The sequence below is a fragment of the Planktothrix sp. PCC 11201 genome, from assembly GCF_900009135.1.
GTDB lineage: Bacteria > Cyanobacteriota > Cyanobacteriia > Cyanobacteriales > Microcoleaceae > Planktothrix.
The window spans coordinates 155,837-213,507 of record NZ_LT797703.1; the positions used below are offsets into that span (position 1 = coordinate 155,837).

Here is a 57,671-nt window from a genome sequence, read left to right on the forward strand (position 1 = left end):
CTTCTTTTAAACGGTTATAGAGTTCTTCCACGGGAACATTCAGCCAAATAATCATTCCATGTCTGAGATAACTCCAATTCATTTGTTTAAGAATAATTCCTCCTCCCGTCGCCACCACAAATTTTTTATAGGCACAAATTTCCGATAAAACTTGAGATTCTAACTCTCTAAAAACCGCTTCTCCTTCCGTGGCAAAGATATCAGTAATAGACCGATGGGTGGTTTGGCTAATTAGGTCATCGGTATCTATGAATCGATACCCTAACTGTTTGGCTAATAATCGACCAATGGTGCTTTTCCCTGACCCCATCATCCCAATTAAATAAATATTGATGCCTTTTAACTGTTCTTGCAAAGTTGATAACTCCCCATTAAAAACGATTCTTTAGTATGTCATTTACTCTATTTTACACTAATTCTTTACAATTTCATCGTTAAACTAATCCGTTTTAACTTCTCATTAATTTCCATTACCCGCACCTTAACTACTTGTCCAACCTTAACAAATTTATTCGGATCATCGACAAATTGATCGGCGATTTGGGAAATATGAACTAACCCATCTTGATGCACACCAATATCAACAAATGCGCCAAAAGCAACTACATTAGTCACACTTCCTTCTAATTCCATGCCGATTTTTAGATCGGATATTTCTTTAATTCCCTCTTTAAAGGTGGCATATTTAAACTCAGCCCGGGGATCGCGTCCGGGTTTTTCTAATTCGCTAATAATATCTTTTAAGGTAGGAATTCCGATGGTATCAGTAACATATTTATCCAGTTTAACGGATTTAATTTTATCCTTAAATTGACTGATATTATTTAAGGTAACTCCTACATCCTTCGCCATAATTTCCACAACGGGATAACTTTCGGGGTGAACTGCGGTATTGTCTAAAGGATTAACACCCCCTCTAATTCTTAAAAATCCCGCCGCCTGTTGAAAGGCTTTAGGGCCTAATTTAGCAACTTTTAACAGTTCTTTTCGAGTTTTAAAGGCTCCATTTTCATTGCGATAATTGACAATATTCTGGGCAACTGTTGGGGTAATTCCTGATACAAAGGTTAATAATTCCTTGGAGGCGGTATTTAATTCCACTCCCACATAATTAACACAACTTTCAACAGTATCATCGAGTTTTTTCTTCAGTAATTTCTGATCTACATCATGTTGATATTGTCCGACACCAATGGACTTGGGATCAATTTTAACTAATTCTGCTAGGGGATCTTGTAACCGTCTTCCGATACTAATAGCGCCCCGCACCGTTAAGTCTAAATCGGGAAATTCCTGTCGGGCTACATCACTAGCAGAATAAATTGATGCACCGGATTCATTCACCATAACTTTTATCGGTTTTCGGTCTAATTTAGCAATAATTTCCGTTACAAATTCATCGGTTTCTCGTCCGGCGGTGCCATTTCCGATGGCGATTAATTCGATTTTATATTTATCAATTAATTGTTTAACTTTTTGCGCAGCTTCTTGACGTTGACCCGTCGCTTGATGGGGGAAAATCGTATGATATTCACAGAATTTTCCGGTTTCTGATAATACGGAAACTTTGCACCCAGTTCTAAATCCAGGGTCAATGGCTAAGGTAGGTTTCATTCCCGCCGGGGAAGCGAGTAATAATTCTCTTAAATTCGATTCAAAGGTTTTAATTGATTCCAAATCAGCGTAGGTTTTGCGATCGCCTCTAACTTCACTGATTAAAGAGGTTTTCATTAACCGATTAAAGGCATCTTTTAACATCGGCTGATAGAATTTTCTAATAATAGGATTTTTAGTTTTAATTTCCTGAGATTCTAAATAGGACTGAACAAAATCTTGATCAAATTCAATCTCAACTTTTAAGATTCCCTCCGTTTCTCCTCGCAATAATGCCAACAAATTATGGGGTTTAATATCCTGTACATTTTCTCGATATTGGCGGTACATTTCAAATTTAGTTGACCCTTCGGGATAGTCCTCTTTTACTAGGGAAACAAATACCCCTCGATTCATTAAATATTCTCTTAAATAGGCTCGTAAATTAGCTTTTTCGGATACAATTTCTGCTAAAATATCAGAAGCTCCATTTAATGCTTCTTCAATGGTTTTAACGCCTTTTTCTGCGGAAATATATTTTTCCGCTTCTGATTCTAAATCCGGGGTAGGGGAATTGGGTTGATTAAAATTAGCAATAAATTGGGCTAGGGGTTCTAATCCCTTTTCTTTAGCAATGGTGGCGCGGGTTCGGCGTTTAGGTTTATAGGGTAAATATAAATCTTCTAATTCGGTTTTTTGTAAACAGGTTTCGATTTTTTCTCGAAGTTCATCGGTGAGTTTTTCTTGGGATGCGATCGCTTCTAAAATACTTTTTTTCCGGTCTTCCAATTCCGTTAAATAGGTATAACGTTCTGAAAGATCCCGCAGTTGAATTTCATCTAAGGAACCCGTTATTTCCTTGCGATATCGCGCTACAAAAGGAATGGTTGCACCCTCGGAAAACAGTTGTAGTGCGTTTTCTACCTGAAAGGGTTTAAGGGACAGTTCTTGAGCGAGAATTTGAGAAATATTGAGCATGGGATTCAGAATCAACCGTGATTTTACCTAATCTTAATTATATCATATTTAATTCAATGTCAGAAATCCGAATAATCGTAGGGGCGAGGCGCGCCTCGCCCCTACACAGCCAATAATTTAAGTTAAGAACGAGTTTGACTAGCTTGCAACTGTTGTAACAGTTCTTCATGGTTTTTGGCAGGTTTATTACATTTTAATCCCTGACAAACTAAGCCGATAATATCATCGGAAAGCGTGTTATCAACTTTAAAAATAGTCGAGGGAAAATACTGCACACCTAACCCTAAAATTTGTTCGGGAGAAGTCCGAACTAGGGTATTATTTCGATACCAGTCCAACGCCGTAAATAAACTAGGACAAGCTTGGGGGGATTTCTGCATCACGGAACTAAAGGCGGTTAATCCCTTTTCTGCCTGGTCTAAAAATTCCAGATTTTCTGTTAATAAAAACAGACGCACTAAATTAGCAATAGCGACCCCATTCGCCGAGGGAGTGGCATTATCAATATAACTGCGTTCTCGAACTAATAAATCTTTTCCGGTATCTTGGGCGGTATTAAAATAACCTCCTAATTCCACACTCCAGAGTAAATTATTAAATTCTTCTTGAACTTTTTTCGCCTGTTCTAACCAGTAATCGGGTGATACTAAACTGGGGGTTAATATTAAACTAGCTTGGTGTAAATCAATCAAAGATTTAACTAATAAGGCATAATCTTCAGATTGAGCTACAACATCCGGTTCTCCTTCATAATTGACTCGATGTAAACGTCCCTCTAACCATTGATGATTTAGGATAAATTGAGCCGCTTTTGTGGCTAATTCTAAATATTCAACTTCTCCAAAAACCTTTGCAGCTTTGGCTAAACCGGAAATCATTAAACTATTCCAAGCCACAATCATTTTAGTATCTGTAACCGGAGGAATTCTACCTAACCAATGATGGGTTTTTGCCTCCTGATTATTGCGGGCGGGGGGAAACAGTTTCAAGGTTTCTGGTATTTCCCCATAACGAACTTTAAACAGTTTTTTTAAACCCGATTCAATCGTATCACTTAACCCATCTGCATTGCACCGTTGCAAGACATTTTTACCTTCAAAATTTCCCGATTTTGTAATCGTAAATTGTTCTTGTAGGGCGGCATATTCTTCAGAAGTTAATATTTTTTCTAATTCACTATTATTCCAAACATAAAAAGCTCCTTCTTCCGGTTCTAACTCCTCGGGAGTCGTAAAATTATCCGCATCTTGGGAAGCATAAAAATAACCTTCCGGGGCGATCATTTCCCGTTTTAACCATTCAACAGTTCCCTGAATTGAACGTTTAAAGGCAGGTTTTTGCATCCCAGCACTCCATAAATCCGCTAAATATTCAACAATTTGCCCGTTATCATAGAGCATTTTTTCAAAGTGGGGAACTGTCCAGGTCGGGTCAACGGTATACCGATGAAATCCCCCGGCAACGTGATCATAAATTCCCCCTAATGCTAAGTCTAAACCCCGTTGGGTACAGGCTTCTTTTCCATCATATTTTGACTCAATATTAAACCGAATTGTTCGTAATGCCATCTCGGAATAGGGAATCATGGGAAACCTTGGCCCCCCATATTCATTGCGACTAATAACTCCAGTATTAGCGTCTAATCCTATTTTTAATAAATCTTCAGTTAATTCAGAAATGGGTAAAATTGTAGACCGTTGCAAGTTCGTCATGATTTCATCTTTAAACGCTTGCAATTTAGTTTTTTCTAAGTCATAAAATCGACGAATAGCTTGTAAAACTTCTAAAAATCCGGGTCTACCATAACGGGGTTCTAAGGGAAAATAAGTTCCGCCATAAAAGGGGATTCTTTCATCGGGAGTTAGGAATATATTTAACGGCCATCCCCCTTGACCCGTCATCATTTGTAAGGCTTGCATATAAATACTATCAATTTCTGGACGTTCTTCTCGATCAACTTTAATGGGGAGAAAATGTTGATTCATATATTGAGCAATTCCAGGGTCGGAAAATGCCTCTCCTTCCATGACAGTACACCAATGACAACTAGAATAACCAATTGAAAGAAATATGGGTTTATTTTGCTGATTTGCTGTTGCTAAAGCCTCGTCACACCAGGGCCACCAATCAATCGGATTTTCTGCGTGTTTGCGAAGATAGAGACTTTTGGATTCAGAAAGACGATTAACCATTAGAAATACCTAAAGATGTTTTGAGTAGAGACGTTTCATGCAACGTCTCTACGGGGATTATTAATTATATCAAATCTGGGTACGGATTTTTTGATTAGCAATTCATGGTTTAATATTAAGTAGAGACGTTGCATGAAACGTCTCTACGGGGATTATTGATTATATCAAAATTTTAAAATTATGGTTTCTCGACGACGCTTTAATCAACTTGCTGCTTATTTTTCTTTGGGATCTCTACTGCCTTCGGGTGTTTCTCAATTCTTTAATTTTAACACATCTGAGGCAGAAGTTCAAGAGAAATTTAAAACTTTATTATCAATTTTAGATCCAGAAATTGAGTTATTAATTCCCACTTATTTGGGTAATGATCAACGGCGTTTTTATGGGCGAGGAGTGCCAGAAAATCTGAAAGAAATTCATAAATTTCCATTAGGAACAGGGGTAACTTATGTGGGACGTACCCGTAAAGTTTGGAGTGGGGCGGGATGGACAGGACAACCGACTATTACCCGCGATCGCGGCAAAACCTATTTAATTATAGGAGCTTTTGACCATTATTTAAGAAAAATAGAATTAGACACTCAAAAGGAAATTTGGAGATATAAATTTGATGATGTGGTTAAAGGAACTTCAAGTATTTATATTGATCAAACGGCAAAAGATGAGAACCGAATTGTCGTTTTACAAGGAAGTCGGAGCAGTCTGTCTAAAGGAGGATTAGCGACAAGTTTTCGGGCAATTTCCTTTAGGACGGGAAAAGAACTCTGGAAGTTAAATTTACGTTCTACCCCAAGTTATAGTCGAGATAATGATAGTTCGCCGTTATATTTAGGGGATGGAGTTATTTTTAATGCGGGGGAAAATGCGATCGGTTATTTTCTCAATAGTTCGGTTAAAACAGCCGAAAAAAAATCGGGTTTCTTACAACCTCAAATTCTATCAGAAGTCAAACTTTATGAGGATGGAGATAGTAGCAGACATGGAGGAAATTTAGTTAGTGAATCCTCACCATCTCGGTTAGATAATCGAATTTTTATGGCATCGGGTTCGGGACATATTTATGGAATTGATTTAAAAACTAGAAAAATTATTTGGGATTTTTATACGGGTTCTGATATTGATGGGTCGGCGGTTATTTCTCAGGAGGGGAAGTTATTTTGTGCAATTGAAAAACAATATATTCCGGGAAATGGAGGTGTGCTTAAACTCAATCCTAACCGAGAACCTCAAGAGAGTGTGGAATGGTTTTTACCCACCCAAAATCGAAAATTCAATACCTGGGATGGCGGTATAATTGGTTCTGTCGCCTTAAATGATGAATATAACCCCGATGGATTTCCGGCTATTTTTGCCACCAATGCAATTGATGGTTATTTATATATTGGTTCTCAAATGATCACAACGGATAAAAAGGTTTCGGGGCCATTAGGAAAGGGAGAATATAAAACTCCTTTAATCTTAGTCCAGGAAAAAATCGGAGCGTCGATTTCAACACCTATTTTTACCGATGGTTATAAATTAATAACGGCGGGATATAATGGGGTTTATTTATTTAATTTATATTGGGAGGAAGCCAGAGCAAATCAAAGCAAGGCTATTCCTAACCAACGGGGGGAATATTATCGGTTAAGAGTCGAACAAAAGGGAAGATTTAAACCCGAAGTTTCCTTCGAGTCAACTCCTATAGTTTGGAATGGTCAGGTGATGATTTGTGGACGAGATGGGGGATTATATACATTAGGTTGAAACATCAGAAACCCGGTTTCTCGCTTAAGGGTAATAATCCTTCGTCCACGTCTGCAAAGTCTTCGTCTAAGGGTTCAAGGGTAGAAAGGGTTTGTAGGAGGGATTTTTTCTGGACGGGGGAAATAATAGCGAACGGGATACCGTCTTGGATGATGGTGAGGGTTTCGCCTGTTTTTTTTGCTTGGTTAATTAGAGTTTGGAGGGTTTCGGGAAGTTCAGCAAGGGTAATTTGTGTCATGGTGGTTTCTAGGGTTAGGGAAGATCAACTTGGCCTACATCTATTTTAACTGTGACGGCGGTACAATATTCTTTTAATAGTATTACTATTACCCCACCGAGTGAGGACGCTCGCACTACTCGATGGCAATTTTATCAATCTCTTTCATTAGTCTATCGGTTTCCATTAAGGCAACAATAATTTTTTGATAATGGAATATGTCTTCAATTTCTAATTTTCGATCTTTGCGGTCTTTGAGCCATTTTTGAGCGGGTTGATAGCCACCAATATAAAAGTTATAAGCTATTTCTGGAACAGAATTAAAATACTGGGTGTTGTTGATATAAACTTTACCGTCTTGATACTTTGGTTTTGTGACAATATTATCTCCGTCTATAGGATATTGTGTAATATATTTTTCAACAGTTGGGCTTTCTAATAAATGGATTTGTCTAATTTCCCCACCTAATTTGACCAATTGCCAAAAAGTGTTTTGGTCTTTGGGATAGGGGACTCTGGGAAAATCAATTTTTAGAAACTCTTTATATTTTTCTCGGTAATTTGGCGAGTGTAAAACTGCATAGATATAGTCTAAAATATCTAGGGGTGCAAATGTGTTTTCTGTGGTTTCTTTCTCGTTGGTAAAAGTTAATCCTAATTTTTTTGCTATTTGCTTTACAATTTCTGTGTTTAGGTTTGGTGTTTTCTCTGGTGTTTGCCAGATGATTTGTTGTCCGTTGGTTTCGGGATAGAGATAAAGAGGAAATAAATTTACACCACCACGTCTAAACATATTTGCATCAACTGGATTTTTAGAAACAGTTGTTAAACACCATTCAATATCTCCAATTGCCAAACCTTGTCTGCCAATACCAATTAACAAATTTTCTTTTCCTAAAACATTTTGGATTAACTCTTTTCTGGGATAATCCATCATTACATAACTGAAATAGCAAGGTCTATTATCAAATGGTCTATAACCGCAATGTATTGCTTTCTTTTCCCAATCAATATCTGACTGAATTTCTGTTCTTGCTTTTGCCAATTTCCAATCACGATTATCGCTAATTGGATATTTTTTAAAAATGTCTTCGTTTGATAATTCTTTGTTGATTAAGTCTTTTGCACGTTTTTTAATTTCATTCATTTCAAAATCAATGGCAAATTCGTCTCTATGGGTCTGAAAGCCCATTACGTTTACTTGAAATAAATTTACTGGATTAATTCCTTCGTTATATTTCAATAGTTTAGTTTCATCAATGCGTTTGAAAAGAAAACTGTTTTTAAAAGGAGTGAAGTCATTAAATGAGATTGATTTAAGAGAATTTTCGGCAATAAAATCATACTTTAATTCTCTTTTTCCAAATAAGTCATAGTGAAATACTTTGCCCAATTCGTTTGCTTTCTTTTTACCAGTTTTTACAAAAATATTTATTGAAACGCCTTGCTCAATATCAAATACATTTACGTCTGCACTTCCATCAGGTGCAGTTTCTTTTTTCTTTGCATTTCCGTGTAAATCTATTGTATAAATTTTGTCATACGTCTTTAGCAAGTTCCAACGCATACCCCTGAAAGTTGGATTATCTAAAAAACCGTGAGGATTAATAAAAGCCAAAACACCACTTCCATTTTTTTCTATAAAGTGCTGTCCGTAACGCAAAAACTTTACATAATCATCGTTAATGAATTTTGAGTTTTGTTCTTTCAGTTTTTGTTTTCCGCCTGGTTCTTTTTTATAATCTTCCATTAAGCTCATAATCCATTCACCCTTATTGGCACTTTCTCCGCTATAAGGTGGATTCCCAATAATACACATTACAGGCGTATCTCTTTTAATATAATTCGCTTCATTAGCTTCGGCACTTAACCAACTTGCAAACAGCGTTCCCGTGTCGGGGTGCTGTTCTTCTAAACTGTTAGTAAGGTAAACTCTAAAACGTTGATTTGTGGTGGGTTTGTAGCCTGTTTCTGTTAATAGTAAATCTAATTGAAGATGTGCCATTGCATAACTCGCCATCAGCAACTCAAAACCGTTGAGACGGGGCAATAAATGGGTTTCTACATAATTGCTCCAAATCCCTTGTTGTCCGGCAAATTTGTTATGAATATGTTTAATAACTTCCGCTAGAAAAGTTCCAGTTCCGGCGGCGGGGTCAAGGATTTGGACTTTGTGAACTTCCTGCTCAACCAGTTTTCCCTGCACATCAACTTTGATTTTAGTTTTGCTAGAGTCCGCCAGTCCTTGGGGTAAATCAAATTCGGTTTTTAAAATATCATCAACCGCTCTAACTATAAAATTTACAACGGGTGCAGGTGTGTACCAAACACCACGAGCTTTACGCAATTTTGGGTCGTATTCACTTAAAAAGGTTTCGTAAAAATGGATAATTGGGTCTTCCATTTTTGTAGATTTACCGTAATTCTTTAAAATTTCTCCGACATTACAAGCCAAAAATATTTCTACTAAATTATCGACTATCCATTTAATTCGATCATCAATATCTGGCCCAGCAATGTATCCAAATAGCTTTCTTAAAAACGGATTTGATTTAGGAATCAGTTCCGCAGCTTCCTGTCGGCTAAAAGTTTCTAAATCCGGGTCATGTAATCGAGCCGCAAACATCCCATAAGCAATAGTTTGAGCATATACATCAGCAAATTCTTTAGGGGTAATATCGTGAATTAGGATTTTCTTAAAAGCACCCATTTGGTCTTTAAGCGTACTATTTTCTTGGTTAATTTCGTCACTCATTAAGGCTTTTTCAATGACTCCAGAAAGAAGACGAGCTTTCCCTGCCATCATTTCTGCTAGTTTTTTAGGACTTTTGATCGTTTGTCCGATGTGAGTACAAAAATCTCTAATTAGGTTAGTAAATGTTAAAAAATTTTCGGGTAAAGATTTAATCCCTGTTTCTGTTACTTCTCCTATGGCAATTTTAGTAATAAATTCACCCTCTCTATATAAATGAAAGTCAAGATAATCGGTAAATATTAAATTATTTAAAGAAGTTTTATAACGATCAAATTGTTCTTTATTCCCAGTTTTTTTAGCCCCTTTAAGGTCTTTATCCCCAATATCTTTGGCTTCTATAAAACCAACGGGTATATCTTTTTGGGTTAAAATATAATCCGGCGCTCCACAAGATTGCCGTTTAGGTTCGTTGGTCGCACTAATAGCAGGAACCAAATTTTCAATCAGTTGTTGTAAATCGCCCCGAAACGTATGTTCAGTTGCATTACCTAATTGATAACGCTTATTGATATTTTGAATGTATTTTTCTATCATTAGTTAATTTATTAAAGATGATCGCCTTGTTTCTATAAGCCCTAGTCTAGCTTTAAAAACTGATAATTATTCAGGACTATCAATTAAGTTTGGATTTTTAACAAAATTTCGCCTTAATTCTTGAGCTTTTTTGATAAACTTTTCATCAAAAGTATAGAACTCCAAACAGTCTTGACTAGCTGCTAAATGAAAAGCATCCGCGATCATACCATACTTCCTCAATACCCTGACGAATTGCATCATTAAATGCTTCAATAGATTGGGGTTCACCTTGATACTTTAAACAACCTGCCACCTGCTCTAATTGTGTTTCTGGAAACGGTTTTTTTGCTTTTAATAAAATACCTTCTCCTGTGTCTATGACTAGAATTTCTTGCCCTTCTTGCCAACCATAGATCGTTTGTAAAGATGCCGGGATTTGAACTAAACCCTGACCAGATAGTTTTGTGATTTCCATAGGTTCCATTGTTTACTCGATAAAATCATAACCATATTATAGAAAAGTTGTTCTATTTTTAAAAATGCGATCGCCCTTTTCCCCACACCCCATATCAAAATTTCCCCAGAGGGATGATCGGGCCAGGACAAACAGGCTAAAATATGTCCCAACTTGATCAACCCTAAGTTCTTATTAAGTTTTCCGCCATCGGAAACATCCAGAGGGAAAATATCAGCAAACCGTCATCAATACAACATCACGAACTCAGCGCGAGTCTGTATTCTATATACCTGGATGATCCTTTACCATTGATTGATGCCCACCCAAGGAGAATAAATGACTGAATCGTTAATTCCGATTAATGAATGTCCCATCCAAATCGAGGATGATCGGACTGGAACCAGTGTGGAAACGCTGAAACGGGCGTTTGCCGATAATCTATTCTATGAGCTTGGCAAATATGAAGCCATTGCCTCCAAGGAAGATTTTTATATGGCCTTAGCCTATACCCTGCGCGATCGCCTGTTAAGCCGCTGGTTAAAAACCTTTAAAACCTACGATGACAATAACGTCAAAATCGTTTACTACCTATCGGCCGAATTCCTGATGGGGCGACACCTGGGGAACAGTTTAATTAACCTGCATCTGTACGATCGCATCCGTCAGGCCGTCGAAGAATCGGGACTAGATTTAGATGAACTTCTCGAACAAGAACCCGATCCCGGCTTAGGAAATGGGGGTTTAGGACGATTGGCCGCCTGTTTCCTCGACTCCCTCGCCACCTTGGAAATTCCCGCCGTGGGCTACGGAATTCGCTATGAATTTGGGATTTTTCACCAAATCATGCAGGATGGCTGGCAAGCCGAAATCCCTGATAAATGGTTAAGATTTGGTAATCCTTGGGAAATTCCTCGCCCTGACCAGGCGATTGATGTCAACTTTGGGGGCCATACCGAAACCTATCACGACGAAAAAGGCCGGGAACGGATTCGCTGGATTCCTGCTAAAACCGTGATCGGGATTCCCTACGATACCCCGGTTCCCGGCTATGATACCAACACCGTCAACCCCCTGCGACTGTGGAAAGCCGAAGCCAGTGATGCCTTTAACTTTGACGCCTTCAACGCCGGAAATTATGATGGGGCGGTGGCCGATAAAATGCGATCGGAAACTATCTCTAAAGTCCTCTATCCCAATGACAATACCCCCCAAGGGAAACAATTGCGCCTGGAACAACAATATTTCTTTGTCGCCTGTTCTCTGCGGGATATTATCAAACGCCATCTCAAACACAACAGTAGTCTTTATAACCTGAATGAAACCGCCGCCATTCAGTTAAATGACACCCATCCGGCGATTGCGATCGCGGAATTAATGCGATTATTGTTGGATGAATATGGCATCGATTGGGATTCCGCTTGGCGCGTCACCCAAAAAACCTTTGCCTACACCAACCATACCCTCTTACCCGAAGCCCTAGAAAAATGGTCTGTGGGTTTATTTGAGTATTTGTTACCCCGTCATTTGCAAGTCATCTATGAAATTAACCGCCGTTTTATTGATGATGTGCAGCGTTGGTATCCCAATGATGATGACTTAATCAGACGATTATCTTTAATTGAAGATGGGCAGGAAAAATTTGTGCGGATGGCCCATTTAGCCTGCGTCGGTAGTCATGCGGTGAATGGTGTGGCGGCCCTGCATACGGAGTTATTGAAACAAGATACCCTGCGGGACTTCTATAAACTCTGGCCCGAGAAGTTTTTCAATAAAACCAATGGTGTCACCCCTCGACGGTGGATTTTATTAAGTAATCCCACCTTGTCCGAGTTTTATAGTTCTAAAATTGGGGACGGTTGGCTGAAAGATTTAGACAAACTGCGTCAATTAGAGGCCTACGTTGATGATCCCGAATTCTGCGAACAGTGGCATCAAATTAAACTGTACAACAAGAAACTGTTAGCCGATTATATCTGGAAATTTAATGGGATTGAAGTTGACCCCCATTCTATTTTTGATATTCAGGTGAAACGGATTCACGAATACAAACGCCAACATCTGGATGTCCTGCATATTATTACCCTCTATAACCGGATCAAACAGAACCCCAATACCCATATTTGTCCCCGGACTTTTATCTTTGGAGGAAAGGCGGCTCCCGGTTATTTCATGGCGAAATTAATCATTAAATTGATTAATGCCGTTGCTGAAGTGGTGAATAAAGATCCCGATGTGCGCGGCCGTTTGAAAGTGGTATTCTTGGCGAACTTTAACGCTTCTTTGGGTCAACGCATCTATCCAGCGGCGGATTTATCCGAACAAATTTCTACGGCTGGAAAAGAAGCCTCTGGAACCGGAAATATGAAATTTGCCATGAATGGTTCCTTAACCATTGGAACTCTCGATGGAGCCAATATTGAAATCCGTGAAGAAGCCGGGTTTGAGAATTTCTTCCTGTTTGGATTAACCGCCGAAGAAGTTTATAAATTAAGATCCCAGGGCTATAAACCCATGGATTACTACAATCACAATGCTGAATTAAAAGCGGTGATCGATCGAATTTCATCGGGTTATTTCTCCCATGGCGATCAGGAAATGTTTAAACCTTTGGTGGATTCCTTGATGTACCACGATGAATATATGCTTTTCGCCGATTATCAATCCTATATTGATTGTCAACGGGAAGTCAGTGTGGCATTTCAAGATTCCAAAAAATGGACGAGAATGTCGATTCTCAATGCTCTGCGGATGGGTAAATTCTCCAGCGATCGCACCATTGGCGAATATTGTAAAGAAATCTGGAACGTTAAATCCGTCCCCGTAGAAATGGGTGGATATAACCCAGAAGCCGCCGGATTGCGAGTTATCAATTAATCTTTGAGTCCGTTAAAACCAGGTGAATTTTATCCCCTAAATTCCCCTCGTTTTTTGTCTATTTGAAAGGCACTCTTTAATCCCAATTAAGGGGTGCTTTATTATTCTTCCACTTTATTTTGCCAGTAATCCATGTCACAATCCTATCCCCCCAATCCTCGGTCTAATCTCCCCCTAGATGAGATCATCGCCATTGTTGTTGCCCTAGCCACAATTGGGACAATTTTATATTGGGTTTTAACTCAACCCAACCGAAAATTAGTTCTCAACCCCGATTTAACCTCCCCCACAACCCTCATCCCTTCCACCAATCCCACCGTCGCCAAAAACCCAGAGGATTCCTTTCCCGATGCGGTTTCCCCTGCGTCCGAAACTCCCACCCCAGCAACAACAACCCCCATTTCACCGACCCCACAGGTGAAACAACCGACCTCAGCTATTTTGGGATTAGCCTTTTTAATCCCAGCACAAAAACCAATTCAGCCCTCCCTTAAACCCCAAGTTATCCCAGTTCTTCCTCCGTCCCAGAACACAACTCCAACAAAAACAAAAACCGCTTGTTCGGTTCAACCCACAGCAGGAAATATTTGTACAACCCCTTTAGCTTCTGCCATCGTCCCATCTTCCACAACAACGACCGAATCCCATTGGGCGACTCCATTTATCCTGTATTTTGCTAATCAAAATGGGGCCGTTAGATCGGATCAAAAACAGTTTAAACCCGATGAAAAAATTACCCGAGAACAATTTGCCACCGAACTACAAAAGGCGTTTAATCCTAAACCGGAACAACCTGCTATTCAATTTAAAGATATTCCCCGAAACTCGGCAACTAAATCTGCTCTGAAATCCGCTAATCAATCGGGTTTTTTAGCCGGATATCCCAAGGATATATTTCAACCCCAACAGTCAATTCCTCGGGTTCAAGTTTTAGTAGCTTTAGCCAGTGGGTTAGGCTTAAAACCTGCGACTAATTCCCAAGAAACCCTAAAAATATTTCAGGATGCGGATCAAATTCCTCCTTGGGCAATTGAAGGTGTGGCGGCGGCAACGGAAGCCGGATTAGTGGTTAATTATCCTGATAAAAATACTTTGAATCCAAACCAATCGGCAACTTATGGGGAAGTGACCTCAATGATTTACCAAGGGTTAGTCTATCAAAAAAAAGCAGAACCAATTTCCTCTGACTATTTAGTTAAACCTGTTGAAAAAAAATAGCAATTCTAATTACGAATTACGAATTACGAATGGGTTTTAGGTTTCACATTCCTTTTTTGTGATTTGATGACGATAATCAAACATATCTTGTAAACGACTATTAACCCAATTTCCTAATAGTTGTTCGACTAATATTCCACCGGGTAGGGAAAATGCGATCGCATCCGTTAGACGGGTATGACCATTTTCAGCCACAAATTGATGTCGATGTACCCAACTTTCGACCAGTCCTTCCTGTTGTTCATCGGTAAATAACTCATAGGGTTTATATTCAGTATGAACTGCAACCCATCGCACCGAAATTAACCATAATCCTATCCGAAATTCAGAAATTGCCCCTATTTCTAATCCCCCTTCCCGTCGCAGGATTTCTACAGGTTGCCAAGGAGGAGTTAACACTTGTAAAATATCGGGGCGGGTATGAAACTCCCAAACTACTTCTACAGGGGCATGAATAATCGAAGAATATTTAAAGTGTTGCATAACATTCTAAAATTAAGATAATTTATAACTATAGCAAGTATAAATGGATTGTAACATTTTAATAATGATATGAAACAGCCGGAAGTATTACCCTGTTCCCTGTTTCCTGTTCCCTGTTCCCTGTTCCCTTTCTTAAAAAAAATTATGGAAAATTCAGAGATTGATTTTTCACAACAAGATCCAAAAGCATTACTGAATTTAGTTTTAACTCAGTTAGAACGGGGAGATTTTCAACAAAGATGGGAAATTAGTAAGATTTTACCCGATTTAGGCACCATTGCCCTAGAGCCACTGCTTAATATTTTACAAGATGAAACAGCCGATGTAGAAATGCGTTGGTTTGTGGCTCGAATTTTGGGGAATTTTAAATCAGAATTAATTATTGAGCCCTTAATTAATCTACTTAAAAATGCTAAAATTGAAGCGACAGAAGCAGAAATATCTCTGCACGAAATAACTACAGTTACCTTAGCAGGTTTTGGAATTTCAGCGATCGCACCTTTAACTCAATTATTAGAAAAACCCGATTCCAAATTATTAGCAACCCAAACCCTGGCTCAAATTCGTCATTCTGAAACTATTCCTCCCTTATTAACCGTTGTTGATGACCCAAATTCTCAAATTAGAGCAATGGCAATTGAGGCATTAGGGAGTTTTCGTGATCCTAGAGTTATCCCGATTTTATTAGCAGCTTTAAATGATCCCGTTGCTGATGTGAGAAAACAAGCCGTAATTGGATTAGGAGTAAGATTAGATTTATTAGAAAATATCAATTTAGTCGAAAAACTGAAACCCTTATTATGGGATATTAGACCGGAAGTTTGTCAACAAACTCAACTCGCTTTAGCCCGTTTAAAAACCGATGAAGCTGCTACTGCCATCTTTGAACAGGTGCAATCTCAAAGTGTTCCCCTTGCCTTAAAAATAGATGGGGTTCGTTCCTTGGGATGGATCGAAACCGCTAAAAGTTTAGATTATTTACAGGAAATTTTCTTGACTTTTGATCCTCAATTCAATCTAAATTTAAACCCAATAACAATAGAAGAAATTACCCTAATTCAAGAAACTGTTCAGTGTATAGGACGAATTGAAACCAGGGAATTGCAGGAACAAGCTACTCAAATTTTAATCAATTTGATTAATAGTAATCATCCCGCAGTTTCCGATCCCAAAATAAAACAATTGATTGCATTAGGATTGGGAAAACTAGGGTTAATAGAAGCAATCAATCCCTTAATTAACCTTTTGGTTGATCCGAATCCCTCAGTAAGATTCCATTGTATTTCAGCCTTAAAACAAATTGAACCAGAACAAACCTATCAACATTTACAAAATTTATCCCAGCAAGAAAATATTAGTTCTGATATTAAACAGGCAGTTCTCATGGCTTTATCAGAAATTTGTAGGGGCGGGTTCATCGAGATTTAGGTAATTAACAAAGATCTAAAAGAACCCGCCCGTACCTAAAATCAGTCATCGGTTACCAGTTATCAGTGTAAATGATTAATGATAAATGTTTACCTATAACTTTTTACGGTCTACTGTTTACTGTTTACTAATGACTAATAACTGTTTACTGTTTACTGATAACTGATAACTGTATTTATGCGTTTAGAGCAACTGCAATCTTTTCTGTCCGTTGCTGAGACCGGAAGTTTTCAACAAGCAGCACGGAAATCGGGTCTAACTCAATCAACAATTAGTAGACAGGTACAAGGACTAGAAGAAGAACTCGGTTTACCCTTGTTTCACCGCACAAGTCAAGTTAAATTAACAATTGGAGGTGAACGTTTTTGGCCCTATGCTCGTAAAATTTGCCAAACCTGGGATAGTGCTAAAGAGGAAATCGCATCTTTGTTGATGGGCAAACAACCGGAGCTTTGTGTAGCGGTGATTCATTCGGTTTGTTCCTCCTATTTACCCCCGGTTTTACAGAAGTTTTGTTATGCTTATCCAGAGGTTCAGTTAAGAGTAACCTCCCTGGGAAGTGATCGAGCTTTAAAAGTTCTGAAAGATGGATTAGTAGATATTGCCATTATTATGAATAATCGTTCTTTTACCGTCAGTGGAGAACTTTTAGTTGATATTCTATATCAAGAATCGATTCAAGTATTAATGGCAAGTAACCATCCTTTAACCCAATATGCTCAAGTTCCTTGGGATGAATTAATTCGTTATCCCCAAGTTGTTTTTAAAGATGGTTATGGAATGCAGCGTTTAGTTCAAGAAAACTTTAATAAAGCCGGGGCAAAACTGAATGCCGTTTTAGAGTTAAATACATTAGATGGGTTTCGCGGTGTCATTCGTCAAGGAGAACTAATTGCATTATTACCCTATTCCGCCCTGGTAGAAGCTAAAACCGATCCGACTTTGGCGGTTAGGGAATTAGCTTCCCCTTCCAAACCTTCGGCTTCTTCTGATTTAATTGCTGAGGATGTAGATACAAATTGGACTCGTGAAGTGGTAATTGTAACCACACCCGATCGAATGCAAATTCCTCCGATCGCCTATTTTTGGCAATTAGTTCATGACTGTATTCCCCATCAAAGAAATGGATCAATTAGTTCTGTAAATCCTCAAATTACTTTGTTGAAATAACCTTAGCGTTGATTGCTATAGTGGATAATCTTACATTTAAAACTTATAAACATGAGTGATCGATTTAGGGACTTACTTCGTCAAGTGGGCAGTGGTACCCATACCAGTGAAGCATTAACCCGTTCTCAAGCAGCCGAAGCTATGAAATTAATGCTATTAGAGGAAGCAACTCCGGCTCAAATTGGTGCATTTTTGATTGCCCATCGCATCCGACGCCCGACGGGGGAAGAATTGGCTGGAATGTTAGATGCCTATGAAGAAATCGGCCCTCAACTTCAGTCCGTTACTTCCGCGCCGTTTGTATTGGGTTGTCCATACGATGGTCGGTCTCGCACGGCTCCCATGGCCCCCTTAACGGCCTTAATTTTAGTCACCGCCGGGGTGCGGGTAATTTTACACGGGGGTCAGCGAATGCCCACAAAGGAGGGAATTCCTTTAATTGAAATTTGGCAGGGGTTGGGGTTGGACTGGTCTAAATTATCCTTAACACAAGTACAAAAGGTATTTGCCGAATTGGGTTTGGGGTTTGTTTATCTTCCCCAACATTTTTTGGCCGCCGAAAAGTTAGTTACCTATCGTCGGGAAATTGGGAAACGTCCGCCTCTAGCGACAATGGAATTGATCTGGAAACCCTATCTAGGGCCAGCAACGGTGGTCTGTGGGTATGTGCATCCCCCGACAGAAACTATGTTTAGGGAGGCGTTTCGTTGGCGGGGGGAGACGGAATTTATTACGGTTAAAGGTTTAGAAGGCAGTTGTGATTTACCCCGCGATCGCACTTGTATTATTGGGCTACGTCAACCTAGTCAACATACTCAAGCCTTGAAAAACCCGACAAAAATACCAGCACAACTCGATGATATTTGTTTTGAACGATTATTATTACATCCCCGGGATTACGGGTTTGAAGGTCGGGAAGTTCCTCTGTCCTCCACTCCGATTTTAATTGAACAAATTCAAACGGTTTTAACGGGTCAAAGTAGTGAATTTATGAAAGCCGCCCTCTGGAATGGGGGTTTTTATCTCTGGCGTTCTGGGGTGTGTCAAAATTTAGAATCGGGATTATCAATGGCTGAATCTCTACTAACCCAGGGGAAAGTTCAGGCTAAATTACGGGAGCTTCAACATTATTTTTTGCATGGGGATTTGAAATGATGGACAAAGATCTATCAATTGCGGCTTTAATTCTAGCTGGGGGACAAAGTTCTCGCATGGGTGAGGATAAGGCTTTTGTTCTTTATGAAGGAAAACCCCTGCTTCAGCGAGTTTATCAAGTGGCGGCGGTCTGTAGCCAAAAAGTATATATTGCTACCCCTTGGCCCAAACGGTATGAAACTCTATTAACCGAGGATTACGAAGTTATATTAGAGACGGAACCGAACCAAGGGCCGTTAATCGCCCTATCCCAAGGATTATCACAAATTCCCTTTGATTGGATTTGGTTATTAGCCTGTGATTTGCCTCGATTAGAACCCGCTATTATTCAACAGTGGCAAACCCGTTTAACCCTTCTCCCCGATACAATTTTAGCCGTTGTTCCTCAAACCCAGTCCCGTTGGGAACCTTTATGTGGGTTTTATCGCCGTTCCGCCTATGACCATTTACAAGGGTTTATGGCTCCCGGGGGCCGATCATTTCAACGCTGGTTAAGTCAAATTCCTGTAGAAGCCATTGAGCTATCGGAAGCAGAATCAGAAATGTTATTAAATTGCAATAGACCCGACGACTTAAAACCTTAAAAAATAATTAAATTATTAATTAAATATTGTTATCAAAATTAAATCTTTTTTTGATGTTTGAGGTGGGGTTTTCCCTACTTGTGAATTTTTGCAAAATCCGATCCAAAATCCCAAAAATCTGGGTAAGTTGTAAGTAAATTTACTTTCTTCAGCCAATTTACCTGCTATAACCAACAAATACTTAAAAATGGACAGGAGGAACCGATGGTATACACCTTTGATCTAGTGGGTGTTTCTCCCATTCTTGCCTTTTTTTATGAACAACAGGAATTAAACCAACAACCCGCCCCAGGGGTTGAATACTTGGGAAATCATAAGTGTACCCTCGATACTTTTATTGAGTCTGTGCAAACGGTTTCTCCTCAACGGGGTTGGAATGTCGATCAAGTGGTCGATACGGTAATTCACTTCTGGATGAATAACGCCGACAGCATCCAATATTGGAAAACGCGCCTAGAGGACGCTGGACAGCAAAATCTATTAGTGGCTAGAGTTGCCGATATCAAATTCCTCCGCAATACTTTTGAATCCCTACTGGAAAACTAATCAAAAAAAGAGTGATGCAGTTAGTCACATCTGCTGGTGCATCGCTCTTGAGTTTTTTCCGTCAGATGTTTCACAGTCTTTATTTAACTAGAAGGTGAAGTTTTAGAATACCCCCCCTGATGGGTGACTCCCCGCTCCCCAAATCCTCAAAATAGAGCGAAGATAAAACACAAGAGCATCGACAACATAGGGTGTAAACCTTAGTGAAGTTTATACAGGCTCATTGACTAAGCCTTTAAGAGTCCGTATTTGGACTTTTAAAAATCTCGGTGAAGGGGCGCATAGCCTATTTACTCGGAGTGTCAAATCCAGAAGCGGCTAATTCTTATGTGCATCGACCGGAGCCGCTTCCCATATCCCTCGTGCAATTCTCCAGGGTGTGATCGGGTTGTCACCACCTTGTTATGTTCCTATTCTGTTCAATCAGGGCATCGATTTTAATAGCCATCAGGGGTCATCTCATGAAAAATATTATTGTTTTATTAGGACTTGTTGCGTCTACAAGTTTTACCGTGTTTTCCGTACCTTCTGCCCATGCAGTCCCGTCCAAATCCCAGGTAAATCAAACCACCCTCGATCATTGGACAACACTGAGTTACACAGGGAAAAATGAGGATGGAGACACAGAACAAATCGATACTAAAAAATCTTAATTCCTATTGAAGCTGTTTCTAACGCCAACGGACTCCCACCCCAATCCGATCACCCCCTTGCTGTTTGGCCTCCTGTAGTGCTTCTTCGGCAATGGCGATCAACGGATAGGGGGGCAACTCCGGTGTGGGAATCGCTGTGGCTACCCCTAAACTTAGAGTCAGGTGGGGACTGATCTCCGATTTGGGGTTAGGGATTTCCAGTTGTTGAATCTTAGCTCGGATCAGTTTGGCTACTTCGATCGCCCCAGCCCGGGCTGTATGGGGAAGCAAAATTGCAAATTTTTCCCCACTATAACGCCCCACTAAATCCGCCGGACGTTTAATACAGGCGGCCATGGTTTGGGCGATGGTTTGTAAACAGATATCTCCTTGATCAAATCCATAAAAGTCGTTATAGTCCCTAAACCGATCAATGTCTCCAATAATCAAGGATAAATGTATTCTTTCCCGGGCTAAACGTTGCCATTCTCTTAATAAATATTCATCAAAGTAGGGACGATGGACTAATTGAGTTAGGGGGTCAAGGCGACTCAAATGCTTGAGTTGCTGCGTTGTCGTTTGTAACTGTTGACTGATTTGCTCCAGTTGACTTTCGGCGGTATGACGGGCGGATATTTCCTGTTCCAGTTGAAGTAAAGATTCGCTTAAAATTTTCTGACTTTGACGATAATGCTGGCTATTCTGGATTCTCAGAATAATTTCTGGAGGATGAAACGGTTTTCTGATGTAGTCACAATAGCCGTCATAGTCTAAGGGAATGGAATAGCTATGATCAGAATATGAAATCAATAAAAAAATAGCAACATTTTGTTGATTATTTTCACAATATCGAGAAAAATAGTTAAGATTTAATCTTTGATCTTCAAGTTCTGAAAAATCCCAAAAAATAATATCAGGAATCTTAGTCTGTAAATATTCTAAAGCCACATTTGCATTTAAAGATCTTCTGATTTGATACCCTTGCTCACCCAAAATTTGCGATAAAATTTGTACATTCTGATCATCAGAATCAATAATTAAACAATCCAATGGGGGAATTTTTTGGGTAGGTAAAATCATATAATTTAATCGGATGAAATAAGGTTCAAAAACAGAATTGCTTCATCAAGTATCCGCATAATCAGTCAAGAATAAATCACAGTTTTTTTATCAGTAGAAACCTTGACTTTATTGATTTAACTGATAACTGATAAAATATTACAACCTATTGAGGAAGTTAGACCATGACTGTCAAAATTCTATCGGTGAGTAATGGTCATGGGGAGGATGCGATCGCCGTTAGGATTTTACGAGAACTCCAAAAACAGCCCCATCCCCCAGAAATTGCCGCTTTACCCTTAGTGGGACTAGGACAAGCTTACACTCAACTAGACAACGTTCCCATTATGGGATCAGTAAAATCCCTACCCTCTGGGGGATTTATTTATATGGATAAACACCAACTCTGGCGGGATCTACAAGCGGGGTTATTTCCCTTAATTATTCAGCAATATCAAACTATTCGCCAGTGGGTAAAACAAGGGGGAATAATTCTCGCCGTTGGGGATATTGTTCCTTTATTTTTAGCTTGGTTAAGTGGGGGAAATTATGCTTTTATTGGAACCGCAAAATCCGACTATTATCTCCGGGATGAACAGGAAAAATTACCCCTAACTGGAATGTGGAAATGGTATAAATATTGTGATTCAATTTATTTCCCTTGGGAACGTTGGTTAATGAATCATTCTCGATGTTTAGGGGTATTTCCCAGGGATACTATAACAACTCAAACCTTACAAAAATATGGAATTCCAGCTATTGATTTAGGAAATCCCATGATGGATAATTTAGAACCCAATATTTATAATTATACTATTGATCAACTCCAGATTGAAACACAGCGATCGCTATTCATTACAATATTACCTGGTTCTCGTTCTCCCGAAGTTAATCGAAATTGGGATATAATTTTACAAGGAGTAGATGCAATTATTCAAAGCTCGATCCGATCAACAGAAAATTCCCTTCCTAGCTATCAACAATTGGTATTTTTAGGTGCGATCGCCTCCAGTTTAGACCTGCAACCCTTTTGTCAATCTCTCTTGCTTCACCAATGGCAAGAAACCCCAGATTTAAGATTACCTAATCTTAACTTTCCTTGGGGTCATGGAGAATTAATTTTTTCTCAAAAAAATGCTATATTAATCTTGACAAATCAAGCATTTAATGATTGTTTAGCTTTAGGGAATATTGCGATCGCCATGGCTGGAACTGCAACAGAACAATTTGTCGGTTTAGGGAAACCTGCGATCGCAATTCCCGGCGAGGGGCCACAATTTACCCCCACCTTTGCTAATAATCAACAGCGTCTATTAGGGCGATCATTAATTATAGTAGAAAATCCGATAGAAATTCCTGAAATATTGCGATCGCTTCTGCTTAACTCCGATCAATTAAAATTAATTGCAGAAAACGGAAAACGTCGCCTCGGACAACCAGGTGCGAGTCGTCGCATTGCCCAATATCTATCCTAGTAAGCCCTGAAGGGCTTAATCCATATTTGCTGGTAAATTTATCCGGTGTTAATTTCGACAGATGAATTAAATTCAACTCCCAGCGAGAAGCTCATTCAGCTTATTTTTTAAGTCTGGGGATGCTATTAATGGATTATAGATTTCCCCCGCGTAGGGTTGCCAAATATAATTAGAACTAAACGGTCGAAAACCTGGCAATATTTCTAGCATAAGAGTAAGTTCTTTTGCTAAAACTAATCCGGGCATAAATAAATTAGGTAAATCTTCCATAAGTTCACTATAGGTTCTAAATTCATCAACTTCAACACCCACCAAAGCATAACGAAACGAAGGAGCAGACCAGAGAGTTTGATAGAATAAAATACCTAATTCTGTCATTACATAAGCACTTTCAGGACTATCCATTCCCCGTTCACTAATATTATTTGGATCAACCCGACTCCACCAATTTTGCTCCATAGGATAACGAAACGAAGGATAAACCCTGAGAGGTTTATAGAATAATGGAATACCTAACTCTGTCATTACATAAGGAATTTCAGAACTATCTATTCCCACTTCACTAATATTATTGGGATAAACCCGACACCACCAATTTTGCTCCATGTCTTGAAAAGTGTCTGTGCGACATTGGCATTGGCGACCATTTGAGAGTAACCATTCTATTCCCTCAAAGTGTTGAGCAAATTTATTGACATTGCTTTGATCAGAGCCACACTCTGCTGATAAACTGAATATCCACGCCATTGTTATAGACTCCTATGATATATTAAATTAATCAACTCTTTCCCAATCATTTTGGGTATTTGCTAATGCTGTCTCGTACCTTTCCAGAGACATTGTAACTCTTGGTAAGATGCTAACGTGCATCGGGCTATCTTGGACAGCCTGCAAGTCTCCCATAATGTTTTTATCATCTATTTGCCATATAGGGTCTTTTCCAGTTCCACCAAATTTTGCAGGTCGGCGAAATGCTGGTAAACTTTCAATTGCAAGAGAAACGGACATTCCCTTTGTATTCCTGATGGCAACAGTAACAATTTCTCCTCGAAAATCACGTTCTGATTCTGCTAATAAATAGCCTTGCTCATTGAGATGACCTATGGGCATTTGCTCAATATCTATATCAATACCCGGTCTAATTCCTAGTAATCTAGCACTGCGACCTATTTTGGGTTTACCATTTTGGTCTGCCATGCCACGATAGTAAAGTTTTGCCATCAGCCAATATTGCAGTAATTTTATATACGGTTACTAATTAAACCTAAACCAAGATGTCTATGCTCTATTATGGGCGATTTTGTCTCGTCTGATCAATTTTTTGATTTTAATTAAATCAACCTTAACTAGCACAATTTTGTTAATGGTTAAATGCTAAAATAACCGTTGACTCTAAACATCCCTTGCGATATGGTTATCGATCTTTTTTCCATGATTCTGCTGCCCTTGATGATCAACAATCCTTGTTAATAAGTGTATGGATCCCTCTATTTTAGGTCTTTTGCTATCTATTGTGACTAACTTAGCCACAGGGCCAATAAATATTTATGATTGGCCAAAAAATCTGATCAACAAGTTTAAAGATGCTCCAAAGCCTATTAACCATGATTTACAAAAGGCAATTAAGATTGCTTACTTGCAAGCGTTAATAGAAATTGCTCAAGAGTTAAAAGAGGGAAGAATTCAACCATTTCGCCTCTATTTACCGACAGAACTTGATCAAAAGATTGCACAATGGAAAACTGAGTTAAAACAAGTAAAAAATGCTAAAGACGAGACAGAAATATCATCTCCCTTACAGAATACGGCAGAAATTGAGCAACTCTTATTGTCTCATGGGAAACCGATCGGCGATCGCCTCCAAGAATTAGAAACCCGATTAATTAGCCAAGCATTACAAGGAATTGCTGATCTGCCAGCAGATTACCAAAATCAAGTGCAGACGGGTTTATTTGCCAGAATCTACGATCATTTTGTTGAGCAGTTAAAAATTAATGACCGTGCTTACAGAGCTTTTGAATTAGAATATTTACCAACAATAAATGCAAGTTTAACAGAGATTGGGGTTGGACAAGAGCAAGTTGCTTTGACGATGACAGATATGTTCTCCGTTGTTAATCGTACTGATCAAAATGTGCAAAAAATTATTGAGATTCTCAAGCCAAAATCATTGACGTTAGAAGACTGGCAAGAAATCTGTTATCAAAACCTCGCTGAACAAAAGAAATTCACCACAAAAGAGTTTCAGCGTCATGGGGCAGAACTACAACTGGATGAGATTTATGTTCCTTTAGCGATTGTTGAACGCAAACCGCCCAAACCACCCTCAAGAAATCAGCAGGAAGAAGAAAAGGAAGAAGAAAAACTTATTCCTATTGCGGAAGAACGATTTTTTGAGGATGTATTACGACAAGGGAAAAGCGTTATTAGTCAAGGGCGAAAAATAGCGATTATTGGCGAACCGGGTTCAGGGAAAACTACACGGTTACAAAAGATTGCTGATTGGATTTTAGAGGAAAATTTGGGGTTGCCGATTTGGGTATCTTTGGCAGATTTAACCCAACCAACAATTACCCAATATATCGAAGAAATCTGGCTGAAACAAACAGGTAAAAGCCTCACTATTGAGGAACTCACGCAACAGAAAGAACGGATTTGGTTATTGTTGGATGGGTTAGATGAAATGACATCTAAGGTGGAAATGCGCCATGTTTCGGCACTGTTGGGGGGATGGGTGCAAGGGGCGCGGGTGGTGGTAACTTGTCGGGTGAATGTCTGGGAAGCGGATAAGAATGCTTTTTTGGGATTTGATGTATTTCGCAATTTGGAGTTTAACTCGGAACAGGTGACAGACTATATTCGCCGTTGGTTTGCGGGGATAGGAGATGTGGCGACGGGGGAGAGTTTAGAGGCGGCGTTAGCACAGTCGGAAAATTTCCGTCTCAAGGAGTTGATTCAGAATCCCTTGCGGTTGTGGATGTTGTGTCAAATTTGGCAGATGGGGGGCGGTTTGCCGGAAACGCAGGCGGGTTTATACGGGCAGTTTGTGGATTGGGTGTATGACTGGAAGGCGGATGAGGAGATTTTAGACCAACGGGAGCCAATTGATAAAGCCTTGGCGCGGTTGGCGTTGGCGGCGATGGAACAGAAAGATGAGGTTTCGCGATCGCGGTTGCCCGAAAGTTGGGTGTTGAAGGTTTTGGGAAGTCGCCCGATTTTTCAGGCGGTGATGAAGTTGGGGTGGTTGAATCGGGTGGAACGGTTTCCAGAGGCGATTTGCGTGTTTTATCATGCGACGTTTCAGGAGTATTTTGCAGCGTTAGCGGTGGATGATTGGGATTATTTTTTACCTCGAAATCATGTTAATTTTCCGGTGCCGGGGAAGGAATATCGGATTTTTGAACCGCAGTGGAAGCAGGTAATTTTGTTGTGGTTGGGGCGTGGGGATGTTGCGGATGAGGAGAAGGAGGGGTTTATTGAGAAGTTGGTGAGTTTTGATGATGGGTGTGGAGAGTGGAATTTTGAGAAAGTAAATAGAGGATTTTATGAATATCGTGCATATTTTGAGGAAATAGATAGAGGATTTTATGAATATCGCGCCTATTTTCTCGCAGCATCTGGAACAAGTGAGTTTAAAACCTGTTCCGTTGCCGATCAAATAGTTTCCAAAATGGTCAAATGGGGCGTTGATTATTTCAAGGTTAAACACGACGGCTTACTAACTTGGTTTCATTCAATTAAAAAAGAAATTATCAAAATATTGCCAGAAATAAATAGAGAAAAAGTAATTTTAAAATTGCTCTTTCTTATTAAAAATAATAATCAAGAGATATCTATTCGTAGAGGTGTTTCTCATATTTTAAAAGAAATAGCAGTAGGAAATGAAAAAGCTATCGCAGAATTAATCCATCTTCTCGAAACTTCTGTAGATGAAGATATTTCTTGGATGGCTGCTAAAATTTTAGAAAATATTGCAGGAGGATATAAAAAGGCGATCACAACTTTAATCCAACTCCTAAATAAAACTGAAAATAAAAATACTCGTATAGAAATTGTTAATATCTTGATGCGAATTGACATAGGAGATGAACAAGTAATCACAGCATTAATTCAATTTGTGCAGAATAATACTTATGAAGAAATTCCTAAAAATAATATTGCTCTCTATCTGCGCGAAATAGCAATAGGTAATCCTAAGTGGATTTTGGCTGTAATTCAAAGATTACAGATAATTACTGATGACTTATCCACAACATTTTATCAGTGGTTAATTTTGTGTTTAGGAGAAATTGCTGAAGGGAATAAAAATGCAATTTTAGCTTTAATTAATCTTCTTAATCAAGCTACTGATCAAGATACTATTCAGCAAATCATTAAAAGTTTAGGGGAAATTGCTGAAGGAGATAAAGAGGCAATTTTAGCTTTAATTGAACTTATTAATCAAGTCAATTCTCCAGATATTCTTGAGCAAATTGGTAAAATTTTAGGAAAAATTGCCGGAGGCAATCAAGAAGCAATTTCAGCTTTAATCAACTTACTGCAAAATTCACCTAATAAATATTTTCGCCTGGGAGGTGATTCTACTTTATCCTTAATTTCATCCCAAGAAATCAAATTTTATTTGGACAAAGTAACTGGTGATTTAACCCACTTAGTCCAACATTCGCCTAATCTATTGACTCGTAAGTTAGCTTTACGGACTTTAAGTAAAATCACAGAAGAGCATCAAAATAAATTGATTAAATTTGATAGCTCTGGAATCATTGAAAGTCATAAATATAATCAGGAAGAAATTAGCCAATTGATCTATTCAATAGAAACTTATGTTGACGACAAATCTATTGCTAGAAGTGCTGTCTATGAGTTAGGAGAAATTGCTCCCCAAGGACATGAAGAAGCAATTAGAGCTTTAATCTACGCTATAGAAAATTCGATTGAATGGAAAGTTCGTATAGATGCTTTAGAGAGTTTACTCAAGATTACACCGAAAGGACATATATCGACAATCAAAATATTCTTGAATATAATCAAAAATAATCATTATTTAGCAAGAGAATCAACTATTGTCTTAAAAGAAATTACCACAAAAATTGAGATGCCTAACCTAGTCAATAACTTAAAAGACTGTATTAATTACCAAAGGGAATTTGAGCCATATAAAATTCGCCGCAATCGTTATATCTATGATATAATCTTGCACTGCGCCCAAAACCTCCCCTACCCCGACTTCTACCGCGCATGGCACGGTTTAACCGAAACCCAAACTCTCAACCTCGCCCAACTCCCCCAACTCCTGCAAACCCAACTCACCGAAACCAACCTCCACCAAACCCTCCAACTCCTCTGCATCGACGGCAGCAAATTCGATAACCGCGATAACCCCGCCGCCGATATCTACCTGCAACTCGTCAAAAAACACCACTGCCCCAAATCCACAGAAGGCACACCCCGCACCCTCACGGAACTCAAAATCTACTGGCAACTCCTAGACACCGGATAAACACCCTATTCTCATTTTCTATGAAGATGCGATACCCCAAAGTTTTAGCCAAACTTTTCTCGATTTTCTCACTCGTTTTGATGCGACAATTTGCCTTATCACCGACTCACCCCATGCCACCATTCCCACCTTCTCACCCCAAGACCCGCACCTAATTCAAACTATTATGACTTGGCTACAACGGACTATTTTAGAAACGTGAATGAGTTATTGAGGATAAAAAACACGAATAAAAGGTTGATTGCGATAACGACGGTAAATATCAAAATCTTTATCTAATGTGGCGATCGCGGGAATATTTAAACGCTCAGAAATTGCCACCAATGATAAATCGCTAAAATCTCCTGGTAAATCTTGATAATTTAAGTTTAGTTCTGCCATGCGTTTATAATCTTCACAGATTAAATGTTCAGCTAGAAAAACTCCTTTTTCCACTGCCGATAAAAATTCATTTTGTACTTGAATATTGGGTGCAAGTAACCACATAACCTCTGTGATACAACTAACCGTTGTAATTAACTGGCTGGTCGAAGTGCTAAAGAATTGAACAACTTGTTGATGGTAGCGGTCTTGGCGATTATAAAAGGCGACCATAATTCCACTATCAATTAGAATTAAAGGATAATAATTAGTCATAATTTTTGGCGTTCTTCATGTCTTTTTTTGATATTTTCTCCCAGGATTTGTTTGCGAGTCTCTCTATCTGATAAATCCTTTGTGCCTTCTAATAAATATTCGGGATAACCTCCCATTCTTTCCAAAATAGTTTGAGATGGCTTTAAATTAGTCAAATGGTTACGCAAGAGTTTTTTCACTAATTCTTGGCTAGTAGTTTTTTCCTGAGATAATATCTCAATCAGATATTTTTCAGCTTCGTCATCAAGGTTAAGTGTGAGCATGGTTAAGCCTCCTCTAAATCTGTATTACCTTTAATCCGCTTTTTAAAGGCACGTTTAAAAGCTGAACTAAAACTAACTTCCACGATTATTCCTCTATTAATTGTCTGAGTTCGTTAATATTAGAGGAAAACTTCAGTTCACCTTTTTGCTGTTCTACCTGCGCTAACTTGAAGTTATCATATATCTCATCACGGCGTTCTTCACGGATGTATTGGTTTAACAACAATTGTAGTAAGCCCTTCAGGGCTTAGTCCTAGTCATCCCATTGAGAAACCGAGTTTTTGAGATAGTTTTTATTAAAGATAGACATATTTTGTTAGAAACAGGGTTTGTGATCGTAGTATTAGAAAGAAAGCCCTGAAGGGCTTACTACGGTTAGGTGTGTCGTTTTTGATGCCAATTCCAAGCGTGGGTGATAATATTTTCAATATCGGGATATTCAGGATTCCAACCTAATATGGTTCGGGCTTTTTCTCCGCTTCCAACTAAACTGGGTGGATCTCCGGGGCGGCGATCGCATTCTATCACTTTAATCTCTTTTCCCGTAACTTCCCTAGCGGTTTCTATCACCTCTTTCACGGAAAATCCTTTGCCATTTCCTAAATTAAAAACATCTGTTTTTCCGCCATTCAATAAATATTCTAACCCTAAAATATGAGCGGTTGCTAAATCGGTAACATGAATATAATCTCGAATACAAGTGCCATCGGGTGTGGGATAATCGGTTCCAAAAATAGAAATAGAATCTCGTTTTCCTAATGCCGCTAATAACGTTAAGGGAATCAAATGGGTTTCGGGATTATGATCTTCTCCTAATAACCCATCTGGGTCGGCTCCAGCGGCATTAAAATAGCGGAAACGTACCGATTTAAAATCATAGGCGACATCAAAATCCGATAAAATCCGTTCGACCATTAATTTAGTCGCCCCATAGGGATTAATTGGATTTTGGGGATGATCTTCAGGAATGGGAACACTATCAGGAACCCCATAGGTGGCGCAGGTTGAGGAAAACACAAACTTATTAATTCCTGCCTCTTGCATCGCTTCTAAAAGCGTTAAAGTTCCCACCACATTATTGCGATAATATTTATCAGGATGACTAACAGATTCCCCCACATAAGCATAGGCAGAAAAGTGCATCACGGCATCAATTTTACGACTGGAAAATAACTGATCGAGCAACGGACGATCATTCGTATCCCCAATAATTAATTCGGTTTTTAATACCGTTTCTACTAAGTCTTGATGTCCATAAACTAAATTATCGAGAATAATAACTTCATAACCCGAACGCTTTAGTGCTAGGACAGCATGGGAACCAATATAACCCGCTCCTCCGGTAACTAAAATAGTGGTTTTATCTTCAGACATAAATGTATGCTCCTTTGTTTTATTGAATGAATTTAAATTAATCTTCTAGCCGTTGAACTGAAACATCAACTGCTTGCACATCAATGGTTCCAGGAGGAGTTAACCGACTAAAACGCCCCTGTTCAATTTTTAACGGTTCTCCACAGTTAGGACATTGAAATTGAGTGGTATTAAAAGCCGGAAATTCATGGCTACAAACCGGACATTGATCTTGAATTAGATTGCGTTTCAACCACCACTGGACACCCAAAATCACCAAAATCGGAGTAATCGCAATTACCGCAATTAAAATCAGAACCCCCTTGACTAACCAACCCAAACCAATAGAGATTAAAATGCCAATTACAGCTAATGTAACCAGCCAGTTAGTCAAACCGGAAAGTCTGATTTGTAGAGTTTTGAACCGCTCTTGGTTCACAGCTATCTCCTTAATTATTCAAGCCAGATTTAATCTGATGGAACTCTTAAAAATTTGAACTTTGATATTTTAATTTCTATGATATTATAGCAACCAGCAGGTTAGTATTCACAACTTCTTTGTGTCTTTGTGGTTCAATCAAGCTTGCCCCTGGTTTTGATCCAGCAACTCTTGGACTCGGCTCTCAAAGGCAGGTTTTCCGAAATGGGCCAAACATTGCTCGCGTAACCAAGGCCCATTGCAGCGTTGATCCTCACCCCGAAGCAGTTGAATACAAGCCTCTGCCACGGCTCCTACATCGCGGTGAGGCACTTGCCAACCCAATTTTCCATCCTGTAAGGGATCGGCTGACCCATCGTTATCCCCAGCAATAACGGGTTTCTCACAGGCCATCGCCTCTAAATAAACAATCCCAAACCCTTCTTGAGAGGGCATAACATAACCATCACACACCCGATAATGATCGACTAATTCCTCGGTAGGAATAAATCCGGCAAAAACGACCCGATCACTCATCCCCAAATCCTGCGCCAACTGTTGTAATCTGGGTTGATCATCCCCCCGACCAATGACTAAATATTTAACATCGGGAAAGACTAGGGCAATTTGGGAGAGGGCGCGAATGGTGACATCCACTCCCTTATAGGGATCACCTTTCCATAAACGGGCCACGGTCATCAATACCCGGGCATCCTGTAAATGATAGCGCTGGATTAAGTCCTGGGGTTTGGGGCCGGGGGTAAATTTTTCCCCATCCACCATACAGGGTAACATTTGAAACTGATTCGGATTTAACTGATTGGCAGCACAGGCTTGATCGCGACTATAGCGGCTAATTGTCCAAATTTGATCAGCATTTTGTAGAGCTTTTTGATATTTTTTGGGTAGAGGTTCCCAGACTTCTTTACCATAGGTTAATACGGTGTAAGGAATGGCCAAGGGTTGACAAATAGTTTGCACTAAATGGGCTAAATTAATATGACCACACAGCACCCGTCGTGGTCGGTATTGGAAGGCATAGGTGAGTAAAGCGATCGCTAATTTAATTCGTCCCCAGAGAGGATTTTGAGATTTAAAATACCCAAATTGAAACGAACTGGATAAAGTTTCCAAAGGGTTAGGACATCCGGGATCATCGCGTAAAATTAAAACCTGATTCTGGGGATTAATATTAAGGTTTGAGGAGGGAGAAATAGGTTTAATCGTTTGGGAAGCGTCTAAAATATCTTTAACATAGGATTGAATCCCACCTTCACAAGAAAAAACAGCTAAAAAGCACCAAATTAATCGATTTTGATCTAAGTTTGGGTATTTTTTTAATAACATATCTGGGTTTCAAGAATAATATTGTTTTGTATTCCGCCTTTTCCAATTGTTCCCATAAAAAAGGATACCTGTGATGCTCCCAGACCTAGCCTAACACGCTATCCCGGTGAATCCACAGGTATCATATCATCAAAAATTTTAGGAGGATGTCGTCTAAAATCCCAAAGTTAAAGACTTATCAATGGGAAGGGCGGCCCCAATTCCTAACCACAGGGTTACTAAAGTTCCAAATAAGAAAACAGCCGTTGCCACAGGACGACGGAAGGGGTTTTGGAACTTGTTAACGTTCTCAATTAAAGGAACCGCAATTAAGCCCAAAGGAATCGAAGACATCAACATAATTCCTAACAATTTATTGGGAACGACCCGCAAAATTTGGAAGGTTGGCCAGAGATACCATTCGGGTAAAATTTCTAACGGGGTGGCAAAAGGATTAGAGGGTTCTCCCATCATGGCGGGGTCAAGAACCGATAATGCTACCACTAAACCGAAAGTTCCTAAAATTACAACAGGGAACGTATATAACAAATCATTTGGCCAAGCGGGTTCACCATAATAGTTGTGACCCATGCCTTGAGCCAGTTTAGCGCGCAGAACTGGATCACTGAGATCCGGCTTTTTTAAGATGGACATAATTAAAATACGCTCCTTCTGGGAAAATTTAACCGATGATTGCTAGTCTTTTGAGTTTAACAAAAGCTACTCCCAAACCGTTAGAGAAAAGTTAACTTTCTCGAAATGATCACCGATGCAGGAGTAGCGATAAACCCAACCCTAGCCCGTCCCTGGAATTTAGAGGGGGCCAGAAATCCCTTGCTTCCGAATCATCAAGAAGTGGGCTAACATAAAGACGGCAATCAGCCAAGGTAGGACAAAGGTATGTAAGCTGTAGAAACGGCTAAGAGTACCTTGACCCACGGCTGTACCACCCCGCATCAGTTCCACAATAGTTGAACCGACAACGGGAATCGCTTCAGGAACCCCAGATACAATTTTCACCGCCCAGTAACCAACCTGATCCCAAGGCAGAGAATAACCAGTTACCCCAAAGGAAACTGTGATTACGCCTAAAATCACACCCGTGATCCAGGTTAATTCCCGGGGCTTTTTGAAACCGCCGGTGAGATAAACGCGGAAAACGTGCAGGATCATCATTAACACCATCATGCTGGCAGACCAGCGATGGATGGAGCGAATTAACCAACCAAAGCTCACATCCGTCATAATGTATTGAACGGAAGTGAAGGCTTCTGTGACGGTCGGTCTGTAATAAAACGTCATCGCAAATCCAGTGGCAAACTGGATTAAAAAGCAAACTAAAGTAACTCCACCCAAGCAATAAAAGATGTTGACATGAGGGGGTACATACTTACTCGAAATGTCATCATCCAGTGCTTGGATATCCAGCCGTTCATCAAACCACTTGAAAGTCTGAGATTCTTTGATTCCCTTAGAAAACATGAAGCTAGAATTCCTAAAAATAAATGGCTGCCTATTATTATTGCTTTAAGACATCTTGACATCCTCACCGCCGTAAAACGGACGATGATTCCTAAACTTCACAATTCAGGTTTCTGCTTCTTAGCAACTGCCTCTACCCACAAGGAGTTTTCTGGTCTTATGTTCGCTCCACAGACTATCCCCGCAAGCCCTGCGGTTCTTATATGTCGAAGTCTCAAAAAGAGAATTCTGAAGTTTGTGTTGATTCTAGGGGTGGACTGCCCATTGCCCTATCCTCATTTTCCCGGTCTACCGATTTTTCTGCGCCGCCAGTACAACTGGGCTTCGCTCGTTAGGCTGTCTGAATCCATCGTCACGGGTGGGCCAGTGACCATCTACAATTCTAACACAAAGCCGTCGTAGAACGACGGGGTTTCTACCCATTTTTTCGTTGACATCCACCCCGCGCTGAAGCGACGGGGATTCCTAAGACTCACGACTTAGGTTTCTGTTTCTTCCCATTGCTGGGGTTTCGCAACTGCCTCTACCCTCAAGGAGTTTTTTGGTCTTATGTTCGCTCCACAGACTTTAGGCTTATGCCTTTCCGCAAGCCCTGCGGTATTCAAAAATTTTTTTTTGCTGAAAACTTGGTTATTGCTCTGTTAGAGTCGATTAGGGAGTTACCCCCTAACCTCTCCTTCAGAACCGTGCATGAAACTTTCGCTTCACACGGCTCCTTGATAATACCACCTTTGTTATAGGTACGATTCAAAACGGGTTATTTTCATAATTCTCAACTATTGGTAATTGTATTACTTTTAGTTAAAGAACCATCGTTTGCCGTTTTTGTGTCGTGACAATGTTTGTGTAGAAGTTGCCAGTTCTCATAAGTGTCTTTTCCACCTAATGTTGTTGGTTTAATATGGTCAATTTCTACCTTGTCTGTACTTGTAAAATACAAACCACAGTGAAGACAAATACCCTTTTGTTTCTTGATAAGTGTTGCCACTCTTTTGGGAGTTTCTGGATATTCGCCTCGTCGTTTACTCCAGTAAATCCAGTTACCATCAAACGGACTAGCTTCACTTTTAACTTTAATATGCCTTACGATTGGCGTATCAGTATGAGCGATTAATTTTAATCCGTTTTCTGTACTAAAACACCAATTCCTGTCATTTACTGTTCGCCAGTATTTGTCTTTATTGATGTTCCCTTTTCCCCTCGTTCTTGCCCACGCTCTTAACTTATCATAGGTTAGATTGTCAACTTTCGAGAAAGTTTCTTTACTAACCACTGTTGAGTAATAGTTTGACCAACCTCTAATAATTGGATTCAGCTTGCTAATTAAAGCAGCTTGTGGGGAGGTCTTGTGGGTGTCTATTACTTCAGCTATTTTTACAAGATGAGCTTTAATTTTAGCTTTTGAGGGTGTGATTAATGTTGTAAAACCTAGCGGTGTTCCATTCGTTTTTTTTGAACTTCGGTAGTTACCTATTTTATGTTGTTGAACATGGAACCCTAAGAACTCAAACCCAACATTTCCCTCAATTTCATTGAGGGTGTGGGTTAATTTTGTTTTACTTGGTTTTAACTCCAATCCCATATCACTCAACCAGTCAGCAATTATCTCTTGACATTTTTTGACAACTTTTATATCCTCATGGATTATTACAAAGTCGTCAGCATATCGGATTAAACTAAGGGCTTGACGATTTATCGTTTTTGCCCCTTTTAGAGTTTCGGCGTATTGCTTAACTCTTTCTTCCATACCATGTAAGGCAATATTCGCAAGTAGAGGTGAAATGACCCACGGTGGTGTACCATCATTGGTAGGAAAAAGTTCTTTTCCGTCCATGTACCCTGCTTTGAGCCACGTTTTCAGTAGATGGCTTAATGTAGGGTATGTGTGTATTTTGGAGAGTAACGCTTTGTGGTCAATGCGGTCAAAGCATTTAGCAATGTCAGCATCTAATATATATTTTTCTTTCTGCTTAATGCTGCTAAATATTGCTCCGATTGCATCGTGACAGGAACGTCCTGGTCTAAAACCATAACTGTTTGGCTCGAATTTAGCCTCCCATTCTGGCTCTAACGCTAGTTTGACTAACGCTTGCAATGCGCGGTCATTAATTGTGGGTATTCCTAATGGACGGGTTTCGGTTGTACCAGGTTTAGGTATTTCAACTCTACGAGTTGGTTTAACTTTATTGGTTAACTTTAATCGTCCTACAAGGTTTATACGTTGCTTTGGGGTCAGAGATTTAATTCCATCCACACCTGCCGTATTTTTACCTTGGTTATCTTGTGTTACCCTGCGAACCGCTATACATTTTGCTGACCAAGACCTAATCAGGGTCTTCTGAAGTTTACGAACTGCTTTAACATCGCCTCGTTCACTCGCTTGAAATATTCGCTTTTGCAACTTAAAAGTTACCTTTTCTAGCTTGCGCCAATTAAGGTCTTTCCACTCCACCGTCAGATTGTTCTGCGTTTTAGATATATTCATTGCTACTTGTTCTATTTCTTTGGAATTACCGAGCATCTGTCAGCATATCCCTTGCATTACCAAGGGCATTCGCTTTTGATACCATCCCTCCCCTATATATCATTCGTTAGCTACTTACTGGTTTTCGACCTTTTCCAGAGATATATAGGGGTTACTTCGTTCCGATTACACATTGGTTTGAAATCTTTAGCGTGATGCTATCCACCGGGTTTCTTAGGCGGTGCTTATAAGTCAGAAGTTGAACTGCTTATGCCCGCGTCCCTTGCCTTTTGGCTTGGTGTTAATCAAGTTTTTATATTGATTTTAGCCATTACACCATCAATTCTAACGATGGTTCAAACACATCTTTGCTTATGCTACGCATGGACTTCTTGCTTGGTAGTTACCAAATTTGGCTTCCAGTAGTTCTACCTTTTAACCCCGCTTTAATCTGATGGTTGCTATCCAAGCAAACTAGGGGTTATGCTTTCACCTCAGCACTTGAGGGATGGGACTTAATTCACGGAATTTCACCCATAAATGTAATCAGTTATCACCAGTGTTCTGGGTTAACCGTCCCATAAGTCTTTCAACTTATTTTAGGTTAAACGAATCGCACCAACTCCCTAACTATACAATATTGCTACATCCATATAAAGCCGTCCTAGATGGTTACTGAGCCTGTCGAAGTAAGGACGGGGTTTTAGACCCAATTTTCCGATAACTTCAACTCAATTTTCACAAAACTCGGCAATCAACCTGTCCGGGATAGAATCCCCCAGGGCTGAGGCTAAAAATCAAGCCAAGAAGGGTCTTAAACCCGTTGATTCCTAAACCCAATCTGCAAGCATCGTTAAATTACCACCATGCAAAAGCGAGTTTTTCCCATAGCATTTCTAATCATTCTGCAAGTTAGCTTAATCTGGATCACTTGGACAAATCCGGTTCTGGCCTTGACCGAAGATCAAAAAATCTTGAGTGAAAGTTGGCGAATTATTAATCGCGCTTATGTGGATGAAAGTTTCAACCATCAAAACTGGTGGTCTATCCGCGAGAAACTAGTCCGACAACCCTTCAAAAACCGCGAGGAGACCTATGATGCCATTGAGAAGATGTTAGCCACCTTGGATGACCCGTTTACCCGGTTATTACGACCAGATCAATATCGCAGTTTACAGGTGAGTACCTCCGGGGAATTGATGGGGGTGGGATTACAAATCTCCCAGGACGGGGAAACGGGAAATTTGACCGTCATTGCCCCCATTGATGGTTCTCCCGCAGAAGCCGCGGGTATTCAACCCCAGGATCGGATTTTGAAAATTGATGGCTTTGCAACCTCTGAGTTAACTCTGGATGAAGCGGCGGCTCGGATGCGGGGGCCCAGGGGCAGTCAAGTGACTTTAACTGTATTACGCCCTGATGACAAAACCCCGAAAAATATTATTTTAGTTCGCGATCGCATTGCCCTCAACCCCGTCATTACCGAACTCCGTTCTGATTTGGGAAATACTCCATTAGGTTATATTCGTTTAAGTCAATTTAGTGCCAATGCCACCGAAGAAGTAGCCCAAGGGATTCAATCTTTAGAAAAAAAAGGGGCAAAAGCCTATATTTTGGATCTCAGAAATAATCCGGGGGGATTATTACAATCGGGCATAGAAATAGCCCGGCTTTGGTTAGATGAAGGAACGATTGTTTATACCGTCAATCGTCAAGGGTTACTGGGAAGTTTTGAAGCGGTGGGTTCGGCTTTAACTCAAGCTCCTTTAGTGGTATTAGTGAACCCAGGAACTGCCAGTGCCAGTGAAATTTTAGCCGGGGCTTTACATGACAATCATCGAGCAATTTTAGTAGGGGAAAAAACCTTTGGAAAGGGGTTAATTCAATCCTTATTTGATTTATCCGATGGTTCGGGATTAGCAGTGACGGTGGCTAAGTATGAAACGCCTAATCATACTGATATTAACAAATTAGGAATTATGCCCGATCGGGTAATTCCTTCGGAGCCCTTACTTAGAAGTCAAGTCGCAACGGAAGCCGATCACCAATATCAAGCGGCTTTGGAATTGCTATCTTCTCAATTTGTGGTGGCTCAGAAATAATGGGGAATAGGGAATAGGGAATAGGGAATGATTTTTGGACTGATGACTGGTACGGGCGGGTTCTTTTAGATCTTTGTTAATCACTTAAATCTTAATGAACCCGCCCCTACAACTGATGACTGATGACTGATAACTGATAACTGATTTTTGTATGTTGGATTATGATTTGGTGATTTTAGGAGGGAGTTTAACGGGACGCTATGCTGCCTTATTGGGGAGTCAAATGCAGGGGCGAATTGCTTTAGTCGAACCGGAAAAAACGGGGTATTACGGGTTGTTTTCCAGGGTTTTATCTCTCCCGAAACTTGATCCTATATCGGTGTGGGACGGGTCGAATATTAACAGAAAACCGATCAAACCTGGGGTAGATTGGGTGAAAAACAATTGCGAGGAAATTTATTCCCATCAACGGTTAGGGGCTGGGGGTGTGGATGTAATTGTGGGTGAGGGTGAATTTATCAAATCTCCCCGTTTGGGATTTAAAGTTAATAATCGGATATTGCGATCGCGCAACTATTTATTAGCCCCCGCTTCTATCCCTAAAATTCCCACCATTGAAGGGTTATTATCCACAGGATTTCTGACCTCAGAAACCCTAGATTTGTTTTTAGAAAAATTGCCAACTTTATCAGAAACAATACCCCAAAGATTGGCAATTATTGGAGGTGATCCCAAAGCCATTGAATTAGCCCAATATTTCGCTCGTTTAGGTTTAGAAGTGATCCTAATTACCTCAGCGACTCAACTTTTATCCCAAGCAGATCCCGAGGCGGTGCAGTTGATTCAAGGTCAATTAGAAGCCGAAGGAGTCAAGATTTTAACCCAAACTCCAATTATTCAGGTTAAAAAAATTGCTGATAAAAAATGGATTCAAGCGGGAAATACGGCTTTAGAAGTGGATGAAATTTTAGTAAGTTGCGGTTCTCAAACTGATATAGAATCTTGGAATTTAAGCAGGGTCGGGGTTGAGTTTAAAGGGAATAATTTATGGGTGAATCAAAAATTACAAACCACTAATCCTAGAATTTATGGATGTGGACAGATTTTAGGGGGATATCCCTTTGAACACATCGGCCAATATGAAGCACAAATTGCCCTGAAAAATGCCCTATACTGGCCGAGGTTTCGGGTTGATTATCAAGGCATTCCTTGGGCTATTTTTTCCGATCCTAAATTGGCACAGGTGGGGTTAACAGAAACCCAGGCGAAACGACGGTATGGAACTCAAGTGATTGTATCGCGACAATCCCTAAACCTGATCGCCCAGGCGCAAATTGCGGGGGAAATCACGGGATTTTGTAAACTCGTGGGTCTAGCCGATGGTAAACTTTTAGGGGCTACGGTGGTCGGTTCCCAGGGGAGTGAGTTGATTAATACCCTAGCTTTGGCAATTCGTCAAGGGGTAAACCTGAAAACCTTAGCTGAATTTCCCCCGATTTTTCCCAGCTTTTCCGAGGTTTATCATCAAAGTGCGATCGCCTGGACACATCAACGCCGTTGTCAAAATAGGGTATTATTTGATTGGACAGAAAATCTATTTCATTGGCGACGATATTGGGGAAATTAAGAGGGAATAGGCAATGGGCAATGGGCAATGGGAAGGATATAGGATCTTTAATAAACCAAAAATGTCTAACATGAAAGTTCAAAAAATACAACCTTTTACCCGGGCAACGATTATCGGTTTTAGTCTTTTATTATTAACTATTACGGGTTGCCAAAAGCCTGCCGCTCAAGTTCAGTTAGGTCAAGATCAAGAATGTTTTGGATGTGATTTTAGTGGAAAAAGTTTGCAAGGGCAAAATTTAACCGGGGCTAAATTGAATAATTCTAATTTTAGTCAAGCGGATTTAAAAGGTGTGAATCTCAAGGGAGCATTTTTAGATACTGTTGATTTTACCGGAGCTAATTTAACCGGAGCAGATTTAAGTGAAACTACTTTAAATCAAGCTAATTTAACAAATGCTAACCTGAGTCAAGCAAATCTGACCGGGGCATTTATTCGAGGGGCTAAACTGAATAATGCTAAACTGAATGGAGCCACCTTTAAAGATGCGGATTTGAACTCAGCCGATTTAACGGGAGCAGACCAGAAAGGCGCTAATTTTCAAGGGGCAATTATGCCGGATGGTTCGATTCAGAAATAATGTATAGAAGGGAACAGGGAATAGGGAATAGGGAATAGGGAATAGGCAATAAATAGGATTGCTATAGCAGTCCTATTTAAGTTTTATACTCGATATAATATCATTATGCTCAAAGCGATTTTATTTGATTTAGATGGAACTCTGGTTAATAGTGACCCATTACATTATCGGACTTGGGCAAAGGTTTTAGAAATTTATAAATTGACCATTGATCATCATTTTTATCAAACTCGGATTAGTGGCAGAACTAATGCGGAAATTGTGGGGGATTTATTTCCTGAATTTTCCGATGAAGATATCTTAAAGATGGTAGATTTAAAAGAATTAAAATTTCGAGAACTAGCTATTGATTTACAGCCCTTACCCGGGTTGATGGACTTTTTGGCTTGGGTAAATCAGCAAGAGTTTAAAACAGGTTTAGTCACGAACGCGCCTCGGGAAAATACAGATTTTATCCTAGAAATTCTAAAGTTATCAGATTATTTTGATAGTGTGGTTTTGTCCGATGAAATTGGCATCGGTAAACCCGATCCGACTCCCTATCAATATTGTTTAGAACAGTTAGATATTCTACCAGAAGAAGCGATCGCTTTTGAAGATTCTCCCTCTGGGATTCGTTCTGCCATTGCTGCGGGGATTAAAACCATTGGGGTTGCTTCTACCCATGATCCTAATCGTTTAAAAGATTTGGGGGTAACATTTGTAATTGAGGATTTTACCCAGGTTGACCTACAAATTATGGGCTAAATATCTGTTATGAAAAAAATTGGACAAACTTTTATCACCTGGCTGCTAGTTACCTTTCTGATGGTCACCGCCATTCCTCTAGTGGTGGCACAGAATTCTCCATCCCCTAAACCCAATGTACCCGCAATTGAGTCTAACCGTGGGTCTGTAATACTAGACAACGAAACTTTATTTGTGATTGAAACTGAATTAGGCGGTTCGTCTCCTTCAGAACGTTCTCAACGCATGAGCCAAAGCTTGAAGGATTTTGCTGACAACCAAGCCCTATCTCTGAACGAACTTGAAATCTATACGGGGGACAAGGACGGCATTCCCTTAACGGTAATTCGTGCTGGCAATCTTTTTTTAACCACAATCTCCAGCGCCGATGCCCAAATAGCGGGCAAACCGCGCCCCGAATTAGCCACATTGTATTTAGAAAAAATCAAGGCGGGAGTCAGTCGCTACCGAGAGCAAAGGAGTCTGGAATATTTGCTGCGTGCTAGTTTGTGGAGTGTTTTAGCCACCGTGGCTCTGATTATTATTTTATTGATTACTAATAACGTCTTTGCCAGAATTGACCAAAGACTCAAAATTTGGGAAGAATCTTATATTCGCCCCGTGCGGTTTGGCAATTGGGAACTGATTCGTGCCAACCAATTAGACAATATCATTCTTTGGCTGGTTCGGCTGGTGCAGGTGGGGATGATTCTAGGGCTATTGGCTGCCTATTTTCCCTTTGTCCTGAGACAATTTCCTTGGACGAGGGAATTAGCCAAAACCTTGGAGGGCTATTTGGTCGCCACATTACAAACGGGGTGGCAAGCTTTTATCAATTATTTGCCTAGTTTGTTGACAATTATCCTCGTCATTGTTGCGACCCAATTTCTTCTGAGCTTATCCAAACCTTTCTTCCGAGAATTGAGTACCGGGACATTTTCTTTACCGGGCTTCTATAGCGAGTGGGCCGATGCTACCCAAAAGCTGGTTAATTTTTTAATTATTGCTTTGGCGGCAGTGATTATCTTTCCGTTATTGCCGGGATTCCAGTCTCCTGCGTTTCAAGGGATATCTGTGTTTTTAGGGCTGCTGATTTCTCTGGGCTCTACCTCTGTTATTTCTAATCTGGTTTCTGGTAGTGTTCTGATCTATACTCGGGCATTTCGGGTGGGTGATCGGATTAAAATTGGCGACATCTCTGGGAAAGTTCTGGAAACTACCCTGCTGGTAACTCGTATCCTGACTCCTACGAATGTCGTCGTTAGTATTCCCAATTCTCAAATGAGCACCAGTTCTATTGAAAACTTCAGTTTTAGCCATCGAGAATTAAACCAGCCCTTGATCCTACGGACGACGGTGTATTTAGGGTATGAAGTCCCCTGGCGCGAAGCTTACCAGGCTTTGATCCAAGCGGCACTGCGTACGGAAGGAATGCTGGAGTCTCCGCCACCTTTCGTACTACAAGGGGAACTAAACGAAGTTTACGTTACCTATTTGCTCAATGCCTATATGAATGTGGAGTATTTTCAGGGCAAAACTTCAAAAGGAATTGAACAAGCTTACTCCCAATTGAATGAAAATATCCGAGATTGTTGTGCCACAGCCGGAATTCGGATTTTTGCTCCTAATTATGAAGCCGATCCTACCAATTACGGCCCGGCGGTTGATAAAATTTAACCGCGTCTATGATCCCAATCGTTGACAAGATTTGGGGGTAGCATTGGTAATTGAGGACTTTACCCCGGTTGGGATAAATAGTCTTTGATTAAATTAATCGTTTCCTGGGGATGACTCATCTGGGGACAATGCCCGGTAGCTTCCATTAATTTTAAGGTACCTTCATAAAGGTAGCGCTGAAGATAGTATCCCACTTCTACAGGAGCGATCGCATCATCGGTACATTGTAAAATCAATGAGGGTGTTCTAACTTTCAGTAAATCCGGGCGATTATCGGAGTAAAAAGTTGCCCTAGCAAAACAACTAGCCACCACCGCATTAGTTGAACAAAAACTGGCTTCTAGCTCCTGAATGAGCTCCGGGTGATCCTGATTTTGCATGACAATGGGAGCCAAAAAACTCGCCCAACCGATATAATTTTTCCCCATTAGATCGAGTAAATCTTCAATATCTGAACGCTCAAATCCACCGATATAATCATCCGATGAATCATTAATATAACAGGGAGAAGGACAAATCAAAACCATCTTTTTAAATAATTCGGGAGCTTTAATTGAGGCTAAAAGACCCACCATACTACTCACAGAATGACCGACAAAAAATATATTTTCTAAGGACAAAGCTGTAATAATATCCAGAACATCCTGAACATAACCCTGGAGATCAGCATATCTTTCTACACTATAAGCATTCATATCTGATTTTCCTGACCCTACATAGTCAAAAACAATAATTTTATAGTCATTTTCAAAAGCAGGTGTGATGAAACGCCACATATTTTGATCACAGCCAAACCCATGGGCAAATAATAGGGGTTGTGTTCCTTGTCCCAAAATTTTTACGTTGTTTCTTTTCAGAATATTTTCAGTCACTATCATCTGTTTTGTTTTCTTAATTTTAATTAACCGTTATCAAAAGTTTGAGCGATTCCCTATTCTATGATATGAAATTTAATCAATTTCCATGCTATTAAAGAATTGGCTTTTCCTTTAAGATCAATGGGCTTTTTTGCTTCTACTTCTAATAAATGACTCATACTTTGATAAACTGTATCAGAAATCGTAATTTCTTCGGCAGGAGTTGCACCTTCTAAACGTTTAGCAGTATTCACAACATCACCAATTACAGTATAAGTTCTCACCCCAGTTCCACCAAATAATCCTTCAATTACATTACCACAATGGACGGCACAACCCGTACTAATATTTTCGGGTTTGAGGATGTCTGAGGCTGCTTTTTGCATGGCGATCGCTGCTTTTACTCCCTGTTGGGGTGTGGCATAAATTGCCATAATTTCATCGGCCGTAAAACTAACTTTTAGGGGGTTAAATTGGGCTGCTATGGGTTCCACATGACGATAATAGTTATTTAATACCGTAGCCACATGATCGGGTTCTCTCTGTTCGCACCAGGCGGTAAATCCTCGAATATCCATAAATAAAATAGTCCGATCAAACCGTTGAAATTTTAATTGTTCGGGATTATTAATTGCCGCATTGACGACATGACTTCCCATACCCCATTCCGCTAATTTTTTTAAGATTTCTGTGATTTGAGTATGCTGATTAATTGGGGTAAAAATACAATCATTAAAAAATTTTTCTTGGTGTTCTCTCCTAACTGCATTCACCAGCATGGGAATATCGGTTCCATCTTTTGAACGTAAAGAAAAATAGATTTCTTCTGCTTTTCCATAAAATTTTAATAAGGGAAAAAAATGGGTTTGGCAAAAAATACGCACGGCCAATGGTAAAATTGAGTTCATGGATTTTCCCTGGAGTTCGTGGGTTTCATAGCCGAGTAATTTTAATAATGTATTATTGATTATGGCGATCATCTTATCATCGGTAAATGACAAAAAACCGCAGGGTGCATTATTAAGAATTTCATCGATAGAGTCTGTCATAACAGTAGTGAAGTTGAGGGTAGATGAGTTCATATTTAAGGCAATTATGGAGTGAACAATTGGTAATGGTCAGGAATTAAGTGATCTTCATGATTGATGAATATAGTTTATTCCTGATTCCTAGAGTTAACCGTTTCTTGAATTAACCAATAGGTAGTCATTTCCCCCCTACCTTTGACTTCAATTTGTCCGCGTTTTTCCAAGATGTAGGAATTTTTTAAGCGTTCATAGGTAGCTTCAGTGACTTGAATTTTCCCCGGTAAACCGGAGGATTCCATCCGAGAAGCGACATTAACCGCATCCCCCCATAAGTCATAAATAAATTTTTTCACCCCAATTACTCCCGCAATAACTGATCCGCTATTGATGCCAATTCTAATTTGTAAAGGTTCGTTATATTGGGTTTGAAAATTGGCGATCGCTCTTTGCATATCTAAAGCGATTTGAGCCACAGCTTCAGCATGATCGGGCTTGGCTAGGGGTAAACCTCCGACCACCATATAGGCATCCCCAATGGTTTTAATTTTTTCTAAACCATGCTTTTCTGTCAGTTGATCAAACACCGAAAACACTTGATTTAATCGCTCCACTAATTCATCGGGTTGAATGCGAGTTGAAAGGGGCGTAAACCCAACAATATCGGCAAATAAAATGGTGACTTCATCAAATTTTTCGGCAATAGAACTGCTATCATATTTGAGACGTTCTGCAATCGATGGAGGCAAAATATTCAGTAATAGTTTTTCTGAACGTTCCCGGCTTTCCTGGAGTGCTTTGTCGGTATTTTTCCGTTCTAATTCGGCGCCAGCCCGGGCTGCAAATACTTTTAAAACCAGTTCTCTAGTTTGGTCATCTTGCATACAGTTGGTATCCAAAACAGCAATATGACCAATGACATTTTCTGATGAATCAATCAGGGGAATTCCCGCATAACTACGGGCTTTTAACTCCACTAAATCTTGATCTTCTGGAAACCGATTAATAATATTATCGGGATAACAACAATATTCCCCATTTTCAATAACTTCATGGCAAGGTGTTCCTTTTAAGTCATATTCAATATTATCAACAAAACTTCTATGAAGCCAAAATGCTAAGGTGCGAACTCTGGTTTTTTGGGGATTGGTACATTCGGTTACAAATGTATAACGAACACCTAAAATTTCAGCTAAGTGCTGAACACAGGAGCGAAAAAAATCATCTCCGGTTTTAGAAGCTGTTCCCTCTACAATTAATTTTAGGGCTTCTTCCCGACGTTTGCGATCGCTAATATCCCGCATCACAGTCAAGACTGAATTAGAGGAAATAGGAGAAATATTAACGGATAAATCTGTTTTTTTATTTTCGAGAATTAAACTATATTCAACTTCAATGGTCTCCTGGGTTTCTAAAGCAGTTTTAATCCCTGCTAACAAAATATCGGCTTGTTTTTGGGGGAGAATATCATGAATCGTTTGACCGATTCTTTCCTGTTCCGGCTTATATAATAATTGGGTATTGGGGGTAACCACTTTTAGATAATGCCCATCCGCATCAAAAACCACAATTGATTCCTTCATCGCTTTAAATAAAGCGTTAACTTCCGCCTCGGATTTTTCTAAGGCTTGATTTTGAGTTTTCAGGGTTTTCTGAAGGACTTGAAGTTTTAATTGGGTTTGAACTCGAATGAGAACTTCTTCGATTTGAAAGGGTTTAGTAATATAATCTATTCCTCCGACTTCAAAAGCTTGGACTTTATCCTTGACATCATCTCCAGCACTTAAAAATATAACGGGTACAGAACTGGTTTTGGGATCGGATTTTAAGATTTTACAGACCTCATAACCGGTAATTTGGGGCATATTAATATCCAGAAGAATCAGATCGGGAATTACGGTTCTCGCAGCCATTAAAGCCACATTTCCATTAATCGCTTTCCGCACTTGATATCCTTGCTGGACGAGGAAATCGGATAAAAAACGAATGTTGTCAACATTGTCATCAACAATCAGAATATCGGCTTTAAATTGATCGGTATTAATATTCATAAATAACTAACTTAATGACGGAGTAGGATAGCGGGAACTTTGACGCAGGGGATGGTTTGATGGGGTTAGGGTTGTCCCTTCGTAATCTGGTCACTTGTGAGTTCTAAAATAGTTTGAAATTCAAAATTCATGTTTAACCGATTTAGAATAGTCATTAATTCCTGATTTTCAGGGGGAATTTGAGCAATCAAATCTGCAATTTTCTCATCACTTCCTTGAGCCGCCGCATAATAGAGTTCTCCTTGCCATTGTGGGGACATAGTAGTGAGGAGAAAACTTAAACTTTCTTCTGAATTCGTAGGGAAATTAGAACTTGATTGTTCTGACTGAGTTTCATTTTCTTGATAGGTATATTGTACACCTAAATGCTGGCTAATTTTTTCCAGTAAATTGTCAACTTCTAGGGGTTTAGTAACGAAATCATCACAACCACAGGCTAAAATTTGTTCTTGATCCTCCTGAAAGACACTGGCGGTTAAAATGATAATTTTAGTTTGTTGTCCTAGGGGTGTACCTTTAATTAATTTAGTGGCGGTTAACCCATCTAGGACGGGCATTCTGACATCCATTAAAATTAAGTCTGGTTGCCAAGTTTTCCAACAATCAATGGCTTCTTGACCATTTTCTGCATTCTCAATTTTAAACCCCAGACTTGATAATAATTCATTCAATAATAAACGACTATCTAAACGGTCATCGACGACTAAAATTTTATAGTCTGGCTGTCCGGGTGCAAGATAAATTGCTTTAGCTTTAGTTGTATTCACAGGCAATGGATAATACTCCAAAGAATGGGTCGGAATTTCAAAGCTAAATAAAGTTCCGATTCCTAACTGACTTCTGACGTGAATATCTCCGCCCATAAGTTGTATATATTTTCGACTAATGGCTAATCCTAATCCGGTTCCCTGATTAGAATTTCGTCCTGATTCAGTTTGTTTAAAGGGTTCAAAGAGCAGGTCAATTTCTTCGGGAGCAATTCCCGCCCCCGTGTCTTCGACTTCAAATAAAATAAACTCTAATTTCTGCTGATTCGCGGAATCAATAGCCAAATTTTCCCCATCTAAATCCTCTAAATTACAAGCTAAGGAAGATTCGGGTTGAACAATTTGATATTCCCGTTTTACCCTGACTCGAATTTCCCCTTGAGTGGTAAATTTAATGGCATTGCTTAACAAATTTAATAAAACCTGTCGTAATTTTCCTTCATCAGTTTCTAAATAACGGGGTAGGTCGGGTGCGTACTCAAATTTTAATTCTAAGCCTTGGGATTCTGCCCGCATTTGCATCATTTTTCTTAACCCCTCTAGGAGACTAATTAAATCAAACTGATGTTGGTTGAGGGTAGTTCTTCCGGCTTCAATTTTAGACATTTCCAAAACGTCATTAATCAAGGTTAATAAATGTTCCCCTGCTTGATTGATAATCCCCACATATTTATGATGTTTGGAAGACAATAAAGGATCTTCATTCATTAATTGAGTAAACCCTAAAATTGCATTCAAGGGTGTTCTTAACTCATGACTCATACTCGCTAAAAATTCTGATTTAGCTTGATTGGCTGTATCAGCTGCTACGACTGCTTTTTGTAGCTGAATCGATTGTTTTTGTGTGGTTTCTAATAATTCAGTTTGTTGTAAAGCGACGCCCAACTGATTACTAATTTGGATGGCAATATTAATTTCTACTTCCTTCCACTGACGAGGACTAGAGTTTTGGTAAGTGGCGAGTAAACCCCATAATTGATTGTTAGAAAAAATCGGAGTAATAATATAGGCTCTAGCCTGAAAACTCTCTAATAAGTTGATATAACATTGATTAAATCCAGCGTTATAAATATCAGTAACCGCACGATAGTTAGCTCCCTGACTATATAGACCTCCTTGGGTATCTTTCAAATAAGTATCTTGGAGCACAGAGGAATTGCTAGAAGAATTATTTTCAAATAGTTTAACGGTACACCGTTCATTTTCTGTGGTATTTTCCTGTAATGAGGGATTAGTATTTTGTTCTTCAAATAAAGACATCCAACCCGGACTAACGGATTCGGCGATGAATTCTCCACTCCAGTCCGGGCGGAACTGGTACACCACAACCCGTTCACAATTAAGCACTCGTCTTAATTCTAAAGCAGTGGTGGAAAAAATTGTTTTTATGTCTAAGGTTTGGCGGATTCTTTGAATTGCTTTTGCTAGGGCTTGTTCCCGTTTTAAACTTTCTTCTAAAGCAATTTGGGTATTTTTGCTGTCGGTGATATCTTCAGAAATACACAACATATGGGTGATTTTTTGATGGTTAATAATCGGGATTTTTTGTGTTTTTAATATTAGGTCTTGATCGGCTAGATTATGAATCATAAATTCCGGGATTTCTACGGCTTTTTTGTGATTTAAAATTTCTAAAATATGGGATCGAAAATAATCCGCTTGCTTCTGAGGTAGAAGACTATAAATATTTTTGCCTAAAATTTCATCTCTTTTGACTCCAAATATGGTTTCACTGGATTTATTCCAGAGTTCAAATCTAAAATCATTTTCAATATTTTTTACATAGATGGCTAAGGGAATATTTTCAATAATTGTATTTAAAAATTGTTGAGATTCGGCAAGTTTTTGATCCAGTTTTTTCCGTTCGGTAATATTATTAAAAGTGCAAACAATTCGTTCTAATTTACCTGCACTATTGAACTGAGGATCAATATTCAATAATAACCAAGCCCTGAGTTGAGAGGACTGGCTTTGAGTCAGTCCCAAAATTAAATTGTGGATGGGTTTCCCTTGGGAAATTGCTTGATGAATGGGCTGCATTTTCTGGGTTAAGGGATTCCCTTCTTCATCGAGAAATTTCCAAGATAGGGAAAATATATTTTTTCCCTCTAATTCCGGTTCGGTTTGTACTAATAAATCTTGAGAGACTTGGTTACTCAAAATAATTGTTCCTTGGGGAGATAAAAGTAATACACCAACGGGCATTTCTCGAATTAGAGAACGGAAGCGTTTTTCACTTTCTTGCAGAGCATTTTGATAGACTAATTGACTGGTATACCGTTGATCAAAAACCGATATTACTAAGGTTCCAATCAGCAGAATTAAGGTAACAATTCCAATTTGTACCGCTAACCCGGAATTAGCATTGGTTTCCATTAAGTTGACGGGAACAGAAGACTGTTCGACCATGGACATCGCCCACATTCCCGTGTAGTGCATTCCACTAATCCCAATGCCCATTACCCCGGCACTGCAAACCTTCCAGGGATTAAACGCCGATGAGGGGGCGTTTCGCAGGTAAAATGCCAAACCCAAGGCTACCATGGAGGCAATAATTGCGATCGCCACCGACAGCAAAACTCGCCCTAAATTGTATTCCATCATCGCCCCAGCAACGGTCATTCCGGCCATGCCTAGATAGTGCATGGAGGCGATCGCTAATCCCATGACCACACCGCCGGAAAACACCCCCAAACTGAGTTTCGGCCGACTGAATAGTAATAAAGCTAGTCCCGAGGCGATAATAGCTACCCCCCAGGAGACCAGGGTAATCACCAGGTTGTAGGTCACGGGCAGGGGGAGTTTTAGGGCTAACATCCCGATAAAGTGCATTGACCAAATGCCTGTTCCCATGGCAACAGCACCGCCTAACGTCCACAGTAGGCGACTTTGGGGGGGTGATTCGGGGGTGACTCGTGTGGCGAGATCTAAAGCGGTATAGGAGGCAATCACCGCGATTAAGAAGGAGAAAGCAACTAAAAAGGGTTGATAATGGTTGTGAATAACCGTCATAGTGATTAATAATTTCATATTTTAGAAGTTGAACTAATGATTGATAACCCGGCTTGATTATCGATAATAAAACCTGAATTTAAAGGGTTTTCTTTGATTTTATATAGAATTTTTTCCATAGCACATGAGGGGGAAATCATCAGATTGTTGACTTTATTATATCGACATCGCCCCAACTCCTAAAGTAAACATTTTGTTGAAATTCAGAGGAAGGTTTAGAGAATAGTGAATAAAAAAGTAGGTTTTTGAATCCTATCTATCAAGATTTAGTATTGATTTAGTATAATTTAATACCAAAATTCAGAGTTAAATGCTTGAATTTTTCTCTAACAAATTCCTAAAACCCAATATTCATAGATGTTTCATAAAAATCAATTTTTGTCAATACCCTAAAGTTAACCTCTTGTAACTTTCTTCTGCTTGAATTTTGCAAAAATGGTTAAGTCTATGCAAGGATATTGACATGGGAGTTATAGCAGTACCAAGGCAATTAGGACATTACAAGTCTTTCTCACCCTTTGGGGTGTTGCCTGCTAGATGGAACCAGTAAGCCATTGCTTCAAGAACACAACACCTGACTGAATGACCATTGATCAACTCATTGATATTCTCAAAGTCAGTTTACCCGAGGGTCTGACATCCCTCCAAGAAATGATTTTACGTTCTTCTTGGGATGGTAAAACCTATGCGTTAATGGCTTCGGAAACTAACTATGTCAAAGAATACCTAAGTCGGGCGGCGTCGGAACTTTGGTCAACCCTAAGTGATTTCTGGGAGGAACCCATTGGCAAAAATAATTTACGCCTGGTGTTCGAGTCCCGTCCGTTAACTAAAGCCCAACGACAACTCCTCGAACAGTTTCAATGTCAAACCTTGATCTCTGTTTTAGAGTTCCCTGGTGCGCCCGTGGGCTTAGACTCCAAATTATATATTGAACGTCCTCCGATTGAAACCCTTGCCTATGAAGAAATCACCAAACCTGGCAGTATTATTCGGATTAAAGCCCCTTGGAAAATGGGCAAAACTTCTTTACTTTTAAGAATTATTAATCAAGCTGAATCCCATCATTATAGCACCGTTAATATTGATTTTCAACAGGCAGAAAAAACTATTTTTTCGAGTGTAGATAAATTTTTTCGTTGGTTTAGTCGAAATATTAGTTGGAAGTTGAAAATTCCTCCCAATCTTGGTGACTATTGGGATGAAGATATGGGTAGTAAGGTCAGTTGTACTATTTATTTTGAGGCTTATCTCTTACAACAAATTGAGACAAATTTAGTTTTAGGATTAAATGAAGTTAATCGTCTCTTTGAATATCCTGATATTGCCGAAGAATTTTTTTCACTTCTCCGGTCTTGGTATGAGCAAGCCAAAAGTAATAATACCTGGAAAAAGTTACGTTTAGTTTTAACCTATTCAACGGAAATTTATATTCCCTTAAATATTAATCAATCCCCTTTTAATGTGGGATTACCCTTAAAATTACCTGCTTTTGATGCTGAACAGGTTTTATCCTTAGCCCTGCGTCATGGGTTGGACTGGACTCCCACCCAAACCAAGCAACTCATGGCAATGGTTGGTGGTCATCCTTTTTTAGTTAGACTGGGATTATACTATTTATGTCGAGGGGAATTAACCCTAAAACAACTGTTACAAGAAGCGGTAACAGAAACGGGAATTTATAGTAGCCACCTGCGACGAATTTTAGCGGTTTTACAGGCAGACCCGCAACTTGAAAAAGCATTTAAACAAGTGATTTATGCCGATCAACCGATTAAATTAGCTTCTGTGGTAACGTACAAATTAGATAGTATGGGAATTGTCACCCTGAAAGGAGATTCTGTTGCCCATAGTTGTGAACTTTATCGAGTATATTTTAGGAATCAATTACTTGATTAACAGGGAAGATTATCCCTGATTTATCAAAGTACGATCACTTGATTTTAATTATATAAACAGGAGGAACCATGAATAGCGCGGTAAACAGTACAAACATTAATTTGCAACTTGTAGAATCCTTACTTCAAGCGATCCATTCCCTCTCACCCGCCGAGCAGATTTTATTGCGATCGCGCCTTCTAGCTGATCCATTAACCACTAAACCAGAAAATTATACCGTTAGACAATCCGTGATCGACATACTTAACCAATCTCCCACGCCACAACTTTTCCCAACCCCAGAAGAAGTTGATTGTTATCTACAACAGGAGCGATCTACATGGGACAACTAGAGATTCCAATTGCTAGTATCGTGTATGTGGATACAGCCATATTGATCTATAGTATTGAGAGATTCCCTGATTATTTTCCACTATTAGAACCCATGTGGAAACAGCTACAAAAATCAGAGATTAGAGTGATCACCAGTGAATTGACTTTAATGGAAACCCTGGTAATGCCAATGCGAAATCAGCATAAAGATTTAATTGAGCGATATGAAGCATTGCTTCTATCTTCTGAAATCTCTCTAATTCCCGTCAGTCAAACGATTCTCAAGCAAGCTGCAAATATTCGCTCTACTACAAATATTAGAACTCCTGATGCAATTCATGCAGCGACAGCCCTAAATCTAGGTTGTACAATCTTTCTAACTAATGATTCCGGTTTACGGAATCTTCCTAGTTTGCCAGTTGTTATCCTCAAAGATTTAATCACATAATGAGGAACAATAAAGGGATTCTATCGACTCTTAGGTTATAAGAGTTAAATTCAGAACTTGAAAAAATAAGGATGTTTGAGTGTATGTTAACTTCTAAATTATCCCGTTCAGGACTGTCAGTTTTCCTAGCCTTGGGCTTAACAACAGCCGTGGCTACACCTCTGCTACAAGCTATTCCCGCCACCGCCCAAGCCTTTCCCAATACCTTACAACGGGATAGAATTTTAGCAGGAACCCAAATTCCGGTGGAATACTCCCAAGCTGAAAAAATCGTGGTTATGCCGAATGAAACCGTTTCCCTAACGATCACGGTAGCACAGGATGTTGTTACCAGCCAGGGACGGGTTTGGATTCCGGCGGGTGCTGAAATTGTTGGACAATTACAACCTGCTTCTGGGGGGTCTCAATTTGTGGCGAGTGAAGTCATTATTAGTGCCGGAAAACGGTTTCGCCTGGATGCAAATTCTCAAGTTGTAACCCACACCGAAACCGTCCGCAAAGGAGCCTCGGCGAAATCTGTTATTGGTGGGGCAGCCATTGGAGCCGCAGCCGCAGCAGCTATTGGTGCGGTGGCTGGGGATAATGCGATCGCCACGGAAGAAGTTTTAGTCGGTGCGGGACTCGGCGCCATTACTGGAGTCTTTGTGGGACGGAGTAAAGTGGATGTGGTGGTGATTAATCCGAGTCAAGACCTCAGTTTAACCGTACAATCGGATATTATCTTCCGTTAAATCGTAGTGAGGCGTTCACGCCTCCTTCTTTCCAGATAGCCTGATAAACCGTAGTGAGCCCTTTAGGGTTCCTTCTTCCAAGATAGCCCTAAAGGGCTTACTACTTATCAAGATAGCCCTGAAGGGCTTACTACTTATGAGGATGTCCACGGTTAAAAAATACGCGATCGCATTCTGCCTAACTTTGGGGTTAACGGCATTAGTCAGTTGTTGGAGTCCTAAAGTCACCCAAACGGCTGAGTCTTCCCTACAACAAGCTCAGACCCTGGCCAAAGGCATCTCCCAACAACTCATCAGCCAAACCCAAAATCCCCGTTTTGCTCAACCCATTGATTGTCAATTGGGTCAGGATTGCTTTATTTTGTTATATCCCGATCGCGATCCAACTCCCAATGCCGTTGATTTTGGCTGTGGACGGCAAACCTACGATGGGCATAAGGGCACGGATTTCGCCATACCCGATGAGCAAGCCATGGCCAGAGGGGTTCCGGTCTTAGCCTCCCAGGGGGGGACGGTGTTGCGTGTACGGGACGGGATAGCAGATCGACGAATTCAAACGGAAGCGGATAAAAAGACCGTGGAAGGCACGGAATGTGGCAATGGTGTGGTGATTGACCATAGTTCTATTCCCAATGGGGCGGGGTGGGAAACTCAATATTGTCATTTACGCCGGGGCAGTGTCCAGGTCAAACCCGGGGATAAGGTCGAAAAAGGGACGGTTTTAGGGGCGGTGGGAGCTTCGGGTTTGGCATCCTTTCCCCATGTTCATCTCACCATTAATTATCAGGGGCAAGTAGTTGATCCCTTTGTGGGGCCAGCAGCAACGGCCGGATGTAATGTGACCCGTAACCCGATTTGGGAACAGTCTTTTGCCTATATTCCCACGGGATTAATTCGGGCTGGATTTTCTGCTCAACCTCCAACTATGGATGAATTATGGCAGGGGAAATTTAATCAAACTACCTTGCCCCAAGACAGTCCAGCGTTGTTATTTTGGGTACAGGTTTATGGGGTATTGACTGGGGATAAAATGGTTTTTAATCTCTATGATCCCCAGGGACAAAAAGTTTTAAATAATGAGAATTTTGTGAATGATTCCAGTAAAGCTTGGATTGGTTATGTTGGGAAAAAAAATAATTCTCAACAACCTTTAACTGCTGGAACTTGGAAAGCAGAATATCAATTAATTCGAGGCGATCGCACTTTAGTTAAAACTCAAAATCAACTGGAAATTCAATAGGGAATAGGGAATTACGAATTACGAATTACGAATTACAAATTGGGAATAGGGAATAGGGATATAATTTTAGTTACCAGTTAATTTCTAAACTGATAACTCGTAGAGACTTGCCATGGCGCTTCTCTACACTGATGACTAATGACTAATTACCAATCAGGACGATCAACCGTATTCTCATCTTCCCAATCATCTAAATAACGCTTTAATAACGGTTTAATATCTGCTTCGATGGGTTGTTCTTCTTCCTCAAATTCCGTAGAATTAAAATTCAGGGGTTCAATAATTTTAGCAAAGGCATCCTGAACAAATTGCTTGACAAATTCATCCCGACGGGTTAACTGAAATTGTCGTTGTACTACTTCTGTCATCCCTCCATCTCCCCAGTCTTGATCTTGGCGGAAATATTCAATAAAACTTTTACCTGCAATTCGGGTTAAATAGGCCGCACTCACCGCTTGAATTGCCCGCCCTACCACTAAGGTTGCTAAATTTAATTGTAGGGCGGTTGAGACTAACTGAATTACCCCTTTAACTACTCCTAAACTTCCCAAGGTTTTCGCTAAGGATAGGGCTAATTCTCGACCGCGATCAGCATTTAATTCACATCCATAGATTTTACCAATTTCTATCACCATTTGGGTATTAACGGCTGCTGTAGCAATTAAATCAATTACGGGTAAAGGTGTTACTGCAATTACCCCCGCACCTATCCATTGAAATCGCTCAACAATTTTTTCAGCTTCCCGTTTTCTTTGACTATCAATTAAGAGTCTGGCTTCTTCTCCTAAGCGTTGGGATTGTAATAAAATATTATCAGCAATTAATTCTTCTCCTTCGGATCTTAAAATTAGGGCGATGCGTCGAATTAAGGGCATAATATCCGATTCCGGTTGAATTATTTCTCCCGTTTCTAATTTAATTAATTGCGGATTTGCGGCAATAGAAATCACATCATTGGCATCTAAAAATAGTTTGACTCTATCTTTAAGTTTAGCTAAAATAATATTTTGATCTGCTACTGTGTACAAATCTTTTTTATTTAAAATAATAAGTGATCGCTTGCCAATTTCAACCAAAACTTGTAAAGATTGATATTCCGATTGTCTTAAATCATTATCTAAAACAAATAATAATAAATTAGCATCCATCGCCACCGAACGCGCTAATTTTCCCCGCTCAGACCCGGCTATTCCCGCTTCTAAAATTCCCGGGGTATCGGTAATTAAAATTTCTCGTTCAATTCCATCTAATTTTAAGTGATAGGTTTCGCCAACTTCGGTAGTTCCCATGGGTGCATTTACTTTCCCCACCATCCGACCCATTAAAGCATTAACTAAAGAGGTTTTTCCCGCCGAACCCGTACCAAATACAACCACTTGAATATTGCCTTTTGCTAATTCTGAAGCCATATCTTGGGAGCGACTTAATAACGCTTTTTTAGCAATTTCATCTTGAATTTGGGTCACCTGTTCTTGTACAGATTTGATCGATGCTTCCGCCGCTTCTATCTTGTCTAAAGGTATTTTTAAAGGTCGCCGTTTTTTGCGAGATTTCCCTGATTTTTGGAAGAATCGAGTATAATAAAAAAAGGCAAAGATCGCTAATCCCAACAAGATAATTAATAACAAAAGTAGCAAATTTGCTAAAATTGGATTAGCTGACCAAATAACTTGGGTATAAAGAGCCGATAGGGAACTAACCAGCCAAATCATTAACCCTAGAATTAAGCAAATTCCAAAAATTAAAAGTAAATAACGAGAGATGGGCATAATGCGATCGCTCCAACCTTAAATCAGCCAATTTTGTTGATCTATTTCTATAGTAACTAACCCAGGAGATAAATTCATCCCTCCTAAGTCCGTCTACCTTCTCAAACTCTCATATTAACCTACAGTTTGCAAGTTGATTTAGACGGGGAAGATGACCTTCCAGTGCTTCCAAAGAAAAAGTCATTTCATCGTAGCTTTTACATTTTTACTTCTAGGTAAAATAAACAATTTTATGGGTTTACTATCGCATAAATTCTGCGGTTTAGAGTTATTAAAACTACAAATGATTATACCTCTAGTGAAGGATTTCTTTTTAAGGCAATAGATAATTGTCTTAATCGTTCGCTAACTTCTAAATTCGATTCTTGTGACTTCAAGTTATCAGGAA

46 protein-coding genes (2 of these 46 running past the window's edge) are annotated in these 57,671 nt (G+C 39.7%); 21 read left to right on the forward strand and 25 right to left on the reverse strand.

The window, feature by feature from the left end:
- From PL11201_RS15005 to PL11201_RS15015, 3 genes are all read right to left on the reverse strand, one after another.
- Window positions 1-355, reverse strand: the 5' portion of a protein-coding gene (locus tag PL11201_RS15005) for a shikimate kinase (RefSeq protein WP_234996709.1). 197 nt of this gene lie to the left of the window's left edge; 355 of the gene's 552 nt are visible here — the first part of the coding sequence; it begins with the start codon at window positions 353-355; its stop codon lies beyond the left edge, outside the window.
- A gap of 65 nt (window positions 356-420) precedes the next feature.
- Complete coding sequence (locus tag PL11201_RS15010) at window positions 421-2,571, reverse strand: Tex family protein (protein WP_079679750.1); 2,151 nt, start codon at window positions 2,569-2,571, stop codon at window positions 421-423.
- Between the two features lie 122 nt (window positions 2,572-2,693).
- Window positions 2,694-4,763: a thioredoxin domain-containing protein gene (locus PL11201_RS15015; RefSeq protein WP_079679751.1), complete on the reverse strand. Its 2,070-nt coding sequence runs from the start codon at window positions 4,761-4,763 to the stop codon at window positions 2,694-2,696.
- A gap of 180 nt (window positions 4,764-4,943) precedes the next feature.
- On the opposite strand from PL11201_RS15015, the gene PL11201_RS15020 reads away from it, so the two are divergent.
- The gene (locus PL11201_RS15020) at window positions 4,944-6,509 is read left to right on the forward strand and encodes an outer membrane protein assembly factor BamB family protein (RefSeq protein ID WP_079679752.1); all 1,566 of its coding nucleotides are present in this window, start codon (window positions 4,944-4,946) and stop codon (window positions 6,507-6,509) included.
- A 4-nt stretch (window positions 6,510-6,513) separates the two neighbouring features.
- Here PL11201_RS15020 and PL11201_RS15025 read toward each other — a convergent pair whose 3' ends face one another.
- The 4 genes from PL11201_RS15025 to PL11201_RS15035 form a co-directional block, all read right to left on the reverse strand.
- On the reverse strand, window positions 6,514-6,747 hold the full coding sequence (locus PL11201_RS15025) for a prevent-host-death family protein (protein WP_079679753.1): 234 nt from the start codon (window positions 6,745-6,747) through the stop codon (window positions 6,514-6,516).
- Between the two features lie 115 nt (window positions 6,748-6,862).
- A complete protein-coding gene (locus PL11201_RS15030; protein ID WP_079679754.1) occupies window positions 6,863-10,015 on the reverse strand; it encodes a type ISP restriction/modification enzyme in 3,153 nt (1,050 codons plus the stop codon).
- A gap of 66 nt (window positions 10,016-10,081) precedes the next feature.
- Window positions 10,082-10,222: a PIN domain-containing protein gene (locus tag PL11201_RS26085; RefSeq protein ID WP_159451546.1), complete on the reverse strand. Its 141-nt coding sequence runs from the start codon at window positions 10,220-10,222 to the stop codon at window positions 10,082-10,084.
- Window positions 10,191-10,472: an AbrB/MazE/SpoVT family DNA-binding domain-containing protein gene (locus PL11201_RS15035; RefSeq protein ID WP_079679798.1), complete on the reverse strand. Its 282-nt coding sequence runs from the start codon at window positions 10,470-10,472 to the stop codon at window positions 10,191-10,193. The genes PL11201_RS26085 and PL11201_RS15035 overlap by 32 nt, the downstream gene beginning before the upstream one ends.
- Window positions 10,473-10,790: 318 nt before the next feature.
- Here PL11201_RS15035 and PL11201_RS15040 point away from each other — a divergent pair, with 318 nt between their 5' ends.
- The gene (locus PL11201_RS15040; RefSeq protein WP_079679755.1) at window positions 10,791-13,328 is read left to right on the forward strand and encodes a glycogen/starch/alpha-glucan phosphorylase; all 2,538 of its coding nucleotides are present in this window, start codon (window positions 10,791-10,793) and stop codon (window positions 13,326-13,328) included.
- A gap of 132 nt (window positions 13,329-13,460) precedes the next feature.
- A complete protein-coding gene (locus PL11201_RS15045) occupies window positions 13,461-14,546 on the forward strand; it encodes an S-layer homology domain-containing protein (RefSeq protein WP_079679756.1) in 1,086 nt (361 codons plus the stop codon).
- A 36-nt stretch (window positions 14,547-14,582) separates the two neighbouring features.
- Here PL11201_RS15045 and PL11201_RS15050 read toward each other — a convergent pair whose 3' ends face one another.
- Complete coding sequence (locus tag PL11201_RS15050) at window positions 14,583-15,029, reverse strand: SRPBCC family protein (RefSeq protein WP_079679757.1); 447 nt, start codon at window positions 15,027-15,029, stop codon at window positions 14,583-14,585.
- 144 nt (window positions 15,030-15,173) lie between these two features.
- On the opposite strand from PL11201_RS15050, the gene PL11201_RS15055 reads away from it, so the two are divergent.
- The 6 genes from PL11201_RS15055 (at window position 15,174) to PL11201_RS15080 (ending at window position 20,565) form a co-directional block, all read left to right on the forward strand.
- Window positions 15,174-16,457 carry a HEAT repeat domain-containing protein gene (locus PL11201_RS15055; protein WP_159451547.1) on the forward strand — a complete coding sequence of 428 codons (1,284 nt, stop codon included), beginning with the start codon at window positions 15,174-15,176 and terminating at the stop codon, window positions 16,455-16,457.
- A 177-nt stretch (window positions 16,458-16,634) separates the two neighbouring features.
- Window positions 16,635-17,627, forward strand: coding sequence for a LysR family transcriptional regulator (locus PL11201_RS15060; RefSeq protein WP_079679759.1), 993 nt, complete (start codon window positions 16,635-16,637; stop codon window positions 17,625-17,627).
- A 51-nt stretch (window positions 17,628-17,678) separates the two neighbouring features.
- Window positions 17,679-18,782, forward strand: coding sequence for an anthranilate phosphoribosyltransferase family protein (locus PL11201_RS15065; protein ID WP_079679760.1), 1,104 nt, complete (start codon window positions 17,679-17,681; stop codon window positions 18,780-18,782).
- A complete protein-coding gene (locus tag PL11201_RS15070; RefSeq protein ID WP_079679761.1) occupies window positions 18,779-19,366 on the forward strand; it encodes a molybdenum cofactor guanylyltransferase in 588 nt (195 codons plus the stop codon). Before PL11201_RS15065 ends, PL11201_RS15070 begins: the two co-directional genes overlap by 4 nt.
- Before the next feature lie 204 nt (window positions 19,367-19,570).
- Window positions 19,571-19,912: a hypothetical protein gene (locus tag PL11201_RS15075; protein ID WP_026788612.1), complete on the forward strand. Its 342-nt coding sequence runs from the start codon at window positions 19,571-19,573 to the stop codon at window positions 19,910-19,912.
- Window positions 19,913-20,373: 461 nt separating this feature from the next.
- Window positions 20,374-20,565 (forward strand): hypothetical protein, encoded by a 192-nt coding sequence (locus PL11201_RS15080; RefSeq protein ID WP_079679762.1) that lies wholly within the window; start codon window positions 20,374-20,376, stop codon window positions 20,563-20,565.
- 18 nt (window positions 20,566-20,583) lie between these two features.
- Here the strand turns inward: PL11201_RS15080 and PL11201_RS15085 are convergent, their stop codons facing one another.
- Window positions 20,584-21,624, reverse strand: coding sequence for a diguanylate cyclase domain-containing protein (locus tag PL11201_RS15085; RefSeq protein ID WP_079679763.1), 1,041 nt, complete (start codon window positions 21,622-21,624; stop codon window positions 20,584-20,586).
- A 164-nt stretch (window positions 21,625-21,788) separates the two neighbouring features.
- On the opposite strand from PL11201_RS15085, the gene PL11201_RS15090 reads away from it, so the two are divergent.
- Entirely contained in the window at window positions 21,789-23,078 is a 1,290-nt protein-coding gene (locus PL11201_RS15090; protein WP_079679764.1) for a lipid-A-disaccharide synthase-related protein, read from the forward strand.
- A gap of 72 nt (window positions 23,079-23,150) precedes the next feature.
- Here PL11201_RS15090 and PL11201_RS27090 read toward each other — a convergent pair whose 3' ends face one another.
- Together PL11201_RS27090 and PL11201_RS15100 are read right to left on the reverse strand one after the other, a co-directional pair.
- Window positions 23,151-23,825, reverse strand: coding sequence for a hypothetical protein (locus PL11201_RS27090; protein WP_234996710.1), 675 nt, complete (start codon window positions 23,823-23,825; stop codon window positions 23,151-23,153).
- 27 nt (window positions 23,826-23,852) lie between these two features.
- Window positions 23,853-24,299 carry a Tse2 family ADP-ribosyltransferase toxin gene (locus PL11201_RS15100; RefSeq protein ID WP_079679765.1) on the reverse strand — a complete coding sequence of 149 codons (447 nt, stop codon included), beginning with the start codon at window positions 24,297-24,299 and terminating at the stop codon, window positions 23,853-23,855.
- 256 nt (window positions 24,300-24,555) lie between these two features.
- Here PL11201_RS15100 and PL11201_RS15105 point away from each other — a divergent pair, with 256 nt between their 5' ends.
- The gene (locus PL11201_RS15105; RefSeq protein WP_079679766.1) at window positions 24,556-28,578 is read left to right on the forward strand and encodes a HEAT repeat domain-containing protein; all 4,023 of its coding nucleotides are present in this window, start codon (window positions 24,556-24,558) and stop codon (window positions 28,576-28,578) included.
- 207 nt (window positions 28,579-28,785) lie between these two features.
- Here the strand turns inward: PL11201_RS15105 and PL11201_RS15115 are convergent, their stop codons facing one another.
- From PL11201_RS15115 to ltrA, 8 genes are all read right to left on the reverse strand, one after another.
- Window positions 28,786-29,214, reverse strand: coding sequence for a type II toxin-antitoxin system VapC family toxin (locus PL11201_RS15115; protein ID WP_079679767.1), 429 nt, complete (start codon window positions 29,212-29,214; stop codon window positions 28,786-28,788).
- On the reverse strand, window positions 29,211-29,477 hold the full coding sequence (locus PL11201_RS15120) for a hypothetical protein (RefSeq protein WP_079679768.1): 267 nt from the start codon (window positions 29,475-29,477) through the stop codon (window positions 29,211-29,213). Before PL11201_RS15120 ends, PL11201_RS15115 begins: the two co-directional genes overlap by 4 nt.
- 375 nt (window positions 29,478-29,852) lie before the next feature.
- On the reverse strand, window positions 29,853-30,851 hold the full coding sequence (gene galE, locus PL11201_RS15125) for a UDP-glucose 4-epimerase GalE (protein ID WP_079679769.1): 999 nt from the start codon (window positions 30,849-30,851) through the stop codon (window positions 29,853-29,855).
- A gap of 37 nt (window positions 30,852-30,888) precedes the next feature.
- Window positions 30,889-31,269, reverse strand: coding sequence for a hypothetical protein (locus PL11201_RS15130; RefSeq protein ID WP_079679770.1), 381 nt, complete (start codon window positions 31,267-31,269; stop codon window positions 30,889-30,891).
- 138 nt (window positions 31,270-31,407) lie between these two features.
- A complete protein-coding gene (locus PL11201_RS15135) occupies window positions 31,408-32,595 on the reverse strand; it encodes a glycosyltransferase (RefSeq protein WP_079679771.1) in 1,188 nt (395 codons plus the stop codon).
- A 153-nt stretch (window positions 32,596-32,748) separates the two neighbouring features.
- Window positions 32,749-33,228 (reverse strand): cytochrome b6-f complex subunit IV, encoded by a 480-nt coding sequence (gene petD, locus PL11201_RS15140; RefSeq protein WP_079679772.1) that lies wholly within the window; start codon window positions 33,226-33,228, stop codon window positions 32,749-32,751.
- Window positions 33,229-33,387: 159 nt separating this feature from the next.
- Window positions 33,388-34,056: a cytochrome b6 gene (gene petB, locus PL11201_RS15145; protein WP_079679773.1), complete on the reverse strand. Its 669-nt coding sequence runs from the start codon at window positions 34,054-34,056 to the stop codon at window positions 33,388-33,390.
- A 772-nt stretch (window positions 34,057-34,828) separates the two neighbouring features.
- Window positions 34,829-36,541 (reverse strand): group II intron reverse transcriptase/maturase, encoded by a 1,713-nt coding sequence (ltrA, locus tag PL11201_RS15155; RefSeq protein WP_079678194.1) that lies wholly within the window; start codon window positions 36,539-36,541, stop codon window positions 34,829-34,831.
- 845 nt (window positions 36,542-37,386) lie between these two features.
- Here ltrA and ctpA point away from each other — a divergent pair.
- The 5 genes from ctpA to PL11201_RS15180 all read left to right on the forward strand — a co-directional run bounded on the left by ctpA (window position 37,387) and on the right by PL11201_RS15180 (window position 43,172).
- Entirely contained in the window at window positions 37,387-38,622 is a 1,236-nt protein-coding gene (gene ctpA, locus PL11201_RS15160) for a carboxyl-terminal processing protease CtpA (protein ID WP_079679774.1), read from the forward strand.
- Between the two features lie 151 nt (window positions 38,623-38,773).
- Window positions 38,774-40,189, forward strand: coding sequence for a dihydrolipoyl dehydrogenase family protein (locus PL11201_RS15165; RefSeq protein ID WP_079679775.1), 1,416 nt, complete (start codon window positions 38,774-38,776; stop codon window positions 40,187-40,189).
- A 61-nt stretch (window positions 40,190-40,250) separates the two neighbouring features.
- Entirely contained in the window at window positions 40,251-40,769 is a 519-nt protein-coding gene (locus PL11201_RS15170; protein ID WP_234996711.1) for a pentapeptide repeat-containing protein, read from the forward strand.
- Window positions 40,770-40,874: 105 nt separating this feature from the next.
- On the forward strand, window positions 40,875-41,516 hold the full coding sequence (locus PL11201_RS15175; RefSeq protein ID WP_079679777.1) for an HAD family hydrolase: 642 nt from the start codon (window positions 40,875-40,877) through the stop codon (window positions 41,514-41,516).
- Between the two features lie 9 nt (window positions 41,517-41,525).
- Window positions 41,526-43,172: a mechanosensitive ion channel family protein gene (locus PL11201_RS15180; protein WP_079679778.1), complete on the forward strand. Its 1,647-nt coding sequence runs from the start codon at window positions 41,526-41,528 to the stop codon at window positions 43,170-43,172.
- Window positions 43,173-43,231: 59 nt separating this feature from the next.
- On the opposite strand, the gene PL11201_RS15185 is transcribed toward PL11201_RS15180, so the two are convergent.
- The 4 genes from PL11201_RS15185 to PL11201_RS15200 form a co-directional block, all read right to left on the reverse strand.
- Complete coding sequence (locus tag PL11201_RS15185; RefSeq protein ID WP_079679779.1) at window positions 43,232-44,050, reverse strand: alpha/beta fold hydrolase; 819 nt, start codon at window positions 44,048-44,050, stop codon at window positions 43,232-43,234.
- A gap of 53 nt (window positions 44,051-44,103) precedes the next feature.
- Window positions 44,104-45,078 carry an adenylate/guanylate cyclase domain-containing protein gene (locus PL11201_RS15190; protein WP_079679780.1) on the reverse strand — a complete coding sequence of 325 codons (975 nt, stop codon included), beginning with the start codon at window positions 45,076-45,078 and terminating at the stop codon, window positions 44,104-44,106.
- 107 nt (window positions 45,079-45,185) lie between these two features.
- On the reverse strand, window positions 45,186-47,105 hold the full coding sequence (locus PL11201_RS15195) for an adenylate/guanylate cyclase domain-containing protein (RefSeq protein ID WP_079679781.1): 1,920 nt from the start codon (window positions 47,103-47,105) through the stop codon (window positions 45,186-45,188).
- A gap of 65 nt (window positions 47,106-47,170) precedes the next feature.
- Window positions 47,171-50,884: an MHYT domain-containing protein gene (locus PL11201_RS15200; RefSeq protein WP_234996712.1), complete on the reverse strand. Its 3,714-nt coding sequence runs from the start codon at window positions 50,882-50,884 to the stop codon at window positions 47,171-47,173.
- Window positions 50,885-51,466: 582 nt separating this feature from the next.
- Between PL11201_RS15200 and PL11201_RS15205 the strand changes: the two genes are divergently transcribed.
- The 5 genes from PL11201_RS15205 (at window position 51,467) to PL11201_RS15225 (ending at window position 55,514) form a co-directional block, all read left to right on the forward strand.
- Window positions 51,467-52,783, forward strand: coding sequence for an AAA-like domain-containing protein (locus PL11201_RS15205; protein ID WP_079679783.1), 1,317 nt, complete (start codon window positions 51,467-51,469; stop codon window positions 52,781-52,783).
- A 68-nt stretch (window positions 52,784-52,851) separates the two neighbouring features.
- On the forward strand, window positions 52,852-53,115 hold the full coding sequence (locus tag PL11201_RS15210; RefSeq protein ID WP_079679784.1) for a hypothetical protein: 264 nt from the start codon (window positions 52,852-52,854) through the stop codon (window positions 53,113-53,115).
- On the forward strand, window positions 53,103-53,543 hold the full coding sequence (locus PL11201_RS15215) for a type II toxin-antitoxin system VapC family toxin (protein WP_079679785.1): 441 nt from the start codon (window positions 53,103-53,105) through the stop codon (window positions 53,541-53,543). The genes PL11201_RS15210 and PL11201_RS15215 overlap by 13 nt, the downstream gene beginning before the upstream one ends.
- Before the next feature lie 83 nt (window positions 53,544-53,626).
- On the forward strand, window positions 53,627-54,274 hold the full coding sequence (locus PL11201_RS15220; protein ID WP_079679786.1) for a hypothetical protein: 648 nt from the start codon (window positions 53,627-53,629) through the stop codon (window positions 54,272-54,274).
- A 142-nt stretch (window positions 54,275-54,416) separates the two neighbouring features.
- Window positions 54,417-55,514, forward strand: a complete 1,098-nt coding sequence (locus tag PL11201_RS15225) for a M23 family metallopeptidase (RefSeq protein WP_079679787.1) — start codon at window positions 54,417-54,419, stop codon at window positions 55,512-55,514.
- A 146-nt stretch (window positions 55,515-55,660) separates the two neighbouring features.
- Here the strand turns inward: PL11201_RS15225 and PL11201_RS15230 are convergent, their stop codons facing one another.
- The gene (locus PL11201_RS15230) at window positions 55,661-57,283 is read right to left on the reverse strand and encodes a YcjF family protein (protein ID WP_079679788.1); all 1,623 of its coding nucleotides are present in this window, start codon (window positions 57,281-57,283) and stop codon (window positions 55,661-55,663) included.
- Between the two features lie 287 nt (window positions 57,284-57,570).
- A protein-coding gene (locus tag PL11201_RS15235) for a dynamin family protein (RefSeq protein ID WP_079679789.1) crosses the window boundary here: on the reverse strand, window positions 57,571-57,671 show its end. It continues 2,224 nt past the right edge of the window; the window shows 101 of its 2,325 coding nt (coding positions 2,225-2,325); its start codon lies off the right edge, out of view — the gene reads right to left on this strand; the stop codon is at window positions 57,571-57,573.

What these genes read in the sequence shown, in the direction of transcription:
- ctpA (WP_079679774.1), top strand. Translation starts at nt 37,387, where the DNA reads ATGCAAAAGCGAGTTTTTCCCATAGCATTTCTAATCATTCTGCAAGTT.
- galE (WP_079679769.1), bottom strand. Translation starts at nt 30,851, where the DNA reads ATGTCTGAAGATAAAACCACTATTTTAGTTACCGGAGGAGCGGGTTAT.
- PL11201_RS15025 (WP_079679753.1), bottom strand. Translation starts at nt 6,747, where the DNA reads ATGACACAAATTACCCTTGCTGAACTTCCCGAAACCCTCCAAACTCTA.
- PL11201_RS15115 (WP_079679767.1), bottom strand. Translation starts at nt 29,214, where the DNA reads ATGACTAATTATTATCCTTTAATTCTAATTGATAGTGGAATTATGGTC.
- PL11201_RS15195 (WP_079679781.1), bottom strand. Translation starts at nt 47,105, where the DNA reads ATGAATATTAATACCGATCAATTTAAAGCCGATATTCTGATTGTTGAT.
- PL11201_RS15030 (WP_079679754.1), bottom strand. Translation starts at nt 10,015, where the DNA reads ATGATAGAAAAATACATTCAAAATATCAATAAGCGTTATCAATTAGGT.
- PL11201_RS15075 (WP_026788612.1), top strand. Translation starts at nt 19,571, where the DNA reads ATGGTATACACCTTTGATCTAGTGGGTGTTTCTCCCATTCTTGCCTTT.
- PL11201_RS15070 (WP_079679761.1), top strand. Translation starts at nt 18,779, where the DNA reads ATGATGGACAAAGATCTATCAATTGCGGCTTTAATTCTAGCTGGGGGA.
- PL11201_RS15215 (WP_079679785.1), top strand. Translation starts at nt 53,103, where the DNA reads ATGGGACAACTAGAGATTCCAATTGCTAGTATCGTGTATGTGGATACA.
- PL11201_RS15085 (WP_079679763.1), bottom strand. Translation starts at nt 21,624, where the DNA reads ATGATTTTACCTACCCAAAAAATTCCCCCATTGGATTGTTTAATTATT.
- PL11201_RS15230 (WP_079679788.1), bottom strand. Translation starts at nt 57,283, where the DNA reads ATGCCCATCTCTCGTTATTTACTTTTAATTTTTGGAATTTGCTTAATT.
- PL11201_RS15050 (WP_079679757.1), bottom strand. Translation starts at nt 15,029, where the DNA reads ATGCAACACTTTAAATATTCTTCGATTATTCATGCCCCTGTAGAAGTA.
- PL11201_RS15220 (WP_079679786.1), top strand. Translation starts at nt 53,627, where the DNA reads ATGTTAACTTCTAAATTATCCCGTTCAGGACTGTCAGTTTTCCTAGCC.
- PL11201_RS15090 (WP_079679764.1), top strand. Translation starts at nt 21,789, where the DNA reads ATGACTGTCAAAATTCTATCGGTGAGTAATGGTCATGGGGAGGATGCG.
- PL11201_RS15060 (WP_079679759.1), top strand. Translation starts at nt 16,635, where the DNA reads ATGCGTTTAGAGCAACTGCAATCTTTTCTGTCCGTTGCTGAGACCGGA.
- PL11201_RS15210 (WP_079679784.1), top strand. Translation starts at nt 52,852, where the DNA reads ATGAATAGCGCGGTAAACAGTACAAACATTAATTTGCAACTTGTAGAA.
- PL11201_RS15225 (WP_079679787.1), top strand. Translation starts at nt 54,417, where the DNA reads ATGTCCACGGTTAAAAAATACGCGATCGCATTCTGCCTAACTTTGGGG.
- PL11201_RS15180 (WP_079679778.1), top strand. Translation starts at nt 41,526, where the DNA reads ATGAAAAAAATTGGACAAACTTTTATCACCTGGCTGCTAGTTACCTTT.
- PL11201_RS15105 (WP_079679766.1), top strand. Translation starts at nt 24,556, where the DNA reads ATGGATCCCTCTATTTTAGGTCTTTTGCTATCTATTGTGACTAACTTA.
- PL11201_RS15200 (WP_234996712.1), bottom strand. Translation starts at nt 50,884, where the DNA reads ATGACGGTTATTCACAACCATTATCAACCCTTTTTAGTTGCTTTCTCC.
- PL11201_RS27090 (WP_234996710.1), bottom strand. Translation starts at nt 23,825, where the DNA reads ATGGCGTGGATATTCAGTTTATCAGCAGAGTGTGGCTCTGATCAAAGC.
- PL11201_RS15080 (WP_079679762.1), top strand. Translation starts at nt 20,374, where the DNA reads ATGAAAAATATTATTGTTTTATTAGGACTTGTTGCGTCTACAAGTTTT.
- PL11201_RS15190 (WP_079679780.1), bottom strand. Translation starts at nt 45,078, where the DNA reads ATGACAGACTCTATCGATGAAATTCTTAATAATGCACCCTGCGGTTTT.
- PL11201_RS15120 (WP_079679768.1), bottom strand. Translation starts at nt 29,477, where the DNA reads ATGCTCACACTTAACCTTGATGACGAAGCTGAAAAATATCTGATTGAG.
- PL11201_RS15035 (WP_079679798.1), bottom strand. Translation starts at nt 10,472, where the DNA reads ATGGAAATCACAAAACTATCTGGTCAGGGTTTAGTTCAAATCCCGGCA.
- PL11201_RS15185 (WP_079679779.1), bottom strand. Translation starts at nt 44,050, where the DNA reads ATGATAGTGACTGAAAATATTCTGAAAAGAAACAACGTAAAAATTTTG.
- ltrA (WP_079678194.1), bottom strand. Translation starts at nt 36,541, where the DNA reads ATGAATATATCTAAAACGCAGAACAATCTGACGGTGGAGTGGAAAGAC.
- PL11201_RS26085 (WP_159451546.1), bottom strand. Translation starts at nt 10,222, where the DNA reads ATGATCGCGGATGCTTTTCATTTAGCAGCTAGTCAAGACTGTTTGGAG.
- PL11201_RS15165 (WP_079679775.1), top strand. Translation starts at nt 38,774, where the DNA reads ATGTTGGATTATGATTTGGTGATTTTAGGAGGGAGTTTAACGGGACGC.
- PL11201_RS15020 (WP_079679752.1), top strand. Translation starts at nt 4,944, where the DNA reads ATGGTTTCTCGACGACGCTTTAATCAACTTGCTGCTTATTTTTCTTTG.
- PL11201_RS15055 (WP_159451547.1), top strand. Translation starts at nt 15,174, where the DNA reads ATGGAAAATTCAGAGATTGATTTTTCACAACAAGATCCAAAAGCATTA.
- PL11201_RS15065 (WP_079679760.1), top strand. Translation starts at nt 17,679, where the DNA reads ATGAGTGATCGATTTAGGGACTTACTTCGTCAAGTGGGCAGTGGTACC.
- PL11201_RS15040 (WP_079679755.1), top strand. Translation starts at nt 10,791, where the DNA reads ATGACTGAATCGTTAATTCCGATTAATGAATGTCCCATCCAAATCGAG.
- PL11201_RS15045 (WP_079679756.1), top strand. Translation starts at nt 13,461, where the DNA reads ATGTCACAATCCTATCCCCCCAATCCTCGGTCTAATCTCCCCCTAGAT.
- PL11201_RS15010 (WP_079679750.1), bottom strand. Translation starts at nt 2,571, where the DNA reads ATGCTCAATATTTCTCAAATTCTCGCTCAAGAACTGTCCCTTAAACCC.
- PL11201_RS15170 (WP_234996711.1), top strand. Translation starts at nt 40,251, where the DNA reads ATGTCTAACATGAAAGTTCAAAAAATACAACCTTTTACCCGGGCAACG.
- PL11201_RS15100 (WP_079679765.1), bottom strand. Translation starts at nt 24,299, where the DNA reads ATGGCAAAACTTTACTATCGTGGCATGGCAGACCAAAATGGTAAACCC.
- petB (WP_079679773.1), bottom strand. Translation starts at nt 34,056, where the DNA reads ATGTTTTCTAAGGGAATCAAAGAATCTCAGACTTTCAAGTGGTTTGAT.
- PL11201_RS15175 (WP_079679777.1), top strand. Translation starts at nt 40,875, where the DNA reads ATGCTCAAAGCGATTTTATTTGATTTAGATGGAACTCTGGTTAATAGT.
- petD (WP_079679772.1), bottom strand. Translation starts at nt 33,228, where the DNA reads ATGTCCATCTTAAAAAAGCCGGATCTCAGTGATCCAGTTCTGCGCGCT.
- PL11201_RS15015 (WP_079679751.1), bottom strand. Translation starts at nt 4,763, where the DNA reads ATGGTTAATCGTCTTTCTGAATCCAAAAGTCTCTATCTTCGCAAACAC.
- PL11201_RS15135 (WP_079679771.1), bottom strand. Translation starts at nt 32,595, where the DNA reads ATGTTATTAAAAAAATACCCAAACTTAGATCAAAATCGATTAATTTGG.
- PL11201_RS15205 (WP_079679783.1), top strand. Translation starts at nt 51,467, where the DNA reads ATGACCATTGATCAACTCATTGATATTCTCAAAGTCAGTTTACCCGAG.